We start from the raw sequence: 57,671 nt of genomic DNA, 5'->3' as shown, positions 1-57,671 counted from the left end.
AAATTTCCATGTTATAAAACTGCCGGTAAATAATTTTGAAAATACTAGCTGGGATGATTGGGATGATATTTATATTAAGGAAGAACAAGACAAATATTTAAAAAGCTTTAATGTTACAAATAATTATTTAATCTTAAACTATCGTGACCAAGGTTTACCGCTAATTAAAATAAAGCGATTTAAAGATTTACAAGAAAACACAATTCATTTTCCCGATGCAAGTTTCCAAGCAAGTAGTTTTTCTACAAACTTTGAGGAAGACGATATCAGAATAGATTACTCTTCTCTAGCAAGACCCAATACCATTTATAGCTACGATTTTAATAGCGATAAATTAACGATATTAAAGAGCCACGAAATACCTTCAGGCTTTAACCCGGAGGAGTATAAAGTAGAGAGAATATTTGCAGATAATGAAGATGTAAAAGTACCTATAACCTTGTTTTATAAAAAATCTTTATTTAAAAAAGACGGTTCAAATCCTTTATATCTAATGGGTTACGGTGCTTATGGCATCGCTATGCCCGTCAATTTTAGAAATACAGCAGTGACACTTGCCGATCGCGGTTTTATTTACGCAGTTGCTCATATTAGAGGTGGCGATGATCTAGGTCATGATTGGTATGAAGCTGCTAAGTTTTTAACTAAAAAAAGAACATTTGAAGACTTCATAGCCTGTAGTAGAGCTTTAATTAACGAGCAATATACAAGTAACAACAATATAGTAATAATGGGCGGTAGTGCCGGCGGTATGTTAATCGGTTACGTACTCAACGAAAAACCGGAAATCTATAGAGCAGCAATCGCGCATGTACCGTTTGTTGATGTGTTGAGTACCATGCTTGACGAAAGCTTACCATTAACTCTCTTGGAATATAATGAGTGGGGTAATCCGAAAGAGAAAGAATATTTTGAATATATTAAATCATATTCCCCTTATGATAACGTAAAAGCGCAAAACTACCCTGCTCTATTCGTTACTTGCGGTATATCCGACCCACGTGTAGGTTACTGGGAACCTGCTAAATGGGTAGCAAAATTACGAGAACTAAAAATGGACAATAATCCCTTATTATTAAAAACAAATATGGATACGGGACATAAAGGTTCTGCCGGTCGTTTTGATTATCTGAAAGAGCTAGCTGACGAATTAGTATTTATTTTCAAGGTGTTTGATGTTGTTTAGTTAACAGATTTGTTGCTGGAAGCCTGTTATGTCATTCCTGCTTTCGCAGGAATGACATACAACACCTCTACTGAATACAAAAACAATGCATAAAAATTATCTAGAACAATTACAAAAATTACCGATTACTTTAATTTTACTAATTAGCTTAATTTGCTGTATTGGTTTCATTGTACTTTATTCTGCAGCAAATAGCAATTTGCAGCCCTGGGCTTACAAACAAATTATAAATTTTTGTATATTCTTGCCTTTAGCTATTATTATTGCATTAATTGATTTACACATAATATTTAGGTTATCGTATATCTTTTATTTGTGCATACTCGCTTTACTAGTAGCCGTGGAGCTTTTCGGCTCAACTGCCATGGGCGGTAAAAGATGGATTGATATCGGTATAGTTAAGCTTCAACCTTCCGAACCGATAAAAATCGCCGTTGTACTAATGCTTGCTAGATATTTCCATTCACTAACAATTGATGATCTTACAAAATTTCATAAAGTTATTATACCGATTATAGGAGTTTTAATACCGGCTTTTCTAATAATTAGAGAACCGGATTTAGGTACGGGAATGATTGTTTTAATTGTTTCGGCAATTATATTTTTTACGGCAGGTTTTAGAATAAAATATTTTATAATACTAGGTCTTGCTGCTCTTATTAGCCTACCTATTGCTTGGAATATGATGTATGATTATCAAAAAAAACGGGTAATGGTTTTTTTAGATCCCGAACATGATCCGCTCGGTGCTAGTTATAATATTATTCAGTCTAAAATCGCTATAGGTTCAGGTAGCCTATTTGGACGCGGTTTAAATCAAGGTAGCCAAAGCCATTTGGATTTTCTTCCCGAACATCAAACTGACTTTATCTTTGCTACCTTCGCTGAAGAGTTCGGCTTTATAGGAGGAATGTTTTTACTAATATTATATTTTGCACTTATAACTATTTCTTTATTAATTGCCGCAAATTGCCGAGAGATTTTTAGTAAATTAATGATAATAGGTATTACTTCAATCTTATTTAGTCACGTATTTATTAATATAGCTATGGTTATGGGCTTGCTTCCCGTAGTAGGCGTACCGCTGCCGTTTATTTCTTACGGCGGAACAATGATCGCATCCATGCTAATCGGCTTTGGGCTTGTGATGAATGCTCAGGTACACGGACATACCGCTTTAAACTAGTACAATTATATTTACAAAATGGATAACATAAATTAATAATAAGTTGCACTTCACTTTCTGATTTTCGTATAAAGCGTTGACTTTTATATAAAACAGTATAGATTTCTTTACAATTTAATTTTTTATAAAGAATTTATGCTCGGCTATGAGAAAGCACAAACAAGTTTAAATAGAGAACAAAAACAAGTATGAGGTATTTTGTCTATTTGGTATTTAAGCAACTTCATTATGTTTTATTAGTGCTGTTATTGCTTATCCCGTATAAAGCTTATCTGCCAAAAACTTTCTTCTTTATATTATCTTCTTCTAAAAAATATATCACTTTTTTCATTCAAGATATCATCACGGTTTGTATATAAAGATTCAATAAATAAAATAGAGTCCTTTAAAGCTAGTTGCACAGCTATAATTGTCCTTATCATGTCTTTCTATAGCTTTAGGAAGCCCAAATTCTTTAACTACATTACCTAATTCTTTTATATTAGCTCGCAATTTAGTGGAATAAGAACTTGATATAGGTGTTTTTGAGAGATTTATTATTTCGTTTCTACGTTCTTGTGTTTTAATAATAGCTATTTTCTTTAAGTTATCGTCTAAATCTTCCATTCCAATTTTATTGCGAATAATATCGTCTATACTAATTATTTTATTTCCATGCTTTCTCTCATGCCTTGCTGCTACTATACTGCAAGCCAAATCTGTTAATATATCTATTAAGAAACTGCGTTATTAAATCTATACCTTTTGCTAATATTTTTATTATACCCTCTTTCTCATTAATATTATTTTTAAATATTTTAGTTTCAGCAATACAGCAAGCATTTATGATATTTTTTATATTCCAATAAAATGCATTACAGTAATCATATAATAATTGGCTTTCTTGTGCTAAACTTTCAATTTCTCTAAAGATTTCTGCTTTTTGTTTGTTCCACTAGCTTTTAGTGTTTTATTGTGGCTATCTATCTTAATTTCATAGGCATCTAATCTTTTATTTGCCCCGGCATCTAGTAATTTAAAATTACTGGTTTTCAACCTTATTTTTGCATCTTGAATTATTTCACTTGCAAACTTCAGCTTACTAATATTGTTTCTTAACTTCTAGCTTATCGCTACTTTTAGTAAACCAAAATTTTGAGGTAATATTAGGATTTATAAAAGCTTCAAATACTTGATCAATTGGTTTACGAATAAGCATTGCTGCTTTCGCAGTTGGTTTTAACTGATTTATATAAACATCATTATTAAAAACTTTTTGTAAATTATTAGAATTATTCACAGCGTAATATTGCTTTGGGTAGGAATTTGATCAGTTATGAAACGGCAATCGGTAAATATAAATCACGTTCATATACTGGACAGATTTTAGCCGGTTACAGTTATTTAGCTCTGAAAGCGATTAATTTAACACCGACCGTGGGGATTAGATATTCCGATATTAGAGATTCAGTATATACTGAGACCGGTACGACTTTCCAAAACTTAATCGTTAAAGGGAAGAAGTATAATATGATTGAAGGACTTGCAGGTGTTAGGATGTCAAAAGATATTAACGTAGAAAATATAGTTTTAATCCCTGCAATTTACGGCATGCTAGACTATAACTTTAAAGATAAAACTCCTGCTATCGATGCTAGGTTACAAGGGATGGACAGCCCATTTACGACTAATAGCTTTAAGCCTGCTAAAACTAGCTTTAACTTTGGTGTCGGTGTGACTGCCAAACACCAAATGATGGGATACGGCGTTAATTATGATGCGAATGTGACGAGTAAATATTTTGCTCAACAAGGTAGCTTAAAAGTGCTGGTAAATTTCTAGGTTCTTGCGTAAGAGTGCTAATTGATTTGCTTTAAATCAGTGTAATCAATTCTGCGGTCTAGGTGAACAAAATTTTTGTGGATACCGATAGCCCGGCTGAATTGCAAAGCCAGAACAACTAGGTTACCACGGCAGGTGTTGCCTTTGGTTGCAACATCAAAGGCACAACATCAGCCCCTCCCCCTAGTTTTATCAATCCCCCGAAAAGTTACTCTAACTTCCTTAGTAGTCTTATTTACTTACAATAATTTTTATTCTTTCTAATGGTTTATTTTCAGTGTATTTTTATACTAAAATTTAATTCACAAGAAAAATATGCAAAACTACCGACAATATTTAATTTTAAGTCTTATATTAATCTTTATTCAAATTAATCCAGCTTTGGCATTAGAGGATAAGAGAGACTCTTCAGTATATTATTATAATAAAGGTACTAATTTAGCTATTTTAGGAAAATATGAATTAGCTATTGAGTTAAATCCTAAATTTTCAAAAATATATAATAATAAAGGTCTAACTTTAGAAAAGCTAGGTCAATATAGGTTAGTACTTGAGGCTTATAATAAGGCACTTGAACTTGATTCAATAAATTCTGAGATACAAAATAACCAAAAACGCTTATTAAATAAAGCTTATTAAATAAAAAATAATTAAATATTTTGACCTTTATTTTCTTAGGTTGTTCTGTTTTCTAGATTTTTTCAGTCTAAAATAAGCGAGCCAATGATACCATTCATCTACTGTTATTTGCTATACTTCTGCAACTGTCAGTAAGAGTAAACTGGGTCCTGCTATTCTGATTATGATTTCATGTATAATACATATACCCATTAACCATAGCTGTTAATGATCATTAGGAGAATATTTATGACCCAATTACTTGACCTTATAATCCCTGGTGATGTCTTATATGAAGAATTTATAAAGCCTTTGAATATAAGTCAAAACCAGCTAGCTTGTGATATTGATGTACCACCTAACCATATTCACGCTATTAGTGCATGACAAACGAACTCTTACGGCTGATATGGCACTGAGATTAGGTAAATATTTTCACACTTCAGCCCAGTTATGGATTAATTTACAAGCAAGATATGATTTAAAATTAGCTCAGCGTCATGAATGACCTCACATTAAAATCGTATTCGTACTATGGAAGTAGCAAGAAAAGCTAGTTGATTATTTCCTAGCAACGGCAAAAGGTTCAGGATGTCTTATGGCAATATTGATATCCTGCATAAATCTTATTCTTATACCGTCGCTTGTACCAAGTGCATAAGGGTTAACTAACACATCTAATACGCCCCATTGCCCGACATAAAATATTAAATAATACTTTTTATCACAGAGTAATACATTATAAAAAAGGCAACAAATACTACCCTCATATTTACGAGCCTATTGTTACTAAAGAATTATAGAACAAATAGAAAAAGTTTTTGCATCAATGTATATTGAGCCTGATTTATTGATCAAAATAATTAAAAGTGTTAAAGAATCGGCAAAATATGAAAAAGATTATTATAACACAAGAATAACAGAATTAAATCAAGAGCTTATCAGTGTAAAAAATAGCCTTGATAAGCTTAGAAGTAAACTTTTAGAATGTATATTTACAAATGAAGAATACGAAGAAGATAAATATAAATTAACAACACGTCGTGATAAAGTAATGTTAGAGATAGCAGAGCATAATAAAGGTGATGATTGTTTTACAGAAAAAATGATAGATGTACTAAATTTAGTTGCCAATGCACATCAATATTTTGTTTTGTCGAATGCTGAGGGAAACAGACATCTAATAAAAACTGTGTTTTCGACAATTAAATTAACAGGCAAAAAGCTTGACTTTATGCTGCATTCGCCGTTTGATTCATTCGTAAATTTGTCAAAAATCGAGGAATGGCTCCCCGGGCCGGACTCGAACCAGCGACCGAACGGTTAACAGCCGTTTGCTCTACCACTAAGCTACCGAGGAACATTAGAAGCATCTGGAAGATTCAGATACTTCCTTATAACAAATCTTTATTATAACGTCTAGCGTTTTCTTTATATAAAATAAAAAAGTTTTATTCATCACCTATTTTTAAAGCTGCAATAAACGCAGATTGCGGAATTTCGATATTACCATACTGTCTCATTCTCTTTTTACCTGCTTTTTGTTTCTCAAGTAATTTACGTTTACGACTTATATCACCGCCGTAACATTTAGATAAAACATCTTTACGTAGGGCTTTAATAGTCTCACGAGCGATAATACGGCTACCTATACTTGCTTGAATTGCTATATCAATCTGTTGTCTCGGTATTAAATCCTTTAACCTTACGCATAATGCCCTCCCCCTTTGCTCGGCACGTGAGCGGTGTACGATTGTGGATAGTGCATCAACCGCCTCTGCGTTAACCAAAATCCCAAGCTTAACAAGTTCGGCAGGTTCATAAACATCCATTTGCCATTCAAAACTTGCATAACCTTTAGAACAGCTTTTTAAACGATCGTAGAAATCGTAAACTATCTCATTTAGCGGTAATTTATAAATTATTTTAGCCCTATTTGCTATATAGCTATGATCGAGCTGTACCCCTCTCTTTTCCGTACAAAGCGATAGTACCGCACCTAAAAACTCATCAGGTACCATTATAGTTGCCTTAATCCAAGGCTCTTCCATTGATTCGATTTTTTGTAAATCAGGCAAATCTGCCGGGTTATGTATTTCTAAGCTCTCACCGTCCCGCATATGAATTTTATACACCACGCTTGGAGCGGTAGTGATTAAATCTAAATCGAATTCCCTACTTAAACGTTCTTGGATTATCTCTAAATGTAACAACCCTAAAAAGCCGCATCTAAAACCTACTCCGAGTGCCGAAGAGCTTTCCATTTCATACTCAAAACTAGCATCATTAAGGCGTAATTTAGCTAGTGAATCCTTTAGATGCTCAAATTCCGAGCTATCCATTGGATAAAGACCACAAAACACTACGGGTAAGTTTGGTTTAAAACCCGGTAGAGCTTGCTCACAAGGCTTTTTTTCATCAGTGATAGTATCCCCAACTTTACAATCCGCTACTTGCTTTATAGCCGCAGTAAAGAAGCCGATTTCGCCTGCATGCAGAACATCCGAAATATGTTTTTTCGGAGTAAAATAGCCAACATTCTCAACGGTATAAACCGAGTTAGTAGCCATCATTTTAATACGCATATTCTTACGTAAGTAGCCATCAATAACACGTACTAAAATAACCACGCCAAGATATGGGTCATACCAACTATCAACAAGCAAAGCTTTCAAAATATCAGAACTACTTTCTTTTGGCGGAGGTAATTTATTTACTACAGCCTCTAAAACTAAATCAATCCCTATACCGCTTTTAGCAGAGATTAGCACAGCCTCACTTGCATCGATTCCGATTATATCCTCTATTTGCTGCTTAACCTGTTCAGGTTCTGACGCCGGTAGGTCAAGCTTGTTAAGCACCGGTACAATCTTATGATCATTCTCGATTGCTTGGTAAACATTGGCAAGCGTTTGTGCTTCTACTCCTTGCGTACTATCAACTACCAATAACGAGCCTTCACAAGCAGCAAGTGACCTACTAACTTCATAAGCAAAATCGACATGCCCGGGAGTATCCATTAGATTCAAATAGTAGGTGTTACCGTCTTTAGCTTTATATACAAGCCGCACGGTTTGTGCCTTAATAGTTATACCTCTCTCTTTTTCAATATCCATCGAATCTAGCACTTGCTGGCTCATTTCCCTAGCCTGCAAGCCGCCGCAATGTTCAATGAACCTATCGGCTAACGTAGATTTACCGTGATCAATATGGGCGATTATTGAGAAGTTCCTTATATATTTTTGATTATTCATAATTATTGTGGTATAATTTGCATTTGTTTATTGTCTGTTATCCCGCGATCAAGTCGCGGGATGACACTAAACCACGATAATATATAACAAAATCGAAATTTATAACAGGAAAAAATAATGCGAGCTGAAATAGAAAATTATGTAAAAAAAATTGAGCAGTCTTTAGAACTACTTTGGAGGTCACTTTGACGTTGAAGCATCAACTGAAAGACTGAACGCGTTAGAAGAATTAACAGCCGATCCTAGTTTATGGAATGATCAGGCTAATGCTCAAAAATTACTGCGAGAAAAAAGTAATCTAGAAGAAAAACTAAACGCTTTTAATAAACTCAAATCCAATTTAAAAGATGCTTTAGAACTTGAAGAAATGGCTGAAGCCGAAAACGATTTAGACACACTTTCACAAATTGAACAGGACTTAAAAAATTTAAGCATCATTACTGCCAAATTTGAAACGGAATGTTTGTTTTCAGATGAAGCAGACGGTAATAATTGCTTTTTAGAGATTAATGCTGGAGCCGGGGGAACTGAAAGCCATGACTGGGCGTCTATTATGATGCGTATGTATTTGCGTTTTGCCGAAAGACTCGGCTTTAAAACCGAAATAATCAATATGATTAACGGCGAAGAGGCAGGCATTAAATCATGCACGATTAGAATAATAGGAAAGCGTGCTTACGGCTGGTTTAAGACCGAAGCTGGCGTTCACAGATTAGTGCGTATTTCTCCGTTTAATGCAGCCGGTAAAAGAATGACTAGCTTTGCAAGTAGCTGGGTATATCCCGAAATTGATGATAATATAGCAATTACTATTGAGGATAAAGATTTAAGAATCGATACTTTTAGAGCATCGGGAGCCGGCGGGCAGCACGTTAATACTACCGATTCAGCTGTACGTATCACTCATATACCGACCGGTACGGTAACACAATGCCAAAGCGATAGATCGCAGCATAAAAATAAAGCTCAAGCTATGAAAATGCTTCAAGCCAAACTCTATGAGCTTGAAATGCAAAAACGTACCGATAGCGTTAACGAGCAGAATGCCGCTAAAACCGATAATAGCTGGGGACATCAAATTAGATCATATGTTTTGCAACCTTATCAAATGGTAAAAGATTTACGTACCGATTATGAAACTTCCGATACTAAAGGAGTGCTTGACGGTGACCTTGAAGAATTTGTTTCCGCAAACCTTGCTATGAATGCGGGTGGTAAGAAGTAGTGAAAATCAATGAGCAATACTTTAAGTAATGAATCATATACTGATTTAATTAAAATTATTAGAGTTAGGACAAGGTTTTGCATTTGTTGGCAATCAGTATCATATAGAACTTGAGGGAGAAGATTATTATTTGGATTTAGTTTTTTATCACATAAAACTCAAATGCTATGTTGTTATTGAATTAAAAACCGGCAATTTTAAGCCGGAATATGTCGGTAAACTAAATTTTTATCTTAATTTAATGGATCGCACAATTAAAGATAATTCGGATAATCCTACAATTGGATTAATTTTGTGCGAAGAAAAACAAGGTATTACTGTAGAATACGCTATAGAAGGCATCCAAAAACCAATAGGAGTACCACAATTTAAGCTTACAGCAACATTACCTAAAAAGCTTGAAAAATTCCTACCTACCCTTCAAGATCTAGCAAAGCTAAAAAGCGAATAAATTACTACAAGAAGCGCTTGATAAAAATATTATTACCGATTATCCAAAAGAAAATTTTTATATTTTTACGCTGCCGGAAAACCAAACCAATACCGACGAACAATTTAAAACTCTATATAAAGGGCATGAAAACGATAATATTGACTTAAGTAACGCCGAAATTGCTATTGTTACTCATGCTTATCATTTTCCTCGTGTTAATCGATATTTTGATAACAAACCGAATTTTGACTTCTTCTTTATTCATAACACTAAACCTATAATTTTCTTGATCGAAAATTTGAAACCATGGGAGTAGATAATGAACTAAAGCAGGAGCTAATAAAATTACCTCACTATATAGAGAAAGGTTTTGTTTCAGAAAAATTAAATGCTAATATTTAGCAATGCTTGATTAATCAATTACTATCTCTCTTGCTTCTTGTTCTTTAATCTCAATACGAGGTAGAATAATAGTAAGTATTCCATTCTTAAGGCTTGAAGAGATATTTGCCTGATCTACATCTTCATATAATGATATTACATAATTAAAATTTTTATTCATATAATTATCTGAATCATCAGCTTTATTTTTTTCTTCTATATTCCCTGTAATAAATAATTTATTACCGTTTACTTTAACCTTAATTTGACTTTTATCAAAGCCAGGTACTTCCATAACAATAATATACTGCTTATCTTTAGTAATAAAATTGCTTTTTATGCTATTAGATTCATAAAGCGGCAATCTATTTTTAAATAAATTATCAATATTTGTAATTTGATTATCTATTAAATCTGCTACCTGACGCAGTGGCGTTGCATTACCGGAATCATAATTCTTATTAGCTATTGCAATATTACTAGATAAAATCATAGCTGCTATAGACGGAATATATAATCTTACGCTCTTTAACATAAAACCACCATTAATTTTGTTAGTTATATATTTAAATATATAAAATTATCTATTTAAAATTCAAGTCTTACATTTCCATAATTTGCTGAAAGTACGCTGCCCAAAATAAAAACTAATAATCTCCGCAAAAATAGTTTGATCTTCTATGCTCCATAATATATCTAGATATTCAACTAGCAGAGCAGAACTTTTGAACGACTTATATTGAACTCCTCCATACATTGCAAAAAAGCTATAGGCAAGCACGGGTCTTACCGAACCATTTAAAGCATCAACCCAACTAACACCTGATTTATAAGTGGAGTAAAGAGAATATTGCTCTGCCATTTCTTGTGATATGATAAGCTCTGTAAAAGTTTTAGACTGATTAAGTTTGTTATTAGCAATTTGACGGTCTAAAATATTTATCTCGTATTTTTTGTCGTTAATAGTTAATATCTTTATATATTTTCAAAATTTCAGGAATTATTGAACTAATAAATCCTGTTATCGCCGCAAGTAAAGTAATCATAAATACCTATCTATATAAATTTTAGGATAAGTTAGCAAAGATAAGTCATTATACTAAGAAAGAGGCAAAAAGGGGCAGCATGGACTGATTATTTATGTCCTTTCTGCGAAAGCAGGAATCCAGTAAAAAATGATAAAAACACAGCAAACTATATAAAAATTTAGTATATAATTAGATTAAAAAACTGGATTCCTGCTTTCGCAGAAAGGACATCGAACATGTTTAATGATCCATGCAACAACGCCAATAATAGGAAAACTGACCCACTCAACAATTACTTTAAATTAGACCAAATGCGGTTTTTTGCAATATAGAAAAAGATAGTAAATACCGCTAAAAACATCATAACTTTAAGACCCATAGATTTACGATGTTCCATTTCCGGCTCAGCTGCCCATTGTAGAAATACTGCAACGTCTTGCGACATCTGCTCTACACTTGCGTTAGTACCGTCCATATAGGTTACCTGCCCGTCTGTAAGCGGCGGCGGCATTGCTATTTGCTCACCAGGGAAATAGGGATTATAATGAGTTCCCTGCATCAGCTTAAAATCTGCCGGCGGTTCAGTATAGCCGGTAAGTAGCGAATATATATAATTAGCTCCGTCATGACGTGCTTTTATTATCAACGATAAATCAGGAGGATGGGCACCGTTATTAGCTGCTCTTGCTGCTTGCTCATTAGGGTAAGGAGGTACAAAACGATCAGAGGGAAGAGCGTGGCGGTCAAACATCTCACCATCATCATTAGGTCCGTCTTTTATCGTATAGCCTTTGGCAATCTCTTTTACCTCGTCATCCGAAAAGCCGATATCTTTAAGATTACGGTAATATAAATTGTTTAAACCGTGGCAGACACTACAAACTTCCTTATAGACCTGAAAACCTCTTTGTGCTGCTTCACGATTAACTGTACCAAATACGCCGTCAAACGACCATTTCATCTTTTTTGGATGTAATACTTCTTCGTTGGCTAAACTTAAGCACGAAGTTAGTAGTATGATGATAGAGATAAGTAGTTTAGTTTTCATAAATTTTTTTGAGTCGTCATTGCGAGGAAAAATTGAAAACTTTGACGAAGCAATCTCAGGAGTTTATTATTATTTTATAAGATTGTCGTGTTGAGATTTCGTCTTTCCTTGCAATGATGTTTTTATTACAGAATAATTTCATTATACAAATCATCCCAATTTATATTTGTTTGTTCTATTAATTTAATTTTTTTGTCTCTTAAACCAGCTTTAATTTGTTTTTCTCTATTTATTGCTGAATTCATAGTTTGATGAATCTCATAAAATACTAAAATTTTGCAATTATACTTTTTACTAAACCCCTTAATTGTATCATTTTTGTGTTATTAAATTAGAAGTAACACCAGTATAGAGTATACCATTTTTCTTGTTAGTTACTATATATACTATTGGTTACTTCACAAATTTGTATAATACAAAAAACGTCATTGCGAGCAGCCACAGGCTGCACGGCAATCTCATGCAATAATAACAAACTACTGAGATTGCTTCGTCAATTGCTATGCAATTTCCTCGCAATGACTTAACTCTTACAACTCCTCCGGCAATGGCAGCGGTTTTTCATATTTACCTATCAGCGGCAGAGCTACTAAGAAATGAAAAAAGTAATAACAAGCAGCAAAACGGCTAGTGGTAATATACGGCTCTTCTGCCGGCTGCCCGCCTAAATAACCAAGCAATAAACAATCTGCCATAAATATCCAAAAAGTAATTCGGTATATCGGTCTATAATTGCTACTTCTAACTTTTGAAGTATCAAGCCAAGGTAGTAAGAATAACACAAATATACTTCCGAACATTAATAGCACCCCACCGAGCTTAGACGGCACGGCTCTAAGTATTGCATAAAACGGCAGAAAATACCATTCAGGGACAATGTGGGCAGGCGTAACTAACGGATTTGCCGGAATGTAATTATCGGGATGTCCTAAATAATTAGGTTCGTAAAAAATAAAATAAGCAAATATTATGAAATAAACTCCGAAACCGACAAAATCCTTTACGGTATAATAAGGGTGGAACGGAATAGTATCTTTAGGGCTTTTAACATCTATACCTTTTGGGTTATTTGAACCATGCTGATGCAAGGCCACTAAATGCAGCATCACTAAAGCAACAATAATAAACGGCAATAAATAATGCAGTGAGAAGAACCTATTTAATGTCGGATTATCAACAGAAAAACCACCCCATAACCACGTAACTATGAATTCCCCTATTAACGGAATAGCGGAAAATAAATTAGTAATAACCGTTGCTCCCCAGTAGCTCATCTGCCCCCAAGGCAGCACGTAACCCATGAAAGCAGTAGCCATCATGGTTAGAAAAATGATGATACCGATATGCCAAAGCAGTTCTCTAGGTGCTTTATAAGAGCCGTAATACAAACCTCTTGCTATGTGTAAGTATACGGCGGCAAAAAACATCGATGCACCTACCGCATGAGTATAACGCAATAACCAACCGTAATTCACGTTACGCATGATTCGCTCAACACTATCGAAAGCATGATCAACATGCGGAGTATAGTGCATAGCAAGTATGACGCCGGTGATTATCTGAATCACTAACGCAATACCGGCAATAGAGCCTAAATTCCACAAATAGCTAAGATTTTTCGGAGTTTGATAATGACTAAAATGCTTTAGGAACGCAAAAATAGGAAGACGATAATCTATCCATTCTATAATAGCATTAGGCTTTTTAGGGGTAATATCTTCATTCATAAATAATTACCCGATTCTAATTTTTTTGTCGCTAATAAAAGTGTAAGGCGGCACAGCCAAATTTAAAGGAGCAGGACCTCTTCTAACTCTACCTGAAGAATCATATTGTGAACCATGGCACGGACAAAACCATCCATCATATTCACCTTGATTAGCAAGCGGCACACAACCTAAATGCGTGCAGACCCCGATCGTCACCAGCCAATTATCATGCCCTGCTTTCACACGTGCTTCATCTGCTTCAGGATCAATCAGCTCTGACATTTTAACGGCTCTTGCTTCAGCTATTTTGTCAGGCGTACGGTTAGTGATAAAAACCGGTTTACCTTGCCATTTAACCGTAACTGTTTGACCTACCGCAATATTTGATAAATCAACCTCAATTGATGATAAAGCTAGCACGTCCGCAGAAGGGTTTAAAGAATCAACGAGAGGCCAAAGAGTACATGCTGCCCCAACTGCTGCAATACTACTAGCCGTTAGAACCATAAAATCACGACGTGTTGTTTGTTTGTTTTTATTATCTTCAGTATCCAACATATAATATTAAAGTGACATAAATTAACGATTATTATTACTACCGCTTGGGATATTATTAAGATTATTTGGATTTTCTAGTTCTTCATAAGGATTTATTATAGGACGTTCAGCGTCTGCAGCACTATCTGCTTGTTTTGGCGTAAACTTATTTATTTCATCTTCTAACACTTTTGCTCCTGTCCCTTCTTCATACTTGTATTCGCCAGGATCACTTAAGCAATTCCAAAAACTAACTAAATGATTCCAATTAGGACCGAGTTTTGTAGTACAATTTTGGGCAACTGCTTTAGTTGTATCTAATATCTCGACTGTAGCTTCAGTAAAATAATCTATAAACCCAATTTTTTTAAAGCCCAATACTGTATAATATAAAGTAATTAAGGAAGCAACTGCTATAATTAAATACCATTTAGTGATAATAGACCACAGAAAAAATCCCATAGGATTTGCTGCCATTAACCTTCGTAAAGCCTGCCACATATACATATATTTTGCTCAAAAAAATTTATTAATAACATTCATCTTATTTTATATCACTACATTAGTAAAAATAAAGCAAAATCACGTAATATTATAAATATTTTTAATTAAACAGGAACTCAAAAAGAATGAAATCGGTAAAAATACTAAATTAATTCCTATCATAACAAAAATTAATTGTAAGTTATTATCTTGTAATATTAAACCTGTCATTATAATATTCGGAATTAATAACGGCATGATAAACGTACCGACAAAGTTAGCATTCTTCTTAAAATAACATTGCACGCTACCGGATAACACTACTAAACTACTTGATAACACTAATATCATCCATACACTAATAAAGAAAAATATTATCTCAAGCAAAGTTTGATCAAAAAAAACATAAATAATTGGTAAAACAAAAACCAGCCCTATCGTACTGCTGATAAATATAGCAAAAAATTTAGCCAATATAATTTTTTCATGACTAACAATTGATAATAATAACTCTAAGCTTCCGTCTTCCAAATCAGATTTAAATATAACCGAAGAAAAACCGATTAATGAAATTAATAAACAAATTACCGAAAAAATTAAACCAAATTTGTTAATATCCCTTTCACTGTTAATTAAAACAGTACTAATTATGCAAAATAAAAAAAATATAACTAGATATTTAATTATATTATTAATGCGATTCTGCACTATAAATTCACGCTTAATTAGTACAAATAGACTATTCATAATTATTAAATACGTTGTAAATTAAGTACATAATAGCTGCAACAGTTAAACCTATACCAATTTCAACAATAACTATCGCAATATGCTGAGCAAGTAGCGTATCATTGATAAAATTTGTTAGTGAATAATAATTTAAATAATTATCGTTAAAAAAGAGTGATATGGTTCCTACAATTGCATATATTGCTACACCTAAAACCGCAATACAAACTAGCACGTTAGGAGGAAAATATCTGCTTAATTTCCGATTACCGTAAACTAAATCATAAGCAATAAGGCTAGATGCAAATATAACACCTGCTTGAAACCCACCACCCGGTGAAGACTCACCGTTAAGCTGAATATATATACTATATAAAATTATATAAGGTATTATAAAACTAGTAATATGTTTTATTATTGGATTTGTCATCCCGTGGCTTGACCACGGGATCTTGTATCGCCTGCTGTGTACTGAGATACCGCGATCAAGTCGCGGTATGACATCATAAGACTTTCTTGAAAATATCAACAGCATGGCAATTCCTGCAATTAAAATTACGCTAGTTTCACCTAAAGTATCATATCCACGATAACTTGCAAGAATAGCTGCAACAAAAGAAGGTACACCTATATCTCTAGAGGTATTTTCGATATAATATTTACTTAAATGCATATGAATAGGAGCATTATCATCACCGTAATTCGGTAATTCTAGCCCCATATAAGCAAGAGTTACTACAAACAATAAACATATTAAACTTGCTGGAATAATATTAGTTCTCTCAATATTCTTTAAATCCGAAGGTAATTTACGCAACAAATTCAAATATACGCATGTTGATAAGCAAGCTCCAAGTGCTGCCTCGGTCATTGCGACATCAGGAGCATCCATAATAAGATAGGATACACCAATTAATAAGCTAAATACAGAAGCAGCAATCACTGCATTTAGTAAATCTTTAGCAAAAATTATTTTTATCGAGATTAAGATCAATAAAAAAACAATTAAGTTAAGTAGGTAATTGCCGAGATCAAAATTTAAAGCTGTCTTTACTGTCATATGGTTGTTAAAATTTAACGTCATTGCGAGGAGAAACGTAATTTCGACGTGGCAATCTTATCAAGCATCTTGAGATTGCTTCGTCAATTACTTCGTAATTTTCCTCGCAATGACGGTACTATAAGCTCTAATTTTCATAAATAAAGATGCTTTACCAAGTGCATGAGTTGCTACCGGATTTAGTATAAAAATCAATAAAGCCGCTAAAATTAATTTAACAGAGTTCACAATATCTGCTTCAATGCACGCAAAACCTATTAAGCAAATAGGCACGCCGAAACTCTCAATAACACTTGCTGCATGTAATTTAGTATAAAAATCAGGAAATCTAAAAAAACCGATTATTCCTGAAAATATAGCAAATAATCCAATAATTACTAATAAAATTCCTATATAGTATAGTGTCATTGTGTTTATCCTTTTTTCGTCATTGCGAGGAAATTATGAAATAATTGACGAAGCAATCTCATGCAAAAGTCCTGAGATTGCCGCATGAACTAAAGTTCACTCGCAATGACGTTTTTACTCACCTTGAGCCAAGCTATAACCTGCAACCCCGTCAAATTCAAACAGATTCTCTACTTTGATAAAATCGATATTTGCTGTGCTTAAAGCTTCAAGCAATCTTGTTATATCTAAATGCTTTATTTCTGTGCTGTCTTTATTCATAAAACGACAACACCAATGATCGGAAACAGTTTCAAACCTTGTATCACGAGGCCACAGCTTTAATCCTTTTGACGAGATTGTTTTTAACTCAAAATTACCAAGATCAAGTTTATTAATTTTATCTGCCATATCGTGAGCGGACGATACATTCATATTCACAAATATATCCGTACCGACCAATTTCTTAACTTCTTTAGTATCAATTTTATAATCTATATTGCTTTCTTGCTTCTCAGCAATTAAGGGATAATCTGCTTTAGGTAGCTTTGTCGGTAACTGTCCCAATCTTTTCGTTACTTCTTCGGCAAATTCTTTTGTACCGACTTTTTTATTAGAACTCTGCTCGTTATATATATCGGCTGTATGAACGCCATCCTCTATAGTTTTTTTCCAAGCATTTTCGATTAATGTAGCGATATCACCCTGCCCTATATGTACTAGCATCATTATTGCAGCATTTAAAAGCCCTGACGGATTTGCGATATCTTTACCGGCAATATCAGGAGCACTTCCATGTACCGCTTCAAACATCGCATAATGCTGCCCAATATTTGCAGAACCTGCAAGACCTACCGAGCCTGAAATTTCAGCAGCTACGTCAGATATGATATCACCGTATAAATTAGAAGTTACGATAACGTCAAATATTTCCGGTTTGGTAGCAAGCCTTGCCGTCCCGATATCGATAATATAATGCGCGTTATTAATTTGCGGGTATTCTTTTGCAATCTCATTAAATACTTTATGCAAAACCCCATCGGAAAATTTCATAATATTATCTTTGCTTAAACACGTGACTTTTTTGCGGTTATTTTTTACTGCATATTCAAAAGCATATCTAATAATCTTCTCACATCCTGTATGACTTATCAACTTCATTGATTCATACATATTATGCGTTTGGCGGTATTCTATACCTGCGTATAAATCTTCCTCATTCTCACGTATAATAGTTAGGTTCAAATTTGGATGTAATGTTCTAGTAAAAGGATAAAACGAAACGGAAGGACGAATATTAGCAAAAAGCTGTAATGTTTTACGAATCGTGACATTTAAACTTTTATATCCTCCACCTTGCGGAGTAGTAATCGGGGCTTTAAGTATAATACCGGTGCGTTGTATTGATTCCCAACTTTCCTCGCTTATGCCTGAAGTATAATGCTTCTTGTAAAGCTTTTCACCTACTTCAATGGTTTCTAAACAAATACGAGCCTCGGCTTTACGTAATATATAAAGCACTGCCTCCATTATTTCAGGACCTATACCATCCCCGTATGCAATTGTAATCGGTGTAAATTCTGCCATATTAAATACTCTCTTGTTTATGTCATTCCCGCGTAGGCTGGAATCCAGTAAAACCTATAAAAACTAGTTTTTATAGATTTATTTTATCAAATATGTAACTTCTGTATCAATATTGAAGTTATTTTTCTGGATTCCAGCCTACGCGGGAATGACACACAAAAATCCATACAACACTATCAATAGTTTATCGTTACTTCTTTTAATCTCTCATTCAACATAAAAGTCACTTCGGAAGTTATATTCAAATTATTTTTGGCATATAAGACTTGAGCACTTGGAATTACCAAATTAAGGTTATATTTCTCGGCAAGTTCACTAATTATTGTAATAGTTGTTTCATGTACTCTACTCATAGCCTCAGCGTGGACTTGTTCAAGCTTTGTTTTCTTAATCTGAATTTCTTTTCTAACATGGCTAACTTTTGCATTAAATTCGTTTACTTTATGCTCAAATTCGGTTTCACTTAAATGAGAACGCTCATTTAGCAGCTTCTCTTCCAGCGGTTTAAATTCTGCTTCTTTTGCAGCAATATCCTCTTGAATTTTATGATTAAGCTTTTCGATTTTATTACGCAAATCTTTTATAGCGATCGAACCTTCCAATATAGATTGTACATCAGCAACAGCTACTCTAACTTTAAAATTATCTTCTTTAATTGGCACATTTTGTGCCTCCGTAATCGTTGAGAAATTTATTATGAATATGCATAAACATAATATTCGGTATATCATCCTTGATCCTTTTAGATTAAACGGTGTCGTCTAGGATTGTCATCCCGTGGCTTGACCACGGAATCTTGTGTCACAGGCAATATCCTGAGATCCCGCGATCAAGTCGCGGGACGACATTCAAGATGACTGGATTCCCGCCTACGCGGGAATGACACTGGAGCAACACTCCTTATTAATCTAAGAATAAATAACATCAAGCAATTTGTCTATAATTAAAAACTTAACCTTTACCTAACATTGGCACATTCCCGCCTCCCCATGGTGTATATTCGCCATCCGAATAATAATCACTAGAAATAGGTTCAAACGAAATAGCTTTTATTGCTTCAGGACTTAAATAGGTACTCTCTTCATCACTAAGCAAAAGTTCAGTAGCCGGTTCTTCTCGCTCAACATAAATTTCATGCTGTTCATTAAATTCATATAAAAAATTAAAAGCTTCATGAATATGCTCTGTTCCTTTGTTCTTAACCAAAACTGCTGTAATACCATAGTCTTTTGCAGCATTGACATGTTTAATATAATCATCCATGAAAAATACATTTTTTTTATTAGTTATTTCTCTTATATATTCTTTTTTAGTACAATTTTGTATTTCTTCAAAATTATTAGAAGGTAAAGCTGATTTTATATAAATTTTTGCTGCATCTTCCTTTCCTAGTAACCTTTCTAATGCATATTTTACAGCATGAGGATAATCATTAAATGATGCTATAGCTATTTTATGACTGGATAATATAATATTCTTAAAAAGGCGTGCTATTTGCTCTTCATTTTTCCAACCTATTTCATTATCTAGGAATTTCTCCATCAGCTCTATAGAAAATGCTCAAGCCTAACTTTTTCTTGCTCTCGTTCTTCATAGAAGCTAAAAAAGCGATTTTGTATATTACGTGCTATTAAACCTCCTAACCTCTCATATAATTATGCGAATGTCCAACTAAAGTATTGTCACAATCAAATATAAATAAAGCTGTATTATCGTTCATTAATTTCTCTTATTTTAAAGTTTAAAAACTCTTGGTAATTTTTATTCTACAGTTAAATCAATTTCTTTTTCAAGAACTTGATATTCCAATCTTTGGTATTTTAGTGTATAATACGAAAAACTATTGTAAACTTGTGAGAATTTTTAAAGATGACATCTATTCGTAATATAGCAATTATTGCCCACGTTGATCATGGGAAAACTACGCTTGTTGATAACATGCTTAAACAAAGCGGAACATTTAGAGCTAACCAAGCAGTTGCTGAGCGTGCTATGGACTCTAACGATCTTGAGCGTGAGCGTGGAATCACGATACTTGCCAAATGCACTGCTCTTATGTGGAACAATATCCGTATCAATATAGTTGATACGCCAGGACACGCCGATTTTGGCGGTGAAGTAGAACGCATCCTTAGCATGGTTGACGGTGTAGTACTACTTGTCGATGCATCGGAAGGACCAATGCCGCAAACAAAATTCGTGCTTTCTAAAGCGTTAAATCTCGGCTTAAAACCTATTGTCGTTATTAATAAAATCGATAGAGATGACCAAAGAATTCAAGAAGTTATCGATGAAGTATTTGAGCTATTTGTGGCACTTGAAGCAAACAACGATCAGCTTGACTTCCCTATAGTTTATGCATCAGGTAGAGTAGGTAGAGCATCTTTAACCTTTGATGATAAAATTAATCCTTTAGACAATTTAGCAGATGATTTAGCACCGCTTTTCAACCTTATAGTACAACATGTACCAAAACCCTTAACCGATGACAAAGCATCGTTTTCTATGCTTGTTACTACTAGAGAATATAATTCTTTCTTCGGTAGGGTTTTAACAGGTCGTGTACAAAGCGGCACTGTTAAAATTAACCAAAACGTAAAAGTATTAAATCGTGAGAATAAAGTACTTGAAACCGGACGTATCACTAAAATATTAGCCTTTAGAGGCTTAGAGCGAATCGCTATAAATGATGCTACAGCCGGCGATATTATTGCCGTAGCAGGTGTTGAAAACGCCAACGTTACCGATACTATCTGCTCCCCTGAGGTAACCGAGGCCGTACCGTCTCTACCTATCGATCCGCCAACTTTATCCATGACTTTTAGCGTTAATGACTCACCGCTTGCAGGAAGCGAAGGGACAAAAGTTACGTCGAGCTTAATTGGAGCTAGGTTAATGCGTGAGCTTGAAAGTAACGTTGCATTAAAAGTTACTGAAGTTGCCGAGAAAAATGCTTTCCAAGTTGCAGGGCGTGGTGAGTTACAACTTGGTATCTTAATTGAAACTATGCGTCGTGAAGGGTTTGAGCTATCTATTAGCAGACCCGAAGTATTATTCCAAACTGATGAGAAAGGTAATAAGCAAGAACCGATGGAAGAAATCCAAGTTGACGTTGATGATGATTATGTTGGAGTAGTCGTAAAATCTTTAGCACTGAGAAAAGCCGAAATGACTGATATGAGGCCGTCAGGCGGCGGTAAAAGCCGTGTTACGTTTATCGGACCATCTAGAGGGTTAATCGGCTATCACAGCCAGTTTTTAACCGAAACACGAGGCACAGGGATTATGAATCGTATTTTCCACGGATACGCTGATTATAAAGGAAATATCGAGGGAAGACGTAACGGCGTGCTTATCTCTAACGGTGACGGGGCAGCGGTCGCATATGCTCTATGGAATCTAGAAGAAAGGGGAAAAATGTTTATAAACCCTAGTGACAAAGTATATAGAGGCATGATTATCGGCGAACATAATCGTGATAATGATTTAGAGGTAAACCCACTAAAAGCGAAACAACTGAGCAACGTTAGAGCAGCAGGTAAAGACGAAGCCATAAGGCTAACTCCGCCAATGCTTTTAACGTTAGAGCAGGCAATCAGCTATATACAAGATGACGAGCGAGTTGAAGTAACACCGAAATCTATTCGTTTACGTAAAGCGCTACTTGACCCTAACGACCGTAAAAGAGCTGCAAAGTAGGTATGCCTAAAAAAAGTTGACATCGTCATTGCGAGGAAAAACTGTAAGTTTTGACTAAGCAATCTCTAGAATCTTGCTTTATGAGATTGCCACGCGCCTTTCAGTTGCTCGCAATGACGAAAAAACTAAGCTAATACATTAAATACTATAATAACAAACCTTTTTAACGGCTTCTATTACATCGCTCTCACTCGGCAGAGCTAGTGTTTCTAAATTAACAGCATAAGGAAGGGGCAGATCTTTGCCGCTTACAATCTCTATCGGAGCATCTAAATAATCAAACGCTTCTTTCATAACAATAGCAGCTATACTTGCACCAACACCTGCAAAAAACCACCCTTCTTCCACTACAACTAAACGATTAGTTTTTTTCACTGATTCTATTATTGTCTCAGTATCAAGCGGTTTAATAGTGCGAAGATCAATAACCTCGCAATCAATATTATCATTCTGCAAAACATTTGCCGCATCTAAGGCAAGTTTTACTTGAATCGAGAAAGTTACTATAGTGACACTACTACCCTCTCTTAAAATTTTTGCCTGACCAAAGGGTATAGGCTCGATTGTTTCCGGTACGTCAAAACTATGACCGTATAAAATTTCATTTTCTAAAAAAACAACGGGATTATCGTCCCTAATAGCTGTAAGCATAAGTCCTTTATGATCTTCTGCACTATAAGGAGCTACTACTTTTAATCCCGGAATGTGGGAATAGCAAGCTGTATAATTTTGGCTATGTTGTGCAGCTACTCTACTTGCTGCTCCGTTTGGTCCTCTAAATACTATCGGACATTTGACCTGCCCGCCTGACATGTAATGCGTTTTTGCAGCTGAATTAACTATGTGATCGAATGCTTGCATAGCAAAGTTAAAGGTCATAAACTCCACGATCGGGCGAAGTCCTGCAAAAGCTGCTCCGACTGCAAGCCCTGCAAAACCATATTCCGTTATCGGTGTATCAATTACCCTCTTAGGACCAAATCGCTCTAGTAATCCTTGAGTTACCTTGTAAGCTCCTTGATATTCTGCAACTTCCTCGCCTATGACGAAAACCTTGTCGTCTCTTATCATCTCTTCTTGCATTGCATCACGCAACGCTTCACGTACCGTTATTTGCATTTTTCTTTTTTATTTGATTAAATTAAACGTCATTGCGAGCAGCCGTAGGCTGCGTGGCAATCTCATGAAATAATAACAAATTCCTGAGATTGCTTCGTAAAAACTTACAGTTTTTCCTCGCAATGACAACTTAACAGTACACCTGTGTATACAACTCCCCTTCATCAGGTAACGGTGAATTTTCTGAGAATTCTACTGCTTCTTTCACAATTTCTTTTACCGACTGTTCTATTTCTTTTAAATCCGCTTCGGTTACATATTTATTGTCGAGTATCGTTTTTCTTATTATTACCAACGGATCACGCTCTTTATATTGCTCAACTTCTTCTTTACTGCGATATTTTGCCGGGTCGGACATCGAATGCCCACGATAACGATAAGTTTTTACCTCTAATATCAGCGGAAAGCTATTTTCTCTAACATACTCGGCTGCTTGCTTAGAGCCGTCATACATTTCTTCAAAATCCATACCGTCTAGCTGAAATCCTTTAATCCCAAACGATGCCCCTTTCTTATATAAATTACGCATAAAGGTAGAACGTGCTACAGACGTCCCCATCGAATATTCGTTATTTTCAATAATATAAACTACCGGCAAACCCCATAAAGCAGCCATATTAAAAGCTTCATATACCTGACCTTGATTAACGGCACCGTCACCTAAAAAATTAAAACAGATATTATGCGTATCGTTATATTTTTCAGCAAACGCAAGCCCTGTGCCTATCGGTACTTGAGCCCCTACTATACCGTGTCCACCGTAAAATTTGTTTGGTACATCAAATAAATGCATCGAGCCACCCTTACCTTTCGAACAACCTGTAGCACGCCCCATAAGCTCGGCAAGAACATACTTAGGCTCAGTTCCTGCTAAAATAATATGAGCATGGTCACGATAGCTAGTAATAGTGCTATCACCTTTTTGTTTAACCATATCTACTGCAGAAATTACTGCTTCTTGCCCTATATATAAATGACAAAAACCACCGATTTCTCCCATTCCGTATAATTGACCGCATTTTTCTTCAAAACGACGCAGTAGGAGCATATCTTTAAAACTTTTTATATATTCTTCCTTTATCGGCTTATATTTTCCTAACTTAATATCCACTAATTACTCCTTAAGACTATTGTCATCCCGTGGCTTGACCACGGGATCCAGTCTTTTTTTTATTTTGAACTGGACCCCGTGGTCAAGCCACGGGGTGACATCTGTAAATTAAAAGTCACAAAATATGGTACATGATCCGAAGGTGGAGACCAATCACGTGCTTCTGGTAGTAAATGCATAGAAAATAATGCATCTTTTAAATTATCGCTAACCCAAATATGATCAAGCCTTCTACCTCTGTTAGATTTTTTCCAATCTATATTTCTATAACTCCACCAAGTATAAAATTTTTCGTCAAGCGATACGAAATGTCTGCTACTATCAATAAAACCTAACGCATTTTGTAGCTCTACCAATAACGAGCGTTCAATATCGGTATGGCTGATAACATTTCGCAACTGCTCACTAGACCATACATCATGTTCATGCGGAGCAATGTTCAAGTCCCCGACAATAATCATTTTATCATTTTTAGTACGGTTAGTCGTTAACCATTCCTGCATTAACCTTACATATTCGAGCTTATGCTTAAATTTTGTATTTACCTCGATATCAGGTATATCACCGCCGGCAGGAACATAAAAATTATGTATTTCTATATCATTAACTATAGCTGCTATATGCCTTTTATCACTATTATATAACTCCAATGAAAAAACATTATTCAAAGGAAATTTTGAAATAATAGCAACACCGTTATATGATTTCTGCCCTGAATATATTACATGTTCATAGCCTATATTTTTAATAACTTCAAGAGGAAATAATGAGTCAGCTACCTTTGTTTCTTGAAGTAAAATAATATCCGGCTGATGTTCATATGCTAATTTTCTTAATAAATCGATCCGTAGACGCAATGAATTAATATTCCAAGTAACTATCTTCATTAGACTTGTTGTATCACCTCCTTCTAAAGGTAATTTGTATGTCAATCCGGTACTCGCATCCTCACGTACTAAGTGTACGATGCGGTGCTGCGTTCCGTGTTTCTTTCAAATTCCTCTTTATAAGATATGTTATACAACAAATCTATTTAATTTTTTATAGCTGCCCCTATTATTGCATCTCTAAAATAAACTATTCCAATTTGATTTAAAGGATTTTTCATGTCAATTTTATCTTTTTCTTCTTCAGGAATTTTCATCATAGTATTACTGAGTATAGCAAAATAAAGATTATCAGGCAAAACATATCCTGCTTCACTTTGTATTCCAAGGGCTTTTCCCGTATAATGAATCATTAAACGCTTAGAATCAAGATCAGTAAGAAAAATACCGTAACCCATATAAGACTTACGCCCTTCTATATCTTTTGCTAAAAAATATTTAGTAGTCATAAGTTTATACGACTTCTTAGAAAGAATTTTCTCCTCATTTAATGCCCTATACCATTTAATAAGATCAACCGGTGTTGATATTATACCACCGTCAGCACAAGGAACTGCTAAAAAATCAGCAGTTACAGGAGTAAATATAGGTTTATTACTATTATTAGGCGTTAAAAAATATCTTACCGGATAATTAGAACTAATAACGTTTTTTTGGATTCTAGCGGCTTCACTATATGAAGCAAAACTAGTAGATTTCATATTAAGCGGTTTAAAAAATTCATCATAAAAAAAGTTAGCTAAATCTTTTTTAGCCACCTTTTCTATAATCATACCGAGTATAACAAAATTAGTATTACTATATTTAAATTTTTTCCCTATAGATATTTCTAAAGGCTTAGAAGCAACAAATTGTAATATTTTCTTGTAAATCTCTTTCTTAGGCATATTTAAATCAAGTTTAACAAAACTAAAATATTCAGCAATACCGCTACTATGCGTTAATAAATTATGGATAGATATTTTATATGCCCAATCCGGCACTTTTCCACCCCACATTTCCGGATCAAGATATTTATAAATTTTATCGTTAATATTTAATAATGCCTGTTCTTGTAATTTTAAGATTCCCGCTGCTGTAAAAGGCTTTGTAGCAGAAGCAATAGGCATCATTTCATTTGCTTTTAATTGTTCACCGTTTAAAGCAAAAATTCCTTTAGCACCGGTTAATAAAGGTTTATAATCATCAGCAAACATAAAAACGGCATTTAAAAATCTATTACTTATATATTCTTTTTCTGCTTCATTGATTCTTTGCTGTATATCTGCAAAACAATCAATACAATTAGTAATAAAAAAAAGCAGCAATAAAAAATATCTACGAATCATAACTTCAACACTCCACAAACTTATCAATAGACGTCTTACATAACGCAACTAATAAAGAGAAATTTGAAGGAGACACGGAACGCAAAACCACAGCGTACACTTGACATGAGGATTCGAGTACCGGATCGACGTACAAATTACCTTTAGAAGCAAGTTATGTAAGACGTCTATTAAAATAAAACGGTAATTTTGCTTCTAACTTAATCTCTTTACCAAAAATTTTTTCAGATAAACATATATTATTAGCATGCAAGAACATATATTTACTATACGGCATTATTTCTTTATTACCATATTTATCATCTCCAAGTATCGGACAACCTAATAATTTAGCATGCAACCTTAATTGATGCATTCTACCTGTAACCGGCGTAAATTCAATTAAAAATAAGTTACTATCAAGTGATTTAAGTACTTTATAATAAGTAATGGCAAGTTTACCATTTTCACTATCAATATCAGTAATTTGAGGTGTACTTCCTTTACTCTTTTCTATATTACTTCTAACTCCGCCTACATTTTTAATTGGCTTCCCATAGGTTACGGCAAAATATGTTTTTACAACCAATTTTTCTTTTAAAGCATCATGAAGTTTTACACTACTTAAATAATTTTTGGCTATTAAGAGCAAACCGCTTGTTTCTTTATCTAATCTATGTACTAGCTTAAAATCAGCACCTTTATAATTCAAATATTTTAATGCAGAGTCAATAGATAAATTTATTTTACTGCCGCCTTGAGTAGCAAGACCTGCAGGTTTATTTATAGATATTAAATTATCATCTGCATATATCAAATAATCGGTAGTAATTTTCTTCGCTAGCTTAATTTCAGCGTCGGTAAAAACTAATTTTTCAGGTTGCTTAACAGGTAAATTAAACTTATCGTTAATAAAAATTTTATCGCCGCCCTTTACTCTTAAACTTGCTTCTGCTTTCTGAGAATTAACGGTAATTTGTTTTTGACGTAATGCTTTCTCTATTACTCCTTGAGTCAATAAGGGATATAGACGTTTTAAATATTTATCTAATCTAGAAGAAATAGGAGTATTGACATCGATGATCATATTTTTAATAAATTAGGAACTTCTTATTAAAAAATAGCACCAAATTATTATAGATAAAAGGATTATAGCAAAAAGCTGATGTATAGAGGCAATTATTATAGGTACAGAGTATAAAAGAGTAATTATTCCGGTAGATACCTGCATCAATAATGCAATCATTAGAAAATACGCTATCTTATTTAATTTCGGATGTTCTATTTTTAACAAGCAAATTATCAAAACTACAACAACCAAAAATACGCTATAGCCGCCTAAACGATGTATGAATTGTATAAAAACCGGATCATACAAATTTTTAAGATCAAAGAAATTATCTTTTATCTCCATCGGGATAAAGCTATCATCCATTAGCGGAAAACTATTATATATCAGCCCTGCATCAAGCCCTGCAACTAAAGCACCTAAAAAAATTTGCACATATACTACAGTAATAGCAATACCGAAAAATATTAATGGTAATTTTAAATCTGTTTGTGACGGGATTAACAAAATATCACAACGATTTTTTATTAGTTGATAAAAAAGTATGTGATAAATAATTACGGCGATAATTAAATGAAAAGCAAGTCGAAAATGACTAACATACGGGCTATCCAACAAGCCGCTTTTAACCATATACCACCCCATAAAGCCTTGTACGCAAAATAACAACAAAGCAATTATATAAGGTAGCATATCACGATTTTTTATAACATCTTTAAAATAAAAATATATTAAAGGTACAATATATATTAAAGCTGTAATTCTACCGAGTAATCGATGTATAAACTCTAACAGATAAATAAACTTAAACTGTGATAAAGTAATTTCGTAATTAACGGAGTTATATTCAGGAAAAGCTTTATATTTAGCAAATTCCGCTTGCCAGCTTTCAAAACTAAAAGGCGGCAAAATACCGGTTACCGGACGCCACTCAACTATAGATAAACCAGAACCGGTAAGCCTTGTTATCCCCCCTATAACAATCGTCGCTATGATCATTATACAACTTATACACAACCATTTTGTAATTAAACTTTTCTGCACTTTTATTTTAAGTTTATGTTTTTTACGTCATTACGGCATTGCTATGTCATCCCCGCGTAAGCCTTGTTGCGTGGATAGGTTTATCATTTATCATCCCGCGACTTGATAGCGGGATCCAGCTAAAAATACTAATAATATTAGTATTTTGTATTATTTTTATGGACCCCGTGGTCAAGCCATGGGGCGACATTAAGGATTACTGGATTCCTGCTTTCGCAGGAATGACATAAAACGAGCCATGCAAGGAATGACATATTATAGCCCTCAAATCAAGACTCTGCATTCTTTTCCGTATCTTCGACGGTATTAGAAGGACGTTTCTTATTTGATGTTTTATTACGATATCTACGTTTTGTCTTTTTTGGAGCAGCTTGTGCTTCTTCTAAGTCGGCATTACTTTCTACAACTTCCACCTCTTCCACAACGCTTACGGTTTGCTCTACCGATTCTTTTGCCTCTAAACTCTTATCTTTCACTTCATTAGCAATATTATTAGCTGTTTTCCATTTATGTTTATTTTTGCGTAACTGTTCTTTTTTCGGCTCTTCTTCAGTATAATCGGCACTATGATTCTGAATTACCGGCTTAACAGAATTAACATTATTATTTTTCTTCAACAGCTTCACTTTTTCAATCGAATAACTATCTGATGTAGCATTAGGATCGGAATAAAAATTAAGCTTTATATCATATTTTTCTTCAATAAATTTTATCTCAGCACGTTTATTATTAAGTAGATAAATAACTGAAACGATATTGGTAAAAACATTTATTACATCAATTCTTTCTTCAAAAATTTCATTCTCTATAGTACGTAAAATTAACATAGCATTAGCGTCACTCGCTCTAATGACTCCTTTACCGTTACAATGAGAACAAATTGCCGAATTAGTTTCTAAGAAAGAAGAACGTAATCTCTGTCTTGAGAATTCAAGTAGTCCAAACTGACTAATATTACCGGTTTGTATACGAGCACGATCACGACTTAAAAACTCTTTAAAGGATCGTTCAATAATTTTACGATTCTTAGCTTCGCTCATGTCTATAAAATCAACAACTATCAAACCTGATAGATCTCTAAGCTTTACTTGCTTTGCTACTTCTTTGACTGCTTCTAAATTAGTTTTTAGTGCCGTTTCTTCAATATTTTGTTCAGAAGTTGACTTACCGGAATTTACATCAATTGAAATAAGAGCTTCCGTAGGATTAATAACGATATATCCTCCTGAAGGTAACGTCACTACAGGCTGATATAATTTAACTAATTGCTCTTCTACTTGAAACTTAGTAAATATAGGAGTTTTACTTCTATGCTCTTTCAGCTTTGCAAGCTCTGAAGGTAATAAATCCTGCATAAATTTTGAAGCGTCTTCATAACCCTCTTGTCCTTGAATTACCACCTCTGTAACATTGTGATCGCACATATCACGTATGGTTTTACGTATTATACTATCTTCCTCATGAATAAAACACGGAGCCGGAAATTTAATAGTACTTTTACGAATTTTATTCCATAACCTTACTAAATAATTATAGTCTTTCTTTAAATCTAAGGTGCTACTTCCTCTACCTGCGGTTCTAATAATGACGCTATAAGCATTTTTGTCACCGCTTACTATTTTATTTAAAATATCTTTCAGTCTTTTTCTTTCTTCCACGTTTGAGATTTTACGCGATATACCGTTTTGCGAACCTTTATTAGGCATTAAAACACAATATTTACCAGCCAAGGATATATAAGTAGTAAAAGCGGCGCACTTATTTCCTCGTTCCTCCTTAGTAACCTGCACTAATAATACTTGGTTTTTTCTTATTACTTCTTGAACTTTATATTGTTTATATTGCTGAATATTTGACTCAGGGGTACCGCTTTGAATAATTTCAATATCATCAGCCGCTTCTAAATTAAGTTCTGACTGGAATTTACTCTCTACTAAATCTTCTATGGTTTTCAGGTCAATTTCTTCACTATCAACCAAAGCATCATATATAGCAGCCGGTTTCTCTTTATCATCCTCAACCGTAATATTTGAAAGAGCTATTTCAGGAAAAGCATTAACCGGAAAATTCCTCTCCGAGGTAGGCAAATTGTAATAGTTAGGATGGATTTCACTAAAAGGTAAAAAACCGCTTTTATCCATTCCGTACTCTATAAAAACAGCTTGTAGCGACGGTTCTATTCTTGTAACTTTTGCTAAATAAATGTTACCTTTATTTTGTTGTCTTACGGTTGTTTGAAATTCAATATCTTCTATATTGTTGCTTTGTCCTAATAAAACTACTCTTGTTTCGCTTGGAAAATTAGCATCAATTATAATCTTTTTATTCATTTATCTTGCTCACTAACTTGAAGAACAAATAATTAATATAATGCTTGTATCTTAAGAAAAATCATTGTTTATCTTGTATTAATTTATTTAAATAGATAATTTATCTATGAGTAAAGAGCAAAAATGAAATTCTAGATAAACCTCAAATAACACCTCTTTAAAATACTAAAAAATATATTATTATTTTTCTTACATTAAAATATTTTCATATTATTTAATTCATTAATTTTTTTAAAATTCAACAATAATTATATACAAATTATAAATAAGACTACCATACTTGATTAAAAACTGATAATCTAATAACTATCCATATATACTTAAATAATGGAATTACAAATCTCTTTAATTTTTAAGATAATAATCTTAATCATTATAATTATGAGTTATATACCATGTATTTATGTTTAGCAAACACTTAATTTATGACTTTAAAAAACGATTACAAAACTATTTTTTTCTCACTTTTGGGAATATTTATTTTTTCCTGTATCAATGCTATAAATTTTTATAATTTTAAAATCTTTCTACTGATAAATAAAAATCTAGGCGGAGAACAAATAAATCATATAAATCAAACTAAATTTATAGGTTCGATAATCGCAGGCTTTGCCTTAACACAGTTAATTAATAAGTTAAGTAATCAAAAAATTATTTTAATTAGCTTGTCTTTATTAATTATTTGTACAATAAACCTAATTTTATTAAATAATTATACTCTAATTAAAATTAATTTTATTGTAATTAATTTTGGAACATTTGCATATTTCACTTCTATAACATTAGACATTATTGAGAATAGCAAAGAAAAGAAATATTTTTTTTTAGCTTGTATAATGTTGTTATGGGCGGGTGGAAACTTAATGGTAGATTTATTAAATCCATTTATAAAACCGACAAATAATACTATAGTAATTTGTGCATTGTTATATTGTATCAATATACTAACCGAATTTCTGCATTATAATCCTACATCTCATAAATTAAATTTAAATTCCAAATTTTCATCCTTAATAAAAAATGTCGAATTACAATTATTGACAGGCTTCGTAGTTGCTTATGTCACCTTGGATATATTATGGTATTATGAAGCTTTTGCATTAAAGAAAGAATTAGCATTAATTAATTTAAGACTTATACTAAAATATATTTTTCTAGCAATATGTTTTTCTATAATTCCTATATGCTATATATTAAGCAAAGTAAATAAATATTTGGCTAATTTATCACTAACTATAATTCTGCTCGTCTGCTTTATTCTACTACCGCTTCATGGAACTAATAAAAACCTTAATATATTATATATAATACTAATCGGTAGTTGTTTAGGATCCATTTATATTTGCAATATTTTAATACTAATTGATAAATTTAGGGATTACGAACTTAGGACAGCTTTATTTTCGTATTTTTCAATGTGCAGCATCGGTATATATGCCGGAGCTTTATCATCTCATGTACCTTACGGCACTATTAACGGCAGTGATTTCTTATTTTCCGTTTTTGCCGTAGTCGGTAGTTTTGTAGCTTATCATTTTTGGTATTTTATTAAGTATACATTATATAGATTTTAATAAGACTTCTTGCATAACTTGCTAATAAGGAGAAATTTGAAGGAGACACGGAACGCAGAACCGCAGCGTACACGCAAGTAACGTGAGGATTCGAGTACCGGATCGACGTACAAATTACCTTTAGAAGCAAGTTATGCAAGAAGTCTTATACTATACATAGACGAAGATCAACTTCAAAAAGAGCAAGGAATCCACAAGGTGAGGAACGGCGCGTATACTTAATACGTGAGTATCGCAACTCTTGTAGGATGACGCAGCCAATTTTTGAAGTTCATCGAGTATATGTGTAATATTCTGTAATATAATATAACTTGTATAATTTGGCATTAAATATTAATATTCAAATATATTTTTACAATGCCTAAAATGCAGCAAAGTACATTATTAAAACCGGTTAGTTGTTACGGGATTGGGGTTCACTCAGGAAAACGTACCCAATTAACTATAGAACCCGCTAAAGAAAATACCGGAATTATATTCATTAGAACCGATATATCTTCTGAAAATAATTATATTGACGCTAGCTATTTCAATGTTTCCGATACCTTGTTATCTACCACTATCAGTAATGATCATAAAGTTCAAATTTCAACAATTGAACATTTAATGGCAGCACTTTGGGGATGCAGCATTGATAATGCAATTATTAAAATTGACGGTCCTGAAGTACCAATTATGGACGGCAGTAGTAAACCTTTTGTGTTTATGATTGAGTGTGCAGGAAAAAAATTACAAAATGCTCCTAAAAAATATCTAAAAATTTTAAAAGATATAAAAGTAGTTCATAAAGATTGTGAATTATATTGTACTCCTTCCGATCACATGACTGTAGATTTAACCATTGATTTTAGTAGTAAAGCTATAGGCAGACAAAATCTAAGTTTTGGGGATCAAGAATCTTTTACTAAAAATATTGCGGATGCTAGAACTTTTGGCTTTATAAGAGATGTTGATTATTTGAAAAGCAAAGGGCTTGCCCAAGGTGCCTCATTTGAGAATGCTATAGGAATAGATGAGCAGGATAAAATCTTAAACCCAAACGGCTTACGTTATGAAGATGAATTTGTTCGCCATAAACTATTAGATTTGTTCGGTGATTTATATACCAGCGGCACTAGCATCGTAAGTGCAATTAAAGGCTACAAAACCAGTCATGCTCTTAATAATGAACTATTGCATAGGATATTTAGCGATACCACCTCTTACAAATTTGTAACTAGCAGTGAGTTATAATAATCATTTCATATTGTTAAATTTCGCTTCCTTTTTTGTATCCTTTTTAAATTTTCACTTTTTGTCCTTTTTATTTCAGCATTATTAACTTTATCTTTATCCATAGCTTTAGTTAAAGGACTATATCCTTCAGCTTTACTAGGATTTTCATAAAATGGATTCATTACATTTTTAATATCTTTAACATAGCTCTCTTTTCTATTATCCATTGTTATTTTATTTTCTCTAAAAAATTCTTCTAAACCGTTTCTTTTTATTTCAAAATTAAAACTGCCTCTTATTTCTCGAAATTTTTGTATTTTTTGGTCTTTATTCATACTCCAATAATTCTTATCCGTTATTAATTTTTTTAAAGCTAATGTTTGCAATACTTGATTCTTAGTATAATTCTCTAATTGTTCTAAATTTTCATATATAGGAGTATCTTGTTTTTTATATTCTTCATTTATATTTAATTTAAATATTGCTTTTATTTCTATTTTTTCCTTTTCAGTAAGACCGTCGATAATTAATGATGCGGTCGTAACTACACCGTAACCCGTAGCTTTTAATATATCAAGCACATTACCGTTAGCACCTTTAATAATAGAGGCGGCCAAATTTACGGCTCCACCTAAATTATTTCCAAATATTCGTCCTGTACTTTTCAATTTATTTACATTTAACTCATACTTATCTTGAATAGCATCCTTACCTGCCGTTTGCGGCGTATATAATTCATTTTTCAAAATATCTTTTAAGCTTGGTTCTAATGATAATATATAATCTTGCTGACTTTTAGCATTTCTGTTATGTACTAATAAATTATTCTCTTTATGAAGTTTACGCAAATCATGCACTTTCAAAGTCTCATTTACAGCTTGAATTCCTACGCTAACTCCTGAAACAACAGCTACAGCTATAATTATCGGTGATATAGGAGTCAAAAGTCCAGAAACTGCAATTGCTATAGAAGCTATGGAAACTGCATAACTTAAACTATTGCTAAACAATATTTTACCGATTTTACTTTGTCTAAAACTAGTCCAATAAGATTCTAACTTATTAAATATTTTTCTAACCCTTGATTTTTTTGAATCAAACATTTATTTTTCTCTCCAAAGAACAAATATTTTTATAAACTTTTCTTTTATTTATTTAATTAACTTCTCTTACAACTTAAATTATAGTATAAATTCTAATAAAAAAACAAAATAAATGTCTGGAAAAGAATTAAATAAAATTGTTGCAGCCATCTTATTTGCTAGTTTAATTGCTATGATGGTTGGATTTGTTGCAAATATATTATACAAGCCCACTCTAGAGTTACAACATCGCGGCTACAGCGTTGCAGTTCAAGAATCATCAGAAAATCAAAATACTACCACACTAAAGCAAGCACCGGTAAATATACCAGAATTAATGAAGACTGCTAACGCCGATAACGGTCGTGAAATAGCCAAGAAATGTTTAATGTGTCATTCTCTTGATAAAGACAGTCCAAATAAACTAGGACCGCATCTTTGGGATGTAGCAGGCAGACCAAAAGCAAGCATAGCAGACTATAAATATTCCCCTGCTCTATCAAAACTTGGCGGCGTATGGGATGATGATAGTTTATTTGCTTTCTTACATAAACCAAGTAGCTATGCACCAGGAACTAAAATGTCCTTTGCCGGTATCTCAAAACCACAAGACATAGCTGACGTAATATTATTTTTAAAAACTTATGTTCATGATAAATAATTATCTCACCGAAATATGGTTAATAATCGGCATAATTTGCATAGTTGTTGAATTCTTTGCAGTTCCAAGTATTGGATTCTTATTCTTTGGGCTTGGAGCGTTATCAAACACTCTTGTGGTATATAACTGCCCTCTAGTTAGCTTAACAAATCAAATAACATTTCTTGGCATATTATCGCTTACTTGGTTTTGCATATTATATTATCCTCTTAAAAAATATGTTTATAATAAAACTGATAAAACAAAAAATTACTCGGATATGATAGGCCAAACGGTAGAGGTTTATAGTTCTACAGTTTCTTCTGATACTATAGGACAAGTAAGATGGTCCGGTGCTATTATGAATGCTTACCTTGTTCCAAATGAAATCGATGCAAAAACAGGCGACCGACTTTTTATTATCGAAGTTAAAGGGAATGTACTAATTTGTTCTAGAGAAAAACCTAATAATAATTCTTAGCAAAATATTTCTAAATGACATTGCCCGCGTAAATACAAGTCATCATTGCAAGTAGGTATTGTTGCGTGGATCATTTTATGTCATTCCCACGGAAGCGGGAATGACACTAAATGCATTTTCCGGTCCAACGCGGGCAACCGCTCTAAACATTCTCTTTAAACCAATCAAAAGCTTTTTTAAAGAAGCTACTATTTGCATCAAGTCTAATATGAGCAAATTCTTTTTGCTGTTTTAGAGCATGAATTTTTAGCATTCCTATAGTTGCTGAATACATGGCCGGATTATAGTCTTCTATAAAACCGGCAATAATCTCCGGTTTACCGATTCTACTCTGTTTTTCAAAAATTTTATTTGAAAGCTCTTTAAGTCCTCTAAGCTGAGACCCGCCACCGGTAATTACAACTCTCAAAACTTCAACCTGCCCTTTTGTTGCTTTATCATATTCGGCTTTTACCATTGATAATATTTCTTCGGCTCTTGCTCTTATTACCTCAGCCAATTTATAAATTGTTACGGAAGTATTTAAGGTATGATGAGTATCAACCTGAAAATCCTCTATATTTATAATACTATCTTTCTCAAATAAAGGTATCATTGCATTACCGTATAAAATTTTTAATTTCTCTGCCGTAACAAGATCAATACCAAAGACTTTAGCAATATCCGAGCTAATATGAAAACTACCTATATTTACATGCCCCGTATATATTAATTTACCAGCAAAAAAAATGCCGAAAGAGGTAGTTTTATCCCCCATGTCGATGATAAGTGAACCTAGATTTTTTTCATCATTCGTAAGACAGCTAATAGCAGAAGCATAAATTGCTAGAGTAATATTTGTGACTTCAACATGACATTTAGCGAAGCATTGTACAATATTTGATAACATATTTGAACTAGCAGCAATAATATGTAATTCACAACTAAGTTCTCTACCGTACATACCTATAGGATTCTCGACTGAATTATTATCAAGGGTAAATTCAAGAGGAAAATAATGAATAATTTCTTGGTTTTTAACTTTAAATTCAAGTAATGCTTTTTGTAGTAACTTTTTAATATCCTGCTGCGTTACGGTTTGTCCGTTAACTTTAATGGTATAATTAATATAATAAGATTTAGTGTCGGCACCTGATAACGATAATATAACTTTTTTGATATTTTTACCGCAATCTTTTTCAAGTGCGTAAATTGCCGAAACAATGCTAGTTTCAGCATTTTTTAAATCTGATATAACTCCTGATTTAATACCTTTAGAATGATGTAAATTTTGGCTAGCTACTTTAATTTCACCTTTTTTACTAATATAGGCAGCAATTACGGCAATCTTACTACTACCGAAATCAAGTGTAACAAAATTTGATATTTTCTCTTTCATTTTTTTATGCTTGTTATTCCAAAAACGTCATTGCGCGAAGAATTACAAAGTAATGCGACGAAGCAATCTCAGGATGCCTAACAAGAGTGCCACGTCGAAACTACGTTTCTCTTCGCAATGACGATTCTCAGTACTTCTCTATATAATACTTATTCTTATCCCTTAAATCCAAAGCCTTATAATTTTGGTTAAATAGCTTGTTAGCTTTATTTAGTGCATCGACATATTTTAATGCTTCTTCAAACTCTTTTTCAGGTAACTTAATACTTATATTACCTTTAAGATTTAAATCCCACCTTCTATCTCCGAGTCTTACAGCAGCTGAAGTTTTATTCATTAATGCCGGATATTTCTGCAGCTCTAATACTAATGTACCTGCATAGACATTTGCTCCTTCCCCTACAACATGTAATAAATGAGGAAAAGGTTGAATATTTTTACTAATTTCGTAACCTTCTTCATCGACTAAGAAAAGCTGATTATTAATTTGCCAAATAGCAATAGGTTCTCTTTCAAATAATTTTATATATACCGTATTTGGTAATCTTCTACTGACATATACTTCCTTGATCCATTTATTTTTCTTTAAATTATTTCTAATTTCGTCTAATTTAAGAGCAAAAATAGGACTGCCCTTATTCGCATTTAAAACCTTTAATATTGTAGGCTCATCGACATTTTGCTGTCCTTCAATGATAACATTCTCAAGTTTAAACCCAAGTTTTGTTGTTGTTTGGTATATATTTGTTGTTAAGTAGGTTTTTATGCCGGCAAAATATTTTGTAAAAACAAATAGACATACAAAGATAATTAAAGCAATCTTAAGCCCTAATATTGCTTTTTTGTAAATTAGTCCTAATTTTCGGCGTAATGAGATATTATTAGTTTTTTTTTTATTAGAGCTTGTTTTTTTTCTCATGATTCAAAGCTTGCCGTCTTTATAATTTCTTCAATTAAGTTAGTAAAATTTATCCCCGCATAAGCTGCAATTTCCGGCACTATTGATAAAGGCGTCATACCTGGGTGAGTATTTATCTCCAAAGCATATAACTTGTTTGTCTGCTCTTCTAAAATAAACTCTGCTCTAGCAGGACCTTTACAATTCATTGTTTTATAAATTTTTTCTGATTCTATAAGTAATTTCTCATGTAAATTAGCAGGTAGCGGAGCAGGACAAAGATGATCAGCAAATCCTTCGGTATATTTAGTTTCATAATCATAGAAACGATTCTTTAGTAATTTAATCTCTAAAGCTCCAAGAGCTTTGCCGTTTAATACCACTACTTGCAATTCTCGCCCTTTTATATATTGTTCTATTATTACCTGATCACCGTAAGGAAAATCATAATCGGCAAAGTTAAAATCATCTTCTGCAAATATCACCTCAACACCAATACTTGAGCCTTGCGCAAGAGGCTTAATAACGTACGGTCGTTTCATAGGATCATTTTTTATATTATCGCTTTTATTTACAACAATGCTTTCTGCCATATTAATATTATGCGTTAAAAACCAGCTCCTAGAATGTATTTTATCGAATGCTAAAGCTGAAGATAACACACCGCTATGAGTATAAGGAATCCGCATTATATTAAGTAATCCTGGTAAACAACCGTCTTCACCGTATGTACCGTGCAGACAATTAAAAACGATATCAGGTTTTATTTCTTGTAATCTAACTGCAATATCCGCTCCCATATCAATAAAGGTAACTCTATATCCTAATTCAATTAAAGCCTTACTAACTCCCTCGCTTGACACTAACGATACTTCACGCTCAGCAGACATACCGCCCGCCATTAATGCTATATGCTTTTTACCGGTACTACTTAATATTTTGACTATAGAGTGTTCCACCCAATGTGTTTGATATTTATGCATGTTTTTTCCTTTCTTATTAAATCCATTGTAATTCCTAACTAAAAGCGGCCTTGTTGCATAGCTCGAAAAACCTACTCGATGTCATCCCCGCGTAGGCGGGGATCCAGAAAAATAACTTCAATATTGATATAGAAGTTACATATTATAAAATAAACATATAAAAAACTTGTTTTTATATGTTTTACTGGATTCCCGCCTTCGCGGGAATGACATAAAACTAGCTGCAACAACGCCACTTTTAATTAGGGATAACGTCCGATTCTCTTAATCTCCCACTCTAACTTAACCCCGCTATCTTCAAATACTTTCTGCCGGACGAAATCACCTAAATCTTCTAAATCCTTAGCGGTAGCATCACCGTTATTTATCATAAAATTACAATGAAGTTCTGACATCGAAGCACCGCCTATTCTATAGCCTCTAAGCCCCGCTTTGTCAATAAGTTCCCAAGATTTACGCCCTTCAGGATTTGCAAAAGTACTACCGCCCGTACGCTCTTTAATAGGCTGTGTAGATGATCTTGCGTTATTTATTTCATTCATCCGTAATAATATATTTTCACTATCGCCTTTATTTATTTTAAAAACAGCTTTGAGAATAATTAAATTCTTTGGTAAATTATTACTGCGATATTTAAAACCGATTTCTTCATTTGTGAATGTTAAAACGTTTCCTGCAAAATCAATCGCTTCAATCTGCACTATAATATCTTTAAATTCAGAGCCATAAGCACCGGCATTCATAGCAACACCGCCGCCGATAGTCCCTGGAATACCTACTAAAAACTCAAAACCGGAAATAGCATTTGCTTGACAAAATGTTGCTAAATTATAATTAAGGCAGCTGCTACCTACTATTAAATGATTATCTATAAACTCAATATTGCTAAAATTCTGACCAAGTTTTATAACGACCCCTTCTATGCCACCGTCTCTTATAATAATATTTGAGCCTGCTCCAAAAGTCTTTATAGGTAATTTTTGCTTATTTTGTATTAAGAAACTTTTTAAATCTTCGCTATCTAAAGGTTTAAAGAAAATTTCAGCATTACCGCCTACTTTAAACCATGTTAAGTGTTTTAAATTATAATCTTTTTTATACTCGCCTTTTACTATCGGTAAAATTAACATATTTAGTCCTGCTATCCGCTTTACTGTCATCTTCACTCTTTGGTCCCCTAGTTCGCTTGACCCTATGTTATACGAACAGATGTCATTCCCGCGAAAGCGGGAATGACATAAGAGCCATGCAACAAGACCGGTCAAACCACGGTATGACAGCTGAAGCCACGGGATGACAATCTCCCATCTAATTCATTAGCAAAACTTGAAATATTACCTGCTCCCATCATAATTATCATATCACCGGAAGCTGCATTATCTATAATAACTCCAACCGCATCATCTAGCTCTGCTAGAAAATTTGCTTTATCGTGATGTTTATTCTTAGTAATCTTATCAACTAAACTTTGTCCTGTAATTCCTTCTATAGGGTTTTCACCTGCAGCATATATATCAGTAATATAGAGTATATCGGCATCAGCAAAGCAAAGCATAAAATCATCAAATAAATACTGCATTCTTGAATATCTGTGAGGCTGAAAAATAGCAATCACTTTACCGTTTTGTTTATTTGCTATATTTTTAGCCGTCGCAAGCGTTGCTTTGATTTCCTCAGGGTGATGAGCGTAATCATCGATAATTGAGGCCTTATTATATTCAGCTACTTTAGTAAATCTCCTCTTCACTCCTTTAAAATTATTAAAACCGTTTTTAATAGCTTTAATACCGAAATCTAATTCTATCCCAACGGCAATTGCAGCAAGACTATTTAAAATATTATGTCTTCCGGGCGTTGGAATAGTAATTTTTTCAATAATCGTTGTACCTAGTACATTTGGTAGACTAATTTTTACGTCAAAAGTAGAGGAGGCAATATCAGTGTTAATATTAAACGCTATAATATGAGCATCTTCCGAATCGATGCCATAAGTAACAGTCTTTCTTTCAGTAATATCGTCTACTAACTTACGAACTATTTTATGATCGATACAACAAACGGCAAAACCGTAAAACGGCAAATTAGTAATAAAGCTTCTAAAAGCACCAATTAATGTTTCAAAATCTTTATAATAATCTAAATGTTCAGGATCAATGTTAGTTATTATCGCAATAGTTGATGGAATATGAATAAACGTTGCATCCGATTCATCGGCCTCCGCAATTAAATAATTACTTGAACCAAGATATGCATTAGTCGATTTATTATTTATGATCCCACCGTTAATAACCGTAGGACATAAACCGGCTGCCTCAAATAAACAAGCAACTAAAGAAGTAGTAGTGGTTTTACCGTGCGATCCCGAAACTGCTACTGAACATTTTAATCTCATAAGTTCAGCAAGCATGTCCGCACGTCTAATAATTGGAATTTTACGCTCCAAAGCTTCTTTTATTTCAGGATTCTTTGGATTAATTGCCGATGAAATAACAACATACGACACATTGGTAATGTTCTGCTCGGCGTGCCCTAAAAATATTTTAATGCCGTATGACTCAAGCCTTTTAGTATTATAATTTTCTACTAAATCGGAACCTTGTACTTTATAACCTAGATTATGTAATATCTCGGCAATACCGCTCATGCCAACGCCACCGATACCTATAAAATGTATAGTTTCTAAGGTTTGATTAGTTTTTTTTAATTCAAGTAACAGCATCTAAGTTTAATCATTTAAAATTGAGTTCTGCATATAGGTTTTAAGTAACATTGTCAAGCACTAACTGTGTCATACCGCGACTTAATCGCGGTATCCAGTTTAAAATATTAAAATCATTGATATTAAAAGTTATTTTTATGGATACCGTGGTCAAGTCACGGCATGACATCGGAGTCTTTTGCAAGAGCCATGCAACAAAACCGGTTCAGTATGACAATCATTAAACCTCATCCACCCTATCAAATTTTGCTTCGGAATAGAAGTTTCCTTGTAGCCCACCGACTTTTAGATCAATTAAAAATTTAGCTATTTCTCCGTTTTCTACGAATTCAGCTACCGTTTTAATACCTAAATCTTCTGAAATTTTAATTAATCTTTCTACGAAATACCTATTTTGTACATCACTTGTAATACTACGCACATATTTACCGTCAATTTTGATAATATCAATTGGTAAGCTTTGAAGTTGTTTAAAAGAAGTAAAACCCGCACCAAAATCGTCTAATGCAAATTTACATCCGTACTTACGTAGTTTATTAATAAATAAAGTGATTTTATCATAATTCTCATTGAAGGAAGTTTCCGTAATTTCAATAATTAAACGATCCCGAACATTATGAGCTTTTAATAAGTTTTCTGCTATTTCCCATAAAGCTTCATCGCCTGTTCCTATATTTGAAATATTAACGGCTAACATTAAATTTGGGTTGCGGGCAAGTTCATTAACAGTCATTTCTAAAACAATTTGATCAATTATAAAAATTAATCCTTTATTTTCAGCAATAGGGATTATAGGACCTACGGAAATATAAACACCGTTCTCGTCAGGTATACGAAGTAGACATTCATAATAATGAATCTGCATAGTATTGCGATCTATTATAGGCTGATAAGCAAATCGCATAGTCTTTTTTGCTAAGGCTTGTCGTAGTAAGTTAAGCTGAAGATTAGATTTTCTTATATTTTCCAAATCATGTTCTGTACTACTATATTCACGGTAATAATAATTATTATTTTGTGAAAGTAACATATTTAATGTTTTTTCAATTTCTTTAGCATTATTACTTACTTTTGGAAATTTAATACTAGCAATATAACAATTCATATAAATTGCCGGCTTCTGTTCATTAATATAAAGCTGCAAAAATAAATATAATTTTCTAGCAAAATTTTTAATTAAGTCAGAATCAGTAGTATTTAGAATAAATAATATTCTATCTTTCTTTATTTTCTTAAACTTTGAAAAAATATTAAGTTCTTTGCTTACATCTTCAATGATTTGATCTAAATCTTCAATTATAAAATACTTACCCTGCTCTATAAATTCTATTTCATCATAATTAACTAATCTACAAGCAAAACATACGCCTTTTTCCAATTTATCTATCGCATCTTGTAAATCTTTATAATCCGTTATTAATTCCGACATTGCCATGTGTATCATAAAATTATATACTTAAGAATATTAGGACATTTTTACTGTAAATGAAATAAAAATATGAGCCGCATAGAAAGGATACAAGAAAAATTACGTGTGTTAAAACCACATTTCCAAGAAATAATAGATGAAAGCTATAAACATGCTAGTCATTATAACGGGATACACAGCCATATAAAAATAAGAATTTCTGCAGAAACATTACAGGGAAAAAGCCTAATTGCCAATCATCGCACTATTAATAACTTACTTGCCGATGAATTTAATAGCGGCTTGCATGCTTTATCGATAGAGGTACTATGAAAACAAATAATATTTTAAAAGTAGCCGTTGGAGCTAGCAGCGTAGCACAAAAAGCCTTAAATAGTATAACGGATAAAAGCTGTGGCATAATTGAGGATAAAATACTTAAAGGTAATTATGTCACTCGCGAAGAATTTGACAAATTACAAACTTTAGTAATAAAACTCAAGAAAGAATTAGCAGAGTTAAAGAGCAAATAATTAATCAACTAGTTTCAGAATTTTCTATTTTTGCTTTTAGCTCTTCTTCTATAGTTAGCCCTGTTGAATCTGCTATTATATTGACATCTATATCTTTAAGTAACAAGTTCTTTGCTATTTCTATGCTTCTTTCAGCTTTCCCTTTTTCACACTTTTCTTCTAAAGCTATTTCCTCGGCATCTTCCATTAATTTCGCTCTTATATAGGCATCATATTCTTCGGCGGTGAGGTTATGCATTTCTATTATATTGTATGCATCTAATACTTTCTCGCTCTTTATATTTGCAGGTGGGCTGTTTTCTGTTTCTGCACACTTAAATAAATGTAGCCACTCATCTATAGTAGTTTCAAGCTTTTATCAAATTTTTTAAACTCTATAAATACATAGGAAAAATCAAATAAATATTGCTTATTTGTTTTAGTTTCAAGCATTTTATGAAGACTTATACAAGGTACTTCATCATCAAACATTTTAGTCTTAATAAGTGAAATAACTATTACCGGTAATAAATCTTTATGCTTTATTCCTTGTGTAAGTTGCTGTACGTAAGAATGAGCAGAATAATATTGCACTCTTTTTAAGTAATCGCTTTCATTTCTTTTTTGCATCTCGATTATATACCAGCTACCGGCTTCATCTTTAACCTTTAAATCAAATATGCTTTTTGTTCCCTTTATCGAGCATAGGTACTTGCTCTACAGGTATAAATTCTATTGCTTTAATTCTAAGCCCCTCAGGTAGTTCAAGAACTGCATTGATAAATTCCTTGAACCTCTCTAAATCACGAAAGATTTTTTTAAATACACTATCATTAGGGGGATCTAAATATCTTTGCATATTAATTATTACTTTTGGTATTACTCATATTATATAGCTTTTTAAGTAATCAGTAAATAATACCAGAATATGTACTTTTAATAGAATAATTACTGCTATTTTTTAACAAAAATTACGTACTTTGATCCGTTCTAATGGATACGATTGCTGACATGCCGGGAACTAGATTAGCATTTGGGGATTCAAAATCTATTAAAACAGGTACACGTTGTACGCTTTTAGTAAAATTACCGGTAGCATGATCTGGTGGGATTAAGCTAAATTTAGAGCCGGTAGCAGGAGCAATATTACGAATCTTCCCGTAAATTACCTTTTTAGGCAAAGCATCAAATTCAATTTTGACTTTCATGCCGGACTTAAATTTCTGAATTTGTGTTTCTTTAAAATTAGCCTGAATATACATAGTATTATCTTGAACTATAGAAAACAACGCCCTACCCGGTACTATGTAATTTCCGACTTCTAAACTACTATTACCGAATATACCAGGTACCATAGCAATAAGTTTAGTATTTTGTAAGCTCCTTAAGGTTACTTTTTTATTTTCTGTTAGCTCTTTAAGTTTTTCCTGTTCTGCTGCTTTTTCAAGCTCAAGAAGCTGTAAATGTTGCTTAGATATATCTAAATCTAACTGTGCTTGTTTATAATCCGTTTTGGCTTTTTGATATGCGTTTTTAGAATCATCTAACGTTTTAGAGCTAGCAAATTTTGCCTTATTTAATTCCTGCACTCTAATAAAATCTGTTGCAACAATATCAAAGCTTATTTTATTAAGCTTTAATTTTTCAGCTGCTTGCTCTAGGCTAATCTGCCCTATTAAGATTTTTTGCTCTATAATTTCTATATTTTTTATGCAAGCTTCAATAGATGCTTCAAGTGCTGCAAGCTTTGCCTTATAATCTCTATCGTCAATTTCACCTATCAGATCGCCTTTATTAACTTTAGTATTATCGGTAACAAATAACTTTGTTAAAACACCGCTAACTTCAGCACTAACATTTGAAATATCTGCATCTATGTAAGCATTATCCGTGGATTGTGTATTTGCCCAAACATAAATTCTATATCCCAAATAAATAAATATGATTAAGGCTATAATAATTACATATTTAGTAAATGGATGATGTTTATATTTGTCGATAGCTTGTTGTAATGCACTCGGCATAATTAACTTTACCAATACCCTCTATGTTTTAAAAAATAACAAATTGGTATAGAAAGAATATATATAACTGCAATTAACGGCAGTGAATACCATGGATATATGATAAGATTTATAATAACAATAGCAACTAAAATCATTGCAAGCGATAAATATTCAGGTTTAATACTCAAATTTTTTGTTGAGATTGTAGGAAACCTACTAGCAAGTAGAAAAGCTATAATAGCCAAATATATATTAATTGTTATAGTGTGAGTACGGGTATTGATATTTAATAACGTACCGATTTCAAAATCTATCATTACAGGCGTTAAAGCAAGTAAAGCACCGCATGGGGCAGGTACACCGGTAAAAAAATAGTCAGTTTTTTTATCTTGTTTCAGTTGATAAATACCAACGTTAAAGCGAGCTAAACGTAGTGCCATACACACTATAAATAATAACATTACCGCTGATGAAAATACCTTATACTCATATTGTTGAAAAGACCATAAATATATCAGGTAGGCAGGAGCTATACCGAAATTAGCAAAATCGCATAATGAATCAAGCTCTGCACCAAATGGGCTAGCTGCATTTAGCATCCTTGCTATTCTACCATCGAGACCGTCAATAATTGCCGCTACTATAATGCAATATACCGCAAGTTCCCATCTGCTATCCAAAGCAAATTTTATAGAACTCATACCGGTTACTAAACCAAGCAACGTAATAAAGTTGGGAATTAATTTTATTAGAGGTACAGGCTTAGTGATTATAGATTTACGAATTTTTAACAATTTTTATACTCAAAATGTATTTATAACGTCATTGCAAGGAAAAAACAGTGTGGTTGCATGGCTTTCAATGTCTCATTCCTACGAAAGCAGGAATTCAGAAAAAAATAATCTTAATTGGTACAAAAATTATATATTTGATAAAATAAACAGATAAAAAACTTGTTTTTTTACGTTTCACTGGATTCCCGCCTACGCGGGAATGACATAAACAAGCCATGCTTACAGCTGCTCGCAATGACGGTTTTAAAGTTATGAGGCTTACTTCCTCTCAAACTTAAATTCTGTTGTCTTTTTACGTCCAAAATCAGCAATGATAGTTTCACCGCCTATAGCAGTCTGCCCTTTACTCACTAATAAAGCTGTTTTCAACGGTAGATAAACATCTACTCTACTACCGAAACGAATTATACCGTACCGCTCACCCGTTTTAACTTCATTACCCTCTTCTAAATCACAAACTATACGCCTTGCTATAAGTCCGGCTATTTGAACAAAAACAATTTTCTGCCCTTGAGCAGTTTCCATTAATACTGATTGACGCTCATTATAAATACTAGCTTTATCGAGTGAAGCATTAAAAAATTTTCCCGGATTATAATGAAGTGCTAAAATTTTTCCGTTTGCCGGGATTCTATTAACATGGACATTAAAAATATTTAGAAAAATACTAACTCTAATCATTTCCACATCACCAAACCCTAATTCCGGGGGCGGCAATGCTTCCTTAATTTCTTGAATTATTCCATCTGCAGGACTTATTACCAGATCATCACTTATAGGCACAAAGCGATCAGGATTACGGAAAAAATAAATACACCAAGCAGTAGCAATACACCCAATACAGCCAAGTTTTTCATTAAATGATGCTAATAAAAAACTTACTAACGCAAAGCTAGCAATAAATATATATCCTTCGCGGTGAATAATTTTAAATAAATCATTATATTGTTTCATTTTAATCTCTATGAATCTCCTTATTATTTTTAACTATGCCTGCTCTGCTTTATCCTCTTGGTTCTCACTCTCGTCTTCATCTTCGTCTTGAGGGGTAGCTTGGGCTTCTTGCGCAAAACCAAGAGCATATACGCATAAATCCGGGAGTGGAACACCGTTTTTTTTGGCAAGATCATTTAGCTGTGACATTGCTTTCATAACATCATCAGGAATAGTACCGCCTCTTTCGTCAGATAACCATTTTGCTTGAAATTGTAGCGGATGATGCCCTTCTTGAGGCGTACCTATATAAAACTTAAACTTGGCTCTTTGTCCACCAAAGTCGCAGTCAAATTCAAACTCTTTATAATGTGCCATAACTTTATGAATTAATAATTATATTAATATTATTATAACAATAAAAATGCAAATCTAAAATAATTTCTTGTCTAATATTTTTCAAGTTTTTTAGCAATATAACGATTTGAATATAGAAATTTATCGCTAGAATCTATAATTATCCCGCCTGCTTCCTTAATAAAAAGCTCAAATGCATAATATAATGTAAAATTTAATAATGATAAACATATTAAATCCGCTTTACCTGACGCTACAAGCGTAGCCCCGTAGCAAGGAGAACCAAAAGATCTAATATTATCTACCCCTATCTCCTCCAAATCATTATGATTTACATCTTCAATAATTGCTAAACAGTTTTTTAAATCGGCATTATCGGAAACTCTAAGTCTTAATCCTTGATAATTAGAGTTTAAATTATTTTTTTCTATCCAAGCTCCCTTACCTTTTTCAGCATAATAAATTTCATAAAGAGCAGGAAAATATATTACTGTAGAAGTAGGAGTTAAAACTTCTTGATTCCTTTTTAAATAAGTTACGGATATCGCAAAAAAAGGTATGCTTCTGGCGAAATTATTTGGGCTATCTATAGGATTAATTAAAAAAACACTCTCATAATTATTATTTAAATTGAATTTATCCTCCGGAAAAAATAAATATTGTGTATGTTTTTGTAATTCTTCACATAATAAAGTTTTTAATTTTAAATAAGATCGCTTACAAAATTCTTCATTTCTTACAGAATTTTTTTGTAGCATTTCGAGTTCTAAAAAATCTCTATGCAAAAACTTAACAGCTTTACGCAGGACATGAATTAATAAATTAGTTATAGGTTGCATTTGATATTTTTAATTTAAGATATTAGTTTTAGAAATTATGTCGTATGGCTTTAAAAAATCGATACCATTCCTAGCTAAAAGCATTGCCTGAGTGGATGCTGAAGGTCGTCATTGCGAGGAAAAACTGTAAGTTTTGACGAAGCAATCTCAGAATATTTGACGAGATTGCCACGCAGCCTACGGCTGCTTGCAATGACGGGGTGGTATCCACACGGGCAATGCCTTCGCTGGAATGACATCCATAGTTCAATAAAACAGCTTACTTCGCTCGCTCGACATATGTCATATCATCAGTTTTAACAACAATTTTTTCTCCTATTTCTAAATATTGCGGGACCTTAACTTTAATACCGTTTTCTAAAATTGCTGGTTTATAAGAAGCGGTAGCGGTTGCTCCTTTTATTACCGGATCAGTTTCACTAATTTCAAGTATAACAGTTGGAGGAAGCTCAATATTTAAAGGCTTGTCATTATAAAATTCGACTTTAACAATCATATTTTCAGTTAAGAAAGATAATTTTTCTTCTAACATTTCCTTGGGAATATTTATTTGATCAAAATGTTTGGTATCCATTAATACCAAATCATCACCTTCAAAATATAAAAATTGATAATCTTTTTGTTCAAGTGCGGCTTTTTCTAAATAATCGGAAGAACTGAATCTTTCGTTACGCTTTGTCCCTGTTTTTAAATTTTTCATCTCAACTTGTACATAAGCCCCACCTTTCCCAGGTTGAGTATGTTCCGGTGTTTTGCTTACAACCCATAAATCATTATTATAAACCAATATGTTACCTGTTCTAATTGAATTTGCTGAAATTTTCATATATCATACATTTAAGACTTATTAAAGTATAAATATACAAATTATTTCCTTTAAAAACAAGAATTTAATCTTATGACCACAATATTAGTAGTAGATGATATAGAACCCAATATTAAGTTACTAACAGCCAAACTTTTAAAAGAGTATTATACGGTTCTTACTGCAAATAGCGGCAAAGAAGCACTAGCAATTCTTAAAAAGGGAAAAATTGATATTATACTACTTGATGTTATGATGCCGGAAATGGATGGATTTGAGGTATGTAAAACGATAAAAACCGATCCGGAAACTACTCATATACCGGTTGTAATGGTAACTGCACTTTCTGATATTGATGATCGAGTTAAAGGTCTTGAGGCAGGAGCTGATGAGTTTTTAACAAAGCCGATTAACGATACTGCTCTATTTGTAAGACTTAAATCGCTATCTAGAATGAAAAGCTTAATTGATGAGTTAAAGCTTCGTAATAGCACTAATGCATTATTAGGCATAACAAATATCGAAATGCATGACACTTTTACAGATAAAAAAATATTACTAATTAATGATGATGTGGTACAAGCTAAAAATATAAAACAAATGTTACTTAAGATTACCCAAAACGTAAAGGTAATAAGTAATTCCGATGAATTAGATATTATAAATGAATATACCACCGATTTAGTAATTATCAGTAGTACACTCGAAAATGACGATCCTTTGAGGATCAGTGTTATTTTAAGAGGTAAAGCAGAAATAAGCGGCGTAGTAATAATTTTACAAATTGATGAAGACGGTATGCCTTTGGTTGTGAAAGGTATTGAACTCAGTATTAATGATTATTTCGTTTATCCTATAGAGGAAAGCGAATTGCTTGCTAGAATTAGAACACAATTAAGACGTAAGCAATATCAAGATAATTTACGTAATGATCTTGAACAAAGTGTCAATTTAGCAGCTAAAGACGGTCTAACCGGCTTATTTAATCGTCGCTATTTCGATATACATCTCAAACAAATGATTGAGAAAGCTAATAAAGAAAGTATTAAATTATATTTACTTATGTGCGATATCGACAATTTTAAACATGTAAACGATACTTACGGTCATCAAGCAGGTGATAAGGTTTTAACAATTGTATCCCGTATTTTGAAGAATACTCTCAGAGTAACAGACTTAATAGCAAGATTCGGCGGTGAAGAATTTACTATACTCTTAACGGATATAGATATTTCTAAAGCAATTGAAACTGCGGAGAGAGTTAGAGTTAAAATAGAGTATATGGATTTTCACATTGAAGATCAAATTGAACCTTTAAAAACAACTATTTCAATCGGAGTTACGAAATATAAAAAAGAAGAATCAATAGAATCTTTCATTGAACGTGCTGACAAAGCTATGTATGAAGCTAAAACAACGGGTAAAAATAAAGTAGTAAAATTATAATTGATTTTTTAAAGTAAAAAAATAATGAGCAATTCTTCCAAAAAACATCTTGATTTACCATATAGACCAGGAGTCGGCATGATGATATTAAATGCCGATAACCATATATTCGTCGGTAAAAGAATAGATACAAGAATATCTGCATGGCAAATGCCGCAAGGTGGGATAGTTCCCGGCGAAACACCAAGTATTGCAGCAATGCGTGAGATGTTAGAAGAAATAGGCAGCGATAAAGGATATATTATTGCCGAAAGCAAATGCTGGTATAGTTATGATGTACCAAGATTTTTAATACCTAAACTGTGGAACGGTAATTTTCGTGGACAAAAACAACGCTGGTTTTTAATTAGGTTTACCGGAAATAACGAAGATATTAATATAAATACCTCTAATCCGGAATTTGACCAATGGCGTTGGGCATCACTTGATGAACTCTTATCTATTATAATACCGTTTAAACGTAAACTTTACCAAGCCGTCGTAAAAGAATTTGAGTCATTAATTCAGTAAAAATTTTATATATAGTAAAAGAAGTTGAATTATGTTCAATTTCTTTTACTATACTTAATTATTTAGAGCCTCTTGATCCTCTATTTGACCTAGACATGTATTATGTTGATCGCTATCATCATGGTAATCAGAATTTATAATGAAGCATCCGTATCATTGCCTAAAGTAAATACAGCACACTCATTTGTTCCTCTAGACAATAAACTAATATCTTTATCGCAACTAGATTCAATCATATAATATGTACCATCATTCTTTATTAGGTTATAATTATTATCACCAATTATATGTGCAGTAAATGCATTTGCTAGATTAGATATAGTTATATTAGCAATAAAATCCTTCTCTTATATGAAATAAGTTTATAATAAAATTACTTAGACAGTGATTTGTTGTTGTTTCAGTATTTTTTTGATCAATATTATCTTTGCTCCATCTTAAAAAATGTTGTACAGCTTTTTGTGGTCTATATGCATCATATATAATCAGTGAATAACCATCTTTTTGTATCTCAGCTGTACTGCTTTAAGAGCCTTAACAGCTTCTATGGTTAAAATTGCTTCCGGTGCTTTATAACCATCTACCTTTTTACCAACAAAATTTTCATCTGAATAATAATGCATATTTTGAATAATTGTAGGGTCGATATCTTTCAGATACACGAACCCTTTAGGTAAGGATTTAGCATATATTGGAAGAAAGCTCATAAATATAAAAATTAAACTTGTTAAAATCAATTTCATAAAATGCTAGACTTTGTAAAGATTTCTAATTGATTTGTTATTTTGAGATATTTTTTAGTGCAAATCAAATCTTTTTATAGATCTTCACAGAACCTAATATAAAATAGACTCCTTGCATAATCTCTTTCTAAAGGTAATTTGTATGTCGATCCGGTACTCGAATCCTTACATAGATTTGGCTACGCTCCGGTTCTATGTTCCGTGCCTCCTTCAAATTCCTCTTTATAAAATAGGTTATGTAAGAAGTCTAATATTTATCTTATACAAAATTTTATTAAAAACTATGGGACTGTTAACAGTACTATGGTAAACTCAACCCCATTTTGTGACAGGCACGAAGGTAGAGCCTATATATATAACAGACGAGAGGATGAACAAAAAGTTCAAATCAGTTTACTATAGAACTGTCAAAAAGACGAATGAATGGTAGCGAGGGAGGGATTTGAACCCCCGACACACGGATTATGATTCCGTCGCTCTAACCAGCTGAGCTACCCCGCCAGGGGAAAAGTGTTTATATAATTTGTTAAGAAGTGTCATTCTAGATAAAAGCGGTTGCATGGCTTGGAAAATGTACTGAGTGTCATACCGTGGCTTGACCACGGTATCCCCAAAAAAATAGCTTAAAATACTAATAATTTAAATATTTTAAGCTGGATCCCACGATCAAGTCGTGGGATGACAATAAAAAAATTGATCCATGCAACAATTGACTAGCAACTTCTCAAATTTTATCTTAACGTTTAGAGAATTGTGTTTTCTTACGTGCTTTACGTTGTCCGTATTTCTTACGCTCTACTACCCTAGAATCACGTGTTAAAAGGCCGCCTTTACGCAAAATAGCATGAAAATCCGGAGCAGATTTATCTAAAGCTTTAGAAATTCCATGTAAAATAGCACCTTTCTGTCCTGAAATTCCTCCACCTCTAACAGTACAAATTACATCATACTGATCAATAGTTTTTGTTAAGACAAACGGCTGTAAGATAGTTTTCACATAAGTTTCAGAAGGAAAATACTGGGCTATTGTTTTTTTATTAACAACTATTTTTCCTTTTCCTACTTTAAGCCATACTCGTGCTATAGCATTTTTTCTTTTACCTGTAGCATAAAGCTTACCTGAATTATCTATTTTTTCTTTAGGAGTTTTTAATACTAAAGGTTCTTTAGTTAAATGCTTTTCTACTTTTTCTGTTTTAATTTTTAACTCGGGCATATTCTATTACTTTTTATTTTTTGGATTTTGGCTTGCAAAATCATAAACAGTAGGTTGCTGTGCCATATGAGGATGATCACCATTTGCATAAACATACAAATTACTCATTTGCTTAGCACCTAAAGCATTTCTTGTAATCATTCTTTTTACGGCCATTTTAATAACCCTCTCAGGGTGTTTACCACTTAAGATTTTACCTGCCGTAGTATCTTTTATCCCACCTGGAAATCCTGTATATCTGTAATATATTTTTCCGTCTTTGGGATTCGCTTTTTTACCTGTTAATTTTACATGCCCCGCATTTATTATGATTATATTATCACCACAATCTAAATGAGGTGCAAAGCTAGGCTTATGCTTACCGCGTAGCATATTAGCAACTCTGCTAGCGAGTCGTCCTAGTACAATATCTTTTGCGTCTATGACCCACCATTTCTTTTCAATTTCCGATGGCTTTGCCGAGTAAGTTTTCACAATAGTATCTTTTTAATTAGAATTTAAAATTAAAGAATCAAGCAACATATTTAATAGCATTAATACCCGCTATCTGTCAAGCTAAATATAATTTATTTACTTCCGAATATTATTTTTCTATCGGTAGAAAAATATAAATTATTATTTGCTCTTAGCCCATAATAACGAATATTTTTTATAATTTTGACAATATGAGGTATCATGTTTAATCCATTATTATCAACATCAAAACTATATAAAACACCGTTAACGGAAATAACATTTAAACTTCGCTTATTGTTATTATCAACTCCAACAAAAGGTACTAAAAAAGCAGCAGATTTTAGTTTCTTAGGATCTTTTCCATCATTTAAATCAGCTACAAACTTTACTTTCCCTGTTTCAGGATTAAATGCTGCTATTTGTCTAGCATTATTTGTTACAAATAGGCTATTACCGATTAAAGACATTGATTGAATATCCTCGGCATTTACCTGCCAAATCACACTGCCGGTTGCTACATTAAGCTTAATAAGCTTACCAAGACCGGTTGCTATATACAGATTCATATTATCATGAACGGGAGTACATAAAATACTTGATTCGTCAAAATTCGGTATAGCTGTACGATCATTAAGATTTGCAAACTCAAAATTCCATTTTACTTCACCGTTTGTTATATTTAAGGCAAGTATCTGCCCGGAATTATAAGTTACTATTACATTGTCATACTGTACTATCGGCGTCATAAAATAACTAGCCGACAAAATTTCCGCTAGGCTTTCATGTTCCCATACGGTTTTTAAAGTTTCTGCATTTAAAGCAATAGTTTGATTACTGATAGTTTGCACTAAGACAGTATTATCATTGAGCACAATAGGCTTAATTCTAATAATATCCGGAAGTTCTTTTCTAATTATTTCATAACCTGATTTTGCATCTAGCACTACTAACAACCTTGAACCGTATGTTACGTATAATTTTCCGTTATGGTGTAAAATTCCGCCACCTATATAATTATCTTTTTTATGTCTACTTAAATTATAAGACCAAATAATCTTATTTTTCTCTATAGAAAATGCAGAAATATTCGATCTAATATCCAATGCATAAATCATATCACCTATAAAAACCGGCTCGGTAATCGTTTTGCTTCTAGCGAAATTATACTGTTTATTCTTAAGCATATTTGCATTAAATGCATATATATTTGCATTAGAATCTAAATATATAGGCTCATGAGTCTGAATTGCTAATTTAGGAGTCAACTCAACAATATTTTTTACCCTTTTTGGTCCAAGCCCGTTACATGAAATTAAAATAAACGGTAATAACAGAAGTGCTATTTTTTTTGTCATATTTTTCCTTAAGTACGAATTATTATTTATTTAAATTTACAAGCAATGCTTTAGCCTGATCTTTTATTAGATCAGATACATTATTTGAAATTAATAAATTTTTTAGATTTTTTTCTGCTTGCGGTTTCATATTATTCTTAATATCCCACATAGCTTTCATAATAGTTGCTGTAGCCCAAAAAGGTTTTTTCTCGTCATCAAAATAGTTTAAATATTTGATCAATTTCTCTTTATCTTGAACATCTAGATTTTGATCATCAATAACAAGACCACACCATGAAATACGTGCATAAGCAGTAGAAATTTCGGAATATTCTTTATTTTCAATAATTTTATTAAGCAGGTTTTTCGCTTTTGAATATTTTTTTTCTGAAATCTTTATGGCTACTTGTTCTAATGCAGCTATTTCTTTGATTTTAGTATTACTAGTAGTAACTAAATTCTCTAAAGTATTAAAAGCTAATTCTTCATTATCTTTTGTTGTTTCCAAACCAACAGTCTTAACAAGAATATCTCCGTTTTTTTGGTTATTTTTAATTCTTTTATCTTTATTATTATTAATAACAACCATTATAGTAATAGCTATTATAGAAATGATTATTATTATAGGTAAAAGCTTTTTGAAAAAAATTAACCTTTTTTCTTCATTTTGATCACTCAGTACTTCATCCAAAATATCAGTCATATTTTATTATTTTTATTTATTTTTACAGCCAAATTTAATCTTAGCATCTTCTGCCATTTTCTTGGATGCTGCAGTTCTATTAGTTGGAAATTCCTTATCAAGCTTAGCAAGCATATTACATGCTTCCTGAGTTTTTTTTAGTTCACCTAAGGAAAGTGCTAACTTCAATAACCCATCGGAAGATTTTGCTCCTTTCGGTGACTCTTTATAGCCTTTTAAATAGTTAACCGCTGCCCCATTATAGTCTTTTTGTTTAAAAAAGCATTCCCCATACCAGAAATAAGCATTACTAATTAGCGAACTGTTAGGATATTTTTGGATAAAATTTTTAAACTTATCTTTTGCTTCAGTAAGTTTATTATCTTTATAAGCAGCAAGAGCCAAATCGTAAGCTTGCTTATCAGGAGCTATATCCTTATTAACCGCAATAGGTTTTTTAGGAGCATTATCCGGCATATCTTTAAGCAAAGCTATATCAAAAACATCTTGTTTTTTTGAATCACCGGCTTCTAAAACTTCAGTATTTTCTTCTTGATTTGAAATATTTGAGTGCTGCGTTAGCATATCAATTTTATGCTGTAAAACCTCAACTTTACCGATTAGCCTTCTGATTTCTTGTTCCTGTTCATCTAGTCTATTTTCAAAATCATTATTTGCTGCATATTTTAAAGGCTTTCCTTTAATAGTTTCGCTTTCTCCGAAAGAAAACATAGAAAATAAAAAAGTAAATAATAAGACAATCAGTTTCATATATTTTTTAAAAATTTATAATTTTTTTATAATACCGAAAATTTTTTAATATTCCACACAATTTTTTATATTTCAATACTACCGTCATATGTAAAAGTTATTGTTATGGTGGTACCTTCATTTATCTTACTGTGCAAATCAAATTTACCGTTCATAAGTTCAACCAGCTTTTTAGTAAGCGGCAACCCAAGACCGGTACCTTCATATTTTCTACTAAGCTCACTATCAATTTGACCGAACGCCGATAAAGTTTTTGGGATATCTTTTTCCTCAATACCGATACCGGTATCTATAACTTTTATATATACTAATTTTGCTAATTCATCTTTTTCAAGTGCAATAGTAACACTTCCTCCAGAATTTGTAAATTTCACGGCATTTGATAAAAGATTTAAGAATACTTGTTTTAGCCTTTTTGGATCAGCCTTTATAACCACATGCTCTTTCGGTAATCTACTAATTAAAGCCACTTCGGCTTGATCGGCACGAGGCTTAACAAGTATCAGCGAAGAACTAATTAATTTATTTAAATCAAGATCTATACTATCTACTTTTAATTTATCGGCAGAAGCTTTAGAAAGATCTAAAATATCATTAATCATACTAAGCAAATGCTTACCGGCATCATTTATATCTTTAATATAATTT

General features: G+C 32.8%; 63 protein-coding genes, 2 tRNA genes and 6 pseudogenes (2 of these 71 cut by a window edge). 19 read left to right on the top strand and 52 right to left on the bottom strand.

Annotated elements, in window-relative coordinates; genetic code table 11:
- Positions 1-1,186, top strand: partial view of a prolyl oligopeptidase family serine peptidase gene (locus tag MCI_RS05895; protein ID WP_014410080.1) — the 3' portion only. 1,001 nt of this gene lie to the left of the window's left edge; 1,186 of the gene's 2,187 nt are visible here — the last part of the coding sequence; its start codon lies off the left edge, out of view; it ends in the stop codon at positions 1,184-1,186.
- Between the two features lie 85 nt (positions 1,187-1,271).
- The gene (gene rodA / locus MCI_RS05890) at positions 1,272-2,372 is read left to right on the top strand and encodes a rod shape-determining protein RodA (RefSeq protein ID WP_014410079.1); all 1,101 of its coding nucleotides are present in this window, start codon (positions 1,272-1,274) and stop codon (positions 2,370-2,372) included.
- Positions 2,373-2,735: 363 nt separating this feature from the next.
- Here the strand turns inward: rodA and MCI_RS05885 are convergent, their stop codons facing one another.
- From MCI_RS05885 to MCI_RS09130, 3 genes are all read right to left on the bottom strand, one after another.
- Entirely contained in the window at positions 2,736-3,068 is a 333-nt protein-coding gene (locus MCI_RS05885; RefSeq protein WP_014409315.1) for a hypothetical protein, read from the bottom strand.
- A gap of 192 nt (positions 3,069-3,260) precedes the next feature.
- On the bottom strand, positions 3,261-3,407 hold the full coding sequence (locus MCI_RS08660; RefSeq protein WP_014409314.1) for a hypothetical protein: 147 nt from the start codon (positions 3,405-3,407) through the stop codon (positions 3,261-3,263).
- A gap of 46 nt (positions 3,408-3,453) precedes the next feature.
- Positions 3,454-3,651 (bottom strand): hypothetical protein, encoded by a 198-nt coding sequence (locus MCI_RS09130; protein WP_014410078.1) that lies wholly within the window; start codon positions 3,649-3,651, stop codon positions 3,454-3,456.
- Positions 3,652-3,677: 26 nt separating this feature from the next.
- Between MCI_RS09130 and MCI_RS05875 the strand changes: the two genes are divergently transcribed.
- From MCI_RS05875 to MCI_RS10660, 4 genes are all read left to right on the top strand, one after another.
- A complete protein-coding gene (locus MCI_RS05875; protein ID WP_014410077.1) occupies positions 3,678-4,193 on the top strand; it encodes an autotransporter outer membrane beta-barrel domain-containing protein in 516 nt (171 codons plus the stop codon).
- Between the two features lie 315 nt (positions 4,194-4,508).
- Positions 4,509-4,832, top strand: coding sequence for a tetratricopeptide repeat protein (locus MCI_RS05870; RefSeq protein WP_014410076.1), 324 nt, complete (start codon positions 4,509-4,511; stop codon positions 4,830-4,832).
- A gap of 228 nt (positions 4,833-5,060) precedes the next feature.
- On the top strand, positions 5,061-5,198 hold the full coding sequence (locus MCI_RS09125) for a transcriptional regulator (protein WP_014410075.1): 138 nt from the start codon (positions 5,061-5,063) through the stop codon (positions 5,196-5,198).
- A gap of 22 nt (positions 5,199-5,220) precedes the next feature.
- Complete coding sequence (locus tag MCI_RS10660) at positions 5,221-5,319, top strand: transcriptional regulator (protein WP_410526310.1); 99 nt, start codon at positions 5,221-5,223, stop codon at positions 5,317-5,319.
- 777 nt (positions 5,320-6,096) lie between these two features.
- Here the strand turns inward: MCI_RS10660 and MCI_RS05860 are convergent.
- A tRNA-Asn gene (locus tag MCI_RS05860) sits at positions 6,097-6,171 on the bottom strand.
- A 91-nt stretch (positions 6,172-6,262) separates the two neighbouring features.
- Positions 6,263-8,065: a translation elongation factor 4 gene (lepA, locus tag MCI_RS05855; RefSeq protein ID WP_014410072.1), complete on the bottom strand. Its 1,803-nt coding sequence runs from the start codon at positions 8,063-8,065 to the stop codon at positions 6,263-6,265.
- 117 nt (positions 8,066-8,182) lie between these two features.
- Between lepA and prfB the strand changes: the two genes are divergently transcribed.
- A protein-coding gene (gene prfB, locus MCI_RS05850; protein ID WP_156794973.1) for a peptide chain release factor 2 occupies positions 8,183-9,290 on the top strand; the annotation gives its coding sequence in 2 pieces (ribosomal slippage) (positions 8,183-8,251 and positions 8,253-9,290; 1,107 coding nt in all).
- Between the two features lie 103 nt (positions 9,291-9,393).
- Positions 9,394-9,741: a PDDEXK nuclease domain-containing protein gene (locus tag MCI_RS05845; RefSeq protein WP_232202765.1), complete on the top strand. Its 348-nt coding sequence runs from the start codon at positions 9,394-9,396 to the stop codon at positions 9,739-9,741.
- Between the two features lie 394 nt (positions 9,742-10,135).
- On the opposite strand, the gene MCI_RS05840 is transcribed toward MCI_RS05845, so the two are convergent.
- From MCI_RS05840 to MCI_RS08650, 14 genes and pseudogenes are all read right to left on the bottom strand, one after another.
- Positions 10,136-10,639 carry an Hsp20/alpha crystallin family protein gene (locus MCI_RS05840; protein WP_012736569.1) on the bottom strand — a complete coding sequence of 168 codons (504 nt, stop codon included), beginning with the start codon at positions 10,637-10,639 and terminating at the stop codon, positions 10,136-10,138.
- A gap of 60 nt (positions 10,640-10,699) precedes the next feature.
- Positions 10,700-10,966 (bottom strand): hypothetical protein, encoded by a 267-nt coding sequence (locus MCI_RS08655; RefSeq protein ID WP_014410068.1) that lies wholly within the window; start codon positions 10,964-10,966, stop codon positions 10,700-10,702.
- 458 nt (positions 10,967-11,424) lie between these two features.
- Positions 11,425-12,180 (bottom strand): cytochrome c1, encoded by a 756-nt coding sequence (locus MCI_RS05830; protein WP_014410067.1) that lies wholly within the window; start codon positions 12,178-12,180, stop codon positions 11,425-11,427.
- A 125-nt stretch (positions 12,181-12,305) separates the two neighbouring features.
- Positions 12,306-12,425 (bottom strand): nuclease, encoded by a 120-nt coding sequence (locus MCI_RS10065; protein ID WP_014410066.1) that lies wholly within the window; start codon positions 12,423-12,425, stop codon positions 12,306-12,308.
- 67 nt (positions 12,426-12,492) lie between these two features.
- Complete coding sequence (locus MCI_RS10560) at positions 12,493-12,561, bottom strand: hypothetical protein (protein WP_332248944.1); 69 nt, start codon at positions 12,559-12,561, stop codon at positions 12,493-12,495.
- Between the two features lie 149 nt (positions 12,562-12,710).
- Entirely contained in the window at positions 12,711-13,907 is a 1,197-nt protein-coding gene (locus MCI_RS05820; RefSeq protein WP_014410065.1) for a cytochrome b, read from the bottom strand.
- Between the two features lie 6 nt (positions 13,908-13,913).
- Positions 13,914-14,447 carry a ubiquinol-cytochrome c reductase iron-sulfur subunit gene (gene petA, locus MCI_RS05815; RefSeq protein WP_014410064.1) on the bottom strand — a complete coding sequence of 178 codons (534 nt, stop codon included), beginning with the start codon at positions 14,445-14,447 and terminating at the stop codon, positions 13,914-13,916.
- A gap of 21 nt (positions 14,448-14,468) precedes the next feature.
- Positions 14,469-14,927 (bottom strand): DUF2670 domain-containing protein, encoded by a 459-nt coding sequence (locus MCI_RS05810; RefSeq protein ID WP_014410063.1) that lies wholly within the window; start codon positions 14,925-14,927, stop codon positions 14,469-14,471.
- An 81-nt stretch (positions 14,928-15,008) separates the two neighbouring features.
- On the bottom strand, positions 15,009-15,656 hold the full coding sequence (locus MCI_RS05805) for a heme exporter protein CcmB (protein WP_014410062.1): 648 nt from the start codon (positions 15,654-15,656) through the stop codon (positions 15,009-15,011).
- Positions 15,649-16,722 carry a DUF4040 domain-containing protein gene (locus MCI_RS05800; RefSeq protein WP_014410061.1) on the bottom strand — a complete coding sequence of 358 codons (1,074 nt, stop codon included), beginning with the start codon at positions 16,720-16,722 and terminating at the stop codon, positions 15,649-15,651. The genes MCI_RS05805 and MCI_RS05800 overlap by 8 nt, the downstream gene beginning before the upstream one ends.
- A gap of 63 nt (positions 16,723-16,785) precedes the next feature.
- On the bottom strand, positions 16,786-17,106 hold the full coding sequence (locus tag MCI_RS05795) for a Na+/H+ antiporter subunit G (RefSeq protein ID WP_014410060.1): 321 nt from the start codon (positions 17,104-17,106) through the stop codon (positions 16,786-16,788).
- A gap of 114 nt (positions 17,107-17,220) precedes the next feature.
- Positions 17,221-18,672, bottom strand: coding sequence for an NADP-dependent isocitrate dehydrogenase (locus MCI_RS05790; protein ID WP_014410059.1), 1,452 nt, complete (start codon positions 18,670-18,672; stop codon positions 17,221-17,223).
- A 176-nt stretch (positions 18,673-18,848) separates the two neighbouring features.
- Positions 18,849-19,403, bottom strand: coding sequence for an OmpH family outer membrane protein (locus tag MCI_RS05785; RefSeq protein ID WP_014410058.1), 555 nt, complete (start codon positions 19,401-19,403; stop codon positions 18,849-18,851).
- A 775-nt stretch (positions 19,404-20,178) separates the two neighbouring features.
- Positions 20,179-20,392 (bottom strand): annotated as a pseudogene (locus tag MCI_RS08650) (hypothetical protein); the annotation flags it as partial.
- A gap of 149 nt (positions 20,393-20,541) precedes the next feature.
- On the opposite strand from MCI_RS08650, the gene typA reads away from it, so the two are divergent.
- Complete coding sequence (gene typA, locus MCI_RS05775) at positions 20,542-22,371, top strand: translational GTPase TypA (protein WP_014410056.1); 1,830 nt, start codon at positions 20,542-20,544, stop codon at positions 22,369-22,371.
- 138 nt (positions 22,372-22,509) lie between these two features.
- Here the strand turns inward: typA and MCI_RS05770 are convergent, their stop codons facing one another.
- The 5 genes and pseudogenes from MCI_RS05770 to MCI_RS05755 all read right to left on the bottom strand — a co-directional run bounded on the left by MCI_RS05770 (position 22,510) and on the right by MCI_RS05755 (position 26,816).
- The gene (locus MCI_RS05770; RefSeq protein ID WP_014410055.1) at positions 22,510-23,490 is read right to left on the bottom strand and encodes a pyruvate dehydrogenase complex E1 component subunit beta; all 981 of its coding nucleotides are present in this window, start codon (positions 23,488-23,490) and stop codon (positions 22,510-22,512) included.
- A 130-nt stretch (positions 23,491-23,620) separates the two neighbouring features.
- A complete protein-coding gene (gene pdhA, locus MCI_RS05765; RefSeq protein WP_014410054.1) occupies positions 23,621-24,601 on the bottom strand; it encodes a pyruvate dehydrogenase (acetyl-transferring) E1 component subunit alpha in 981 nt (326 codons plus the stop codon).
- Between the two features lie 59 nt (positions 24,602-24,660).
- Positions 24,661-25,488 carry an exodeoxyribonuclease III gene (xth, locus tag MCI_RS05760; RefSeq protein WP_014410053.1) on the bottom strand — a complete coding sequence of 276 codons (828 nt, stop codon included), beginning with the start codon at positions 25,486-25,488 and terminating at the stop codon, positions 24,661-24,663.
- Between the two features lie 21 nt (positions 25,489-25,509).
- Positions 25,510-25,634, bottom strand: a pseudogene (locus MCI_RS10655) (palindromic element RPE1 domain-containing protein); the annotation flags it as partial.
- Positions 25,635-26,816 carry a serine hydrolase domain-containing protein gene (locus MCI_RS05755; protein ID WP_014410052.1) on the bottom strand — a complete coding sequence of 394 codons (1,182 nt, stop codon included), beginning with the start codon at positions 26,814-26,816 and terminating at the stop codon, positions 25,635-25,637. It lies immediately after the preceding pseudogene.
- A 26-nt stretch (positions 26,817-26,842) separates the two neighbouring features.
- Between MCI_RS05755 and MCI_RS07980 the strand changes: the two are divergent.
- Positions 26,843-26,992 (top strand): annotated as a pseudogene (locus MCI_RS07980) (palindromic element RPE1 domain-containing protein); the annotation flags it as partial.
- Here MCI_RS07980 and MCI_RS05750 read toward each other — a convergent pair.
- The 3 genes from MCI_RS05750 to MCI_RS05740 form a co-directional block, all read right to left on the bottom strand.
- On the bottom strand, positions 26,971-27,882 hold the full coding sequence (locus MCI_RS05750) for an RluA family pseudouridine synthase (protein WP_014410051.1): 912 nt from the start codon (positions 27,880-27,882) through the stop codon (positions 26,971-26,973). The pseudogene MCI_RS07980 and the gene MCI_RS05750 overlap by 22 nt on opposite strands.
- Positions 27,883-27,894: 12 nt before the next feature.
- Positions 27,895-28,908 carry a COX15/CtaA family protein gene (locus MCI_RS05745; RefSeq protein WP_014410050.1) on the bottom strand — a complete coding sequence of 338 codons (1,014 nt, stop codon included), beginning with the start codon at positions 28,906-28,908 and terminating at the stop codon, positions 27,895-27,897.
- Between the two features lie 269 nt (positions 28,909-29,177).
- Positions 29,178-31,238 (bottom strand): Rne/Rng family ribonuclease, encoded by a 2,061-nt coding sequence (locus MCI_RS05740; RefSeq protein ID WP_014410049.1) that lies wholly within the window; start codon positions 31,236-31,238, stop codon positions 29,178-29,180.
- Positions 31,239-31,663: 425 nt separating this feature from the next.
- On the opposite strand from MCI_RS05740, the gene MCI_RS05735 reads away from it, so the two are divergent.
- The 3 genes and pseudogenes from MCI_RS05735 to lpxC all read left to right on the top strand — a co-directional run bounded on the left by MCI_RS05735 (position 31,664) and on the right by lpxC (position 34,045).
- Positions 31,664-32,812, top strand: coding sequence for a hypothetical protein (locus MCI_RS05735; RefSeq protein WP_014410048.1), 1,149 nt, complete (start codon positions 31,664-31,666; stop codon positions 32,810-32,812).
- A gap of 20 nt (positions 32,813-32,832) precedes the next feature.
- Positions 32,833-32,947: pseudogene (locus MCI_RS10050) on the top strand (palindromic element RPE1 domain-containing protein); the annotation flags it as partial.
- A 231-nt stretch (positions 32,948-33,178) separates the two neighbouring features.
- Positions 33,179-34,045: a UDP-3-O-acyl-N-acetylglucosamine deacetylase gene (gene lpxC / locus MCI_RS05730; protein ID WP_014410047.1), complete on the top strand. Its 867-nt coding sequence runs from the start codon at positions 33,179-33,181 to the stop codon at positions 34,043-34,045.
- A gap of 8 nt (positions 34,046-34,053) precedes the next feature.
- On the opposite strand, the gene MCI_RS05725 is transcribed toward lpxC, so the two are convergent.
- Positions 34,054-35,130 carry a hypothetical protein gene (locus MCI_RS05725; protein WP_014410046.1) on the bottom strand — a complete coding sequence of 359 codons (1,077 nt, stop codon included), beginning with the start codon at positions 35,128-35,130 and terminating at the stop codon, positions 34,054-34,056.
- Positions 35,131-35,242: 112 nt separating this feature from the next.
- On the opposite strand from MCI_RS05725, the gene MCI_RS05720 reads away from it, so the two are divergent.
- Positions 35,243-35,770, top strand: a complete 528-nt coding sequence (locus MCI_RS05720; protein ID WP_014410045.1) for a c-type cytochrome — start codon at positions 35,243-35,245, stop codon at positions 35,768-35,770.
- A complete protein-coding gene (locus MCI_RS05715) occupies positions 35,754-36,230 on the top strand; it encodes an NfeD family protein (protein WP_014410044.1) in 477 nt (158 codons plus the stop codon). The genes MCI_RS05720 and MCI_RS05715 overlap by 17 nt, the downstream gene beginning before the upstream one ends.
- 142 nt (positions 36,231-36,372) lie before the next feature.
- Here the strand turns inward: MCI_RS05715 and ftsA are convergent, their stop codons facing one another.
- The 6 genes from ftsA to MCI_RS05685 all read right to left on the bottom strand — a co-directional run bounded on the left by ftsA (position 36,373) and on the right by MCI_RS05685 (position 43,652).
- Positions 36,373-37,608 (bottom strand): cell division protein FtsA, encoded by a 1,236-nt coding sequence (gene ftsA, locus MCI_RS05710; protein ID WP_014410043.1) that lies wholly within the window; start codon positions 37,606-37,608, stop codon positions 36,373-36,375.
- Positions 37,609-37,735: 127 nt separating this feature from the next.
- Positions 37,736-38,527: a cell division protein FtsQ/DivIB gene (locus MCI_RS05705; RefSeq protein WP_014410042.1), complete on the bottom strand. Its 792-nt coding sequence runs from the start codon at positions 38,525-38,527 to the stop codon at positions 37,736-37,738.
- Positions 38,524-39,489: a D-alanine--D-alanine ligase gene (locus MCI_RS05700; RefSeq protein ID WP_014410041.1), complete on the bottom strand. Its 966-nt coding sequence runs from the start codon at positions 39,487-39,489 to the stop codon at positions 38,524-38,526. The genes MCI_RS05705 and MCI_RS05700 overlap by 4 nt, the downstream gene beginning before the upstream one ends.
- A gap of 242 nt (positions 39,490-39,731) precedes the next feature.
- Positions 39,732-40,619 carry a UDP-N-acetylmuramate dehydrogenase gene (gene murB / locus MCI_RS05695; protein WP_014410040.1) on the bottom strand — a complete coding sequence of 296 codons (888 nt, stop codon included), beginning with the start codon at positions 40,617-40,619 and terminating at the stop codon, positions 39,732-39,734.
- Positions 40,620-40,750: 131 nt separating this feature from the next.
- A complete protein-coding gene (gene murC / locus MCI_RS05690; RefSeq protein WP_014410039.1) occupies positions 40,751-42,208 on the bottom strand; it encodes a UDP-N-acetylmuramate--L-alanine ligase in 1,458 nt (485 codons plus the stop codon).
- Positions 42,209-42,428: 220 nt separating this feature from the next.
- Positions 42,429-43,652 (bottom strand): EAL domain-containing protein, encoded by a 1,224-nt coding sequence (locus MCI_RS05685; RefSeq protein ID WP_014410038.1) that lies wholly within the window; start codon positions 43,650-43,652, stop codon positions 42,429-42,431.
- Between the two features lie 54 nt (positions 43,653-43,706).
- Here MCI_RS05685 and MCI_RS05680 point away from each other — a divergent pair, with 54 nt between their 5' ends.
- Both MCI_RS05680 and MCI_RS05675 read left to right on the top strand, forming a co-directional pair.
- Positions 43,707-43,949, top strand: a complete 243-nt coding sequence (locus MCI_RS05680; protein ID WP_014410037.1) for a BolA family protein — start codon at positions 43,707-43,709, stop codon at positions 43,947-43,949.
- Positions 43,946-44,149, top strand: a complete 204-nt coding sequence (locus MCI_RS05675) for a hypothetical protein (RefSeq protein WP_014410036.1) — start codon at positions 43,946-43,948, stop codon at positions 44,147-44,149. The genes MCI_RS05680 and MCI_RS05675 overlap by 4 nt, the downstream gene beginning before the upstream one ends.
- Positions 44,150-44,153: 4 nt before the next feature.
- On the opposite strand, the gene MCI_RS10045 is transcribed toward MCI_RS05675, so the two are convergent.
- From MCI_RS10045 to efp, 9 genes are all read right to left on the bottom strand, one after another.
- Positions 44,154-44,387: a hypothetical protein gene (locus MCI_RS10045; RefSeq protein WP_014410035.1), complete on the bottom strand. Its 234-nt coding sequence runs from the start codon at positions 44,385-44,387 to the stop codon at positions 44,154-44,156.
- Between the two features lie 98 nt (positions 44,388-44,485).
- Complete coding sequence (locus MCI_RS10040; protein ID WP_232202762.1) at positions 44,486-44,764, bottom strand: Rpn family recombination-promoting nuclease/putative transposase; 279 nt, start codon at positions 44,762-44,764, stop codon at positions 44,486-44,488.
- A gap of 37 nt (positions 44,765-44,801) precedes the next feature.
- Positions 44,802-44,987 carry a hypothetical protein gene (locus MCI_RS05660; protein WP_014410033.1) on the bottom strand — a complete coding sequence of 62 codons (186 nt, stop codon included), beginning with the start codon at positions 44,985-44,987 and terminating at the stop codon, positions 44,802-44,804.
- Between the two features lie 112 nt (positions 44,988-45,099).
- A complete protein-coding gene (locus tag MCI_RS05655) occupies positions 45,100-46,152 on the bottom strand; it encodes an HlyD family secretion protein (protein WP_014410032.1) in 1,053 nt (350 codons plus the stop codon).
- Positions 46,153-46,160: 8 nt separating this feature from the next.
- Positions 46,161-46,928 (bottom strand): CDP-diacylglycerol--serine O-phosphatidyltransferase, encoded by a 768-nt coding sequence (pssA, locus tag MCI_RS05650; RefSeq protein WP_014410031.1) that lies wholly within the window; start codon positions 46,926-46,928, stop codon positions 46,161-46,163.
- 258 nt (positions 46,929-47,186) lie between these two features.
- Complete coding sequence (locus MCI_RS05645; protein ID WP_014410030.1) at positions 47,187-47,882, bottom strand: phosphatidylserine decarboxylase; 696 nt, start codon at positions 47,880-47,882, stop codon at positions 47,187-47,189.
- A gap of 33 nt (positions 47,883-47,915) precedes the next feature.
- Positions 47,916-48,239: a DUF2610 domain-containing protein gene (locus MCI_RS05640; RefSeq protein ID WP_014410029.1), complete on the bottom strand. Its 324-nt coding sequence runs from the start codon at positions 48,237-48,239 to the stop codon at positions 47,916-47,918.
- A gap of 71 nt (positions 48,240-48,310) precedes the next feature.
- The gene (locus MCI_RS05635) at positions 48,311-49,057 is read right to left on the bottom strand and encodes an inositol monophosphatase family protein (protein WP_014410028.1); all 747 of its coding nucleotides are present in this window, start codon (positions 49,055-49,057) and stop codon (positions 48,311-48,313) included.
- Between the two features lie 259 nt (positions 49,058-49,316).
- Positions 49,317-49,883, bottom strand: a complete 567-nt coding sequence (gene efp, locus MCI_RS05630) for an elongation factor P (protein WP_014410027.1) — start codon at positions 49,881-49,883, stop codon at positions 49,317-49,319.
- A 72-nt stretch (positions 49,884-49,955) separates the two neighbouring features.
- Here efp and MCI_RS05625 point away from each other — a divergent pair, with 72 nt between their 5' ends.
- Together MCI_RS05625 and MCI_RS05620 are read left to right on the top strand one after the other, a co-directional pair.
- On the top strand, positions 49,956-51,308 hold the full coding sequence (locus MCI_RS05625) for a PleD family two-component system response regulator (protein WP_014410026.1): 1,353 nt from the start codon (positions 49,956-49,958) through the stop codon (positions 51,306-51,308).
- Positions 51,309-51,332: 24 nt separating this feature from the next.
- On the top strand, positions 51,333-51,818 hold the full coding sequence (locus MCI_RS05620) for an RNA pyrophosphohydrolase (RefSeq protein WP_014410025.1): 486 nt from the start codon (positions 51,333-51,335) through the stop codon (positions 51,816-51,818).
- 545 nt (positions 51,819-52,363) lie between these two features.
- Here the strand turns inward: MCI_RS05620 and MCI_RS05615 are convergent.
- The 9 genes and pseudogenes from MCI_RS05615 to MCI_RS05580 form a co-directional block, all read right to left on the bottom strand.
- A pseudogene (locus tag MCI_RS05615) lies at positions 52,364-52,561 on the bottom strand (D-alanyl-D-alanine dipeptidase); the annotation flags it as partial.
- Positions 52,562-52,671: 110 nt separating this feature from the next.
- Positions 52,672-52,815, bottom strand: a pseudogene (locus MCI_RS10650) (palindromic element RPE1 domain-containing protein); the annotation flags it as partial.
- A 170-nt stretch (positions 52,816-52,985) separates the two neighbouring features.
- Positions 52,986-53,062: transfer RNA gene (locus MCI_RS05610), tRNA-Met, on the bottom strand.
- A gap of 235 nt (positions 53,063-53,297) precedes the next feature.
- On the bottom strand, positions 53,298-53,777 hold the full coding sequence (rpsI, locus tag MCI_RS05605; protein WP_014410022.1) for a 30S ribosomal protein S9: 480 nt from the start codon (positions 53,775-53,777) through the stop codon (positions 53,298-53,300).
- Positions 53,778-53,783: 6 nt separating this feature from the next.
- On the bottom strand, positions 53,784-54,251 hold the full coding sequence (gene rplM / locus MCI_RS05600) for a 50S ribosomal protein L13 (RefSeq protein WP_014410021.1): 468 nt from the start codon (positions 54,249-54,251) through the stop codon (positions 53,784-53,786).
- A 92-nt stretch (positions 54,252-54,343) separates the two neighbouring features.
- Positions 54,344-55,588 carry an outer membrane protein assembly factor BamB gene (locus MCI_RS05595; protein ID WP_014410020.1) on the bottom strand — a complete coding sequence of 415 codons (1,245 nt, stop codon included), beginning with the start codon at positions 55,586-55,588 and terminating at the stop codon, positions 54,344-54,346.
- 22 nt (positions 55,589-55,610) lie between these two features.
- The gene (locus MCI_RS05590; protein ID WP_014410019.1) at positions 55,611-56,273 is read right to left on the bottom strand and encodes a DUF2659 family protein; all 663 of its coding nucleotides are present in this window, start codon (positions 56,271-56,273) and stop codon (positions 55,611-55,613) included.
- A gap of 12 nt (positions 56,274-56,285) precedes the next feature.
- On the bottom strand, positions 56,286-57,023 hold the full coding sequence (ybgF, locus tag MCI_RS05585) for a tol-pal system protein YbgF (protein WP_014410018.1): 738 nt from the start codon (positions 57,021-57,023) through the stop codon (positions 56,286-56,288).
- 65 nt (positions 57,024-57,088) lie between these two features.
- Positions 57,089-57,671, bottom strand: the 3' portion of a protein-coding gene (locus tag MCI_RS05580; protein WP_014410017.1) for a sensor histidine kinase. 911 nt of this gene lie beyond the right edge of the window; 583 of the gene's 1,494 nt are visible here — the last part of the coding sequence; the start codon falls outside the window, past its right edge — the gene reads right to left on this strand; it ends in the stop codon at positions 57,089-57,091.

Origin of the sequence: Rickettsia montanensis str. OSU 85-930, from assembly GCF_000284175.1 — a bacterium.
In the GTDB taxonomy this organism is placed as follows: Bacteria; Pseudomonadota; Alphaproteobacteria; order Rickettsiales; family Rickettsiaceae; genus Rickettsia; species Rickettsia rickettsii.
The sequence above is the reverse complement of the archived record's forward strand: the minus strand, read 5'-3'. Positions and strand labels throughout refer to the sequence as shown.

What these genes read in the sequence shown, in the direction of transcription:
- rodA (WP_014410079.1), top strand. Translation starts at nt 1,272, where the DNA reads ATGCATAAAAATTATCTAGAACAATTACAAAAATTACCGATTACTTTA.
- MCI_RS05870 (WP_014410076.1), top strand. Translation starts at nt 4,509, where the DNA reads ATGCAAAACTACCGACAATATTTAATTTTAAGTCTTATATTAATCTTT.
- MCI_RS09125 (WP_014410075.1), top strand. Translation starts at nt 5,061, where the DNA reads ATGACCCAATTACTTGACCTTATAATCCCTGGTGATGTCTTATATGAA.
- MCI_RS10660 (WP_410526310.1), top strand. Translation starts at nt 5,221, where the DNA reads ATGGCACTGAGATTAGGTAAATATTTTCACACTTCAGCCCAGTTATGG.
- lepA (WP_014410072.1), bottom strand. Translation starts at nt 8,065, where the DNA reads ATGAATAATCAAAAATATATAAGGAACTTCTCAATAATCGCCCATATT.
- MCI_RS05840 (WP_012736569.1), bottom strand. Translation starts at nt 10,639, where the DNA reads ATGTTAAAGAGCGTAAGATTATATATTCCGTCTATAGCAGCTATGATT.
- MCI_RS08655 (WP_014410068.1), bottom strand. Translation starts at nt 10,966, where the DNA reads ATGGCAGAGCAATATTCTCTTTACTCCACTTATAAATCAGGTGTTAGT.
- MCI_RS05830 (WP_014410067.1), bottom strand. Translation starts at nt 12,180, where the DNA reads ATGAAAACTAAACTACTTATCTCTATCATCATACTACTAACTTCGTGC.
- MCI_RS10065 (WP_014410066.1), bottom strand. Translation starts at nt 12,425, where the DNA reads ATGAATTCAGCAATAAATAGAGAAAAACAAATTAAAGCTGGTTTAAGA.
- MCI_RS05820 (WP_014410065.1), bottom strand. Translation starts at nt 13,907, where the DNA reads ATGAATGAAGATATTACCCCTAAAAAGCCTAATGCTATTATAGAATGG.
- petA (WP_014410064.1), bottom strand. Translation starts at nt 14,447, where the DNA reads ATGTTGGATACTGAAGATAATAAAAACAAACAAACAACACGTCGTGAT.
- MCI_RS05810 (WP_014410063.1), bottom strand. Translation starts at nt 14,927, where the DNA reads ATGTGGCAGGCTTTACGAAGGTTAATGGCAGCAAATCCTATGGGATTT.
- MCI_RS05805 (WP_014410062.1), bottom strand. Translation starts at nt 15,656, where the DNA reads ATGAATAGTCTATTTGTACTAATTAAGCGTGAATTTATAGTGCAGAAT.
- MCI_RS05800 (WP_014410061.1), bottom strand. Translation starts at nt 16,722, where the DNA reads ATGACGTTAAATTTTAACAACCATATGACAGTAAAGACAGCTTTAAAT.
- MCI_RS05795 (WP_014410060.1), bottom strand. Translation starts at nt 17,106, where the DNA reads ATGACACTATACTATATAGGAATTTTATTAGTAATTATTGGATTATTT.
- MCI_RS05790 (WP_014410059.1), bottom strand. Translation starts at nt 18,672, where the DNA reads ATGGCAGAATTTACACCGATTACAATTGCATACGGGGATGGTATAGGT.
- MCI_RS05785 (WP_014410058.1), bottom strand. Translation starts at nt 19,403, where the DNA reads ATGATATACCGAATATTATGTTTATGCATATTCATAATAAATTTCTCA.
- typA (WP_014410056.1), top strand. Translation starts at nt 20,542, where the DNA reads ATGACATCTATTCGTAATATAGCAATTATTGCCCACGTTGATCATGGG.
- MCI_RS05770 (WP_014410055.1), bottom strand. Translation starts at nt 23,490, where the DNA reads ATGCAAATAACGGTACGTGAAGCGTTGCGTGATGCAATGCAAGAAGAG.
- xth (WP_014410053.1), bottom strand. Translation starts at nt 25,488, where the DNA reads ATGAAGATAGTTACTTGGAATATTAATTCATTGCGTCTACGGATCGAT.
- MCI_RS05755 (WP_014410052.1), bottom strand. Translation starts at nt 26,816, where the DNA reads ATGATTCGTAGATATTTTTTATTGCTGCTTTTTTTTATTACTAATTGT.
- MCI_RS05750 (WP_014410051.1), bottom strand. Translation starts at nt 27,882, where the DNA reads ATGATCATCGATGTCAATACTCCTATTTCTTCTAGATTAGATAAATAT.
- MCI_RS05740 (WP_014410049.1), bottom strand. Translation starts at nt 31,238, where the DNA reads ATGAATAAAAAGATTATAATTGATGCTAATTTTCCAAGCGAAACAAGA.
- MCI_RS05735 (WP_014410048.1), top strand. Translation starts at nt 31,664, where the DNA reads ATGACTTTAAAAAACGATTACAAAACTATTTTTTTCTCACTTTTGGGA.
- lpxC (WP_014410047.1), top strand. Translation starts at nt 33,179, where the DNA reads ATGCAGCAAAGTACATTATTAAAACCGGTTAGTTGTTACGGGATTGGG.
- MCI_RS05725 (WP_014410046.1), bottom strand. Translation starts at nt 35,130, where the DNA reads ATGTTTGATTCAAAAAAATCAAGGGTTAGAAAAATATTTAATAAGTTA.
- MCI_RS05720 (WP_014410045.1), top strand. Translation starts at nt 35,243, where the DNA reads ATGTCTGGAAAAGAATTAAATAAAATTGTTGCAGCCATCTTATTTGCT.
- MCI_RS05715 (WP_014410044.1), top strand. Translation starts at nt 35,754, where the DNA reads ATGTTCATGATAAATAATTATCTCACCGAAATATGGTTAATAATCGGC.
- ftsA (WP_014410043.1), bottom strand. Translation starts at nt 37,608, where the DNA reads ATGAAAGAGAAAATATCAAATTTTGTTACACTTGATTTCGGTAGTAGT.
- MCI_RS05705 (WP_014410042.1), bottom strand. Translation starts at nt 38,527, where the DNA reads ATGAGAAAAAAAACAAGCTCTAATAAAAAAAAAACTAATAATATCTCA.
- MCI_RS05700 (WP_014410041.1), bottom strand. Translation starts at nt 39,489, where the DNA reads ATGCATAAATATCAAACACATTGGGTGGAACACTCTATAGTCAAAATA.
- murB (WP_014410040.1), bottom strand. Translation starts at nt 40,619, where the DNA reads ATGTTAATTTTACCGATAGTAAAAGGCGAGTATAAAAAAGATTATAAT.
- murC (WP_014410039.1), bottom strand. Translation starts at nt 42,208, where the DNA reads ATGCTGTTACTTGAATTAAAAAAAACTAATCAAACCTTAGAAACTATA.
- MCI_RS05685 (WP_014410038.1), bottom strand. Translation starts at nt 43,652, where the DNA reads ATGATACACATGGCAATGTCGGAATTAATAACGGATTATAAAGATTTA.
- MCI_RS05680 (WP_014410037.1), top strand. Translation starts at nt 43,707, where the DNA reads ATGAGCCGCATAGAAAGGATACAAGAAAAATTACGTGTGTTAAAACCA.
- MCI_RS05675 (WP_014410036.1), top strand. Translation starts at nt 43,946, where the DNA reads ATGAAAACAAATAATATTTTAAAAGTAGCCGTTGGAGCTAGCAGCGTA.
- MCI_RS10045 (WP_014410035.1), bottom strand. Translation starts at nt 44,387, where the DNA reads ATGCATAACCTCACCGCCGAAGAATATGATGCCTATATAAGAGCGAAA.
- MCI_RS05660 (WP_014410033.1), bottom strand. Translation starts at nt 44,987, where the DNA reads ATGCAAAGATATTTAGATCCCCCTAATGATAGTGTATTTAAAAAAATC.
- MCI_RS05655 (WP_014410032.1), bottom strand. Translation starts at nt 46,152, where the DNA reads ATGCCGAGTGCATTACAACAAGCTATCGACAAATATAAACATCATCCA.
- MCI_RS05645 (WP_014410030.1), bottom strand. Translation starts at nt 47,882, where the DNA reads ATGAAACAATATAATGATTTATTTAAAATTATTCACCGCGAAGGATAT.
- MCI_RS05640 (WP_014410029.1), bottom strand. Translation starts at nt 48,239, where the DNA reads ATGGCACATTATAAAGAGTTTGAATTTGACTGCGACTTTGGTGGACAA.
- MCI_RS05635 (WP_014410028.1), bottom strand. Translation starts at nt 49,057, where the DNA reads ATGCAACCTATAACTAATTTATTAATTCATGTCCTGCGTAAAGCTGTT.
- efp (WP_014410027.1), bottom strand. Translation starts at nt 49,883, where the DNA reads ATGAAAATTTCAGCAAATTCAATTAGAACAGGTAACATATTGGTTTAT.
- MCI_RS05625 (WP_014410026.1), top strand. Translation starts at nt 49,956, where the DNA reads ATGACCACAATATTAGTAGTAGATGATATAGAACCCAATATTAAGTTA.
- MCI_RS05620 (WP_014410025.1), top strand. Translation starts at nt 51,333, where the DNA reads ATGAGCAATTCTTCCAAAAAACATCTTGATTTACCATATAGACCAGGA.
- rpsI (WP_014410022.1), bottom strand. Translation starts at nt 53,777, where the DNA reads ATGCCCGAGTTAAAAATTAAAACAGAAAAAGTAGAAAAGCATTTAACT.
- MCI_RS05595 (WP_014410020.1), bottom strand. Translation starts at nt 55,588, where the DNA reads ATGACAAAAAAAATAGCACTTCTGTTATTACCGTTTATTTTAATTTCA.
- MCI_RS05590 (WP_014410019.1), bottom strand. Translation starts at nt 56,273, where the DNA reads ATGACTGATATTTTGGATGAAGTACTGAGTGATCAAAATGAAGAAAAA.
- ybgF (WP_014410018.1), bottom strand. Translation starts at nt 57,023, where the DNA reads ATGAAACTGATTGTCTTATTATTTACTTTTTTATTTTCTATGTTTTCT.